The organism is Cryobacterium sp. TMT2-42-4, assembly GCF_004402645.1.
GTDB classification, from domain to species: domain Bacteria; phylum Actinomycetota; class Actinomycetes; order Actinomycetales; family Microbacteriaceae; genus Cryobacterium; species Cryobacterium sandaracinum.
This window is the reverse complement of the sequence record NZ_SOFT01000033.1, coordinates 57,326-114,227: the sequence shown is the minus strand read 5'-3', so window position 1 is coordinate 114,227 and position 56,902 is coordinate 57,326. Positions and strand designations below refer to the sequence as shown.

At 68.3% G+C, this 56,902-nt stretch carries 50 protein-coding genes and 2 tRNA genes (1 of these 52 only partly in view); 17 read left to right on the top strand and 35 right to left on the bottom strand.

What is annotated here, in order from left to right:
* Positions 1–6: 6 nt before the first annotated feature.
* From E3O18_RS11365 to rplU, 9 genes are all read right to left on the bottom strand, one after another.
* On the bottom strand, positions 7–996 hold the full coding sequence (locus E3O18_RS11365) for a hypothetical protein (protein WP_134418118.1): 990 nt from the start codon (positions 994–996) through the stop codon (positions 7–9).
* Positions 997–1,043: 47 nt separating this feature from the next.
* A complete protein-coding gene (nadD, locus tag E3O18_RS11360; RefSeq protein ID WP_255409049.1) occupies positions 1,044–1,646 on the bottom strand; it encodes a nicotinate-nucleotide adenylyltransferase in 603 nt (200 codons plus the stop codon).
* A 15-nt stretch (positions 1,647–1,661) separates the two neighbouring features.
* Entirely contained in the window at positions 1,662–1,862 is a 201-nt protein-coding gene (locus tag E3O18_RS11355; protein WP_104169633.1) for a hypothetical protein, read from the bottom strand.
* A gap of 63 nt (positions 1,863–1,925) precedes the next feature.
* On the bottom strand, positions 1,926–3,188 hold the full coding sequence (locus tag E3O18_RS11350) for a glutamate-5-semialdehyde dehydrogenase (RefSeq protein WP_134418117.1): 1,263 nt from the start codon (positions 3,186–3,188) through the stop codon (positions 1,926–1,928).
* Between the two features lie 9 nt (positions 3,189–3,197).
* A complete protein-coding gene (gene proB / locus E3O18_RS11345; RefSeq protein ID WP_134418116.1) occupies positions 3,198–3,980 on the bottom strand; it encodes a glutamate 5-kinase in 783 nt (260 codons plus the stop codon).
* The gene (proB, locus tag E3O18_RS11340) at positions 3,977–4,786 is read right to left on the bottom strand and encodes a glutamate 5-kinase (RefSeq protein WP_134393900.1); all 810 of its coding nucleotides are present in this window, start codon (positions 4,784–4,786) and stop codon (positions 3,977–3,979) included. Before proB (E3O18_RS11340) ends, proB (E3O18_RS11345) begins: the two co-directional genes overlap by 4 nt.
* On the bottom strand, positions 4,783–6,363 hold the full coding sequence (obgE, locus tag E3O18_RS11335; RefSeq protein ID WP_134393901.1) for a GTPase ObgE: 1,581 nt from the start codon (positions 6,361–6,363) through the stop codon (positions 4,783–4,785). Before obgE ends, proB (E3O18_RS11340) begins: the two co-directional genes overlap by 4 nt.
* Positions 6,364–6,498: 135 nt before the next feature.
* Entirely contained in the window at positions 6,499–6,756 is a 258-nt protein-coding gene (gene rpmA / locus E3O18_RS11330; protein ID WP_104169636.1) for a 50S ribosomal protein L27, read from the bottom strand.
* Between the two features lie 19 nt (positions 6,757–6,775).
* Complete coding sequence (gene rplU, locus E3O18_RS11325) at positions 6,776–7,084, bottom strand: 50S ribosomal protein L21 (protein WP_104103412.1); 309 nt, start codon at positions 7,082–7,084, stop codon at positions 6,776–6,778.
* A 191-nt stretch (positions 7,085–7,275) separates the two neighbouring features.
* Between rplU and E3O18_RS11320 the strand changes: the two genes are divergently transcribed.
* Complete coding sequence (locus tag E3O18_RS11320) at positions 7,276–7,566, top strand: DUF4031 domain-containing protein (protein ID WP_134393902.1); 291 nt, start codon at positions 7,276–7,278, stop codon at positions 7,564–7,566.
* A 121-nt stretch (positions 7,567–7,687) separates the two neighbouring features.
* Here the strand turns inward: E3O18_RS11320 and E3O18_RS11315 are convergent, their stop codons facing one another.
* Positions 7,688–10,423 (bottom strand): Rne/Rng family ribonuclease, encoded by a 2,736-nt coding sequence (locus E3O18_RS11315; RefSeq protein ID WP_134418115.1) that lies wholly within the window; start codon positions 10,421–10,423, stop codon positions 7,688–7,690.
* A 279-nt stretch (positions 10,424–10,702) separates the two neighbouring features.
* On the opposite strand from E3O18_RS11315, the gene E3O18_RS11310 reads away from it, so the two are divergent.
* The gene (locus E3O18_RS11310; protein WP_241976610.1) at positions 10,703–11,302 is read left to right on the top strand and encodes a vitamin K epoxide reductase family protein; all 600 of its coding nucleotides are present in this window, start codon (positions 10,703–10,705) and stop codon (positions 11,300–11,302) included.
* A 134-nt stretch (positions 11,303–11,436) separates the two neighbouring features.
* On the opposite strand, the gene E3O18_RS11305 is transcribed toward E3O18_RS11310, so the two are convergent.
* The 6 genes from E3O18_RS11305 to E3O18_RS11280 all read right to left on the bottom strand — a co-directional run bounded on the left by E3O18_RS11305 (position 11,437) and on the right by E3O18_RS11280 (position 19,124).
* Positions 11,437–12,345, bottom strand: coding sequence for a hypothetical protein (locus E3O18_RS11305; protein ID WP_134393904.1), 909 nt, complete (start codon positions 12,343–12,345; stop codon positions 11,437–11,439).
* 180 nt (positions 12,346–12,525) lie between these two features.
* The gene (ndk, locus tag E3O18_RS11300; RefSeq protein ID WP_134393905.1) at positions 12,526–12,948 is read right to left on the bottom strand and encodes a nucleoside-diphosphate kinase; all 423 of its coding nucleotides are present in this window, start codon (positions 12,946–12,948) and stop codon (positions 12,526–12,528) included.
* Positions 12,945–13,331, bottom strand: a complete 387-nt coding sequence (locus E3O18_RS11295) for a DUF4233 domain-containing protein (protein WP_166784622.1) — start codon at positions 13,329–13,331, stop codon at positions 12,945–12,947. Before E3O18_RS11295 ends, ndk begins: the two co-directional genes overlap by 4 nt.
* The gene (locus E3O18_RS11290; protein WP_134393907.1) at positions 13,328–14,770 is read right to left on the bottom strand and encodes a folylpolyglutamate synthase/dihydrofolate synthase family protein; all 1,443 of its coding nucleotides are present in this window, start codon (positions 14,768–14,770) and stop codon (positions 13,328–13,330) included. Before E3O18_RS11290 ends, E3O18_RS11295 begins: the two co-directional genes overlap by 4 nt.
* Positions 14,763–18,236, bottom strand: a complete 3,474-nt coding sequence (gene ileS / locus E3O18_RS11285; protein WP_134393908.1) for an isoleucine--tRNA ligase — start codon at positions 18,234–18,236, stop codon at positions 14,763–14,765. Before ileS ends, E3O18_RS11290 begins: the two co-directional genes overlap by 8 nt.
* Before the next feature lie 171 nt (positions 18,237–18,407).
* Complete coding sequence (locus tag E3O18_RS11280; RefSeq protein ID WP_134393909.1) at positions 18,408–19,124, bottom strand: TetR/AcrR family transcriptional regulator; 717 nt, start codon at positions 19,122–19,124, stop codon at positions 18,408–18,410.
* A gap of 101 nt (positions 19,125–19,225) precedes the next feature.
* On the opposite strand from E3O18_RS11280, the gene E3O18_RS11275 reads away from it, so the two are divergent.
* From E3O18_RS11275 to E3O18_RS11260, 4 genes are read left to right on the top strand one after another with little or no spacing between them, the layout of a single operon-like run.
* On the top strand, positions 19,226–20,881 hold the full coding sequence (locus E3O18_RS11275) for an ABC transporter substrate-binding protein (RefSeq protein WP_134393910.1): 1,656 nt from the start codon (positions 19,226–19,228) through the stop codon (positions 20,879–20,881).
* On the top strand, positions 20,869–21,831 hold the full coding sequence (locus tag E3O18_RS11270) for an ABC transporter permease (protein WP_255570050.1): 963 nt from the start codon (positions 20,869–20,871) through the stop codon (positions 21,829–21,831). The genes E3O18_RS11275 and E3O18_RS11270 overlap by 13 nt, the downstream gene beginning before the upstream one ends.
* Positions 21,828–22,697, top strand: a complete 870-nt coding sequence (locus E3O18_RS11265) for an ABC transporter permease (protein ID WP_134393911.1) — start codon at positions 21,828–21,830, stop codon at positions 22,695–22,697. The genes E3O18_RS11270 and E3O18_RS11265 overlap by 4 nt, the downstream gene beginning before the upstream one ends.
* Positions 22,694–24,574, top strand: coding sequence for an ABC transporter ATP-binding protein (locus tag E3O18_RS11260; protein ID WP_134393912.1), 1,881 nt, complete (start codon positions 22,694–22,696; stop codon positions 24,572–24,574). The genes E3O18_RS11265 and E3O18_RS11260 overlap by 4 nt, the downstream gene beginning before the upstream one ends.
* Before the next feature lie 151 nt (positions 24,575–24,725).
* Here E3O18_RS11260 and E3O18_RS11255 read toward each other — a convergent pair whose 3' ends face one another.
* The gene (locus tag E3O18_RS11255; RefSeq protein ID WP_134393913.1) at positions 24,726–25,364 is read right to left on the bottom strand and encodes a cation transporter; all 639 of its coding nucleotides are present in this window, start codon (positions 25,362–25,364) and stop codon (positions 24,726–24,728) included.
* A gap of 171 nt (positions 25,365–25,535) precedes the next feature.
* Between E3O18_RS11255 and valS the strand changes: the two genes are divergently transcribed.
* Genes valS through E3O18_RS11240 form a run of 3 tightly spaced genes read left to right on the top strand, consistent with a single transcriptional unit; the run spans position 25,536 to position 28,841 of the window.
* Complete coding sequence (gene valS / locus E3O18_RS11250) at positions 25,536–28,118, top strand: valine--tRNA ligase (RefSeq protein ID WP_134393914.1); 2,583 nt, start codon at positions 25,536–25,538, stop codon at positions 28,116–28,118.
* 9 nt (positions 28,119–28,127) lie between these two features.
* A complete protein-coding gene (locus tag E3O18_RS11245; protein ID WP_134393915.1) occupies positions 28,128–28,574 on the top strand; it encodes a GNAT family N-acetyltransferase in 447 nt (148 codons plus the stop codon).
* A 6-nt stretch (positions 28,575–28,580) separates the two neighbouring features.
* The gene (locus E3O18_RS11240) at positions 28,581–28,841 is read left to right on the top strand and encodes a hypothetical protein (RefSeq protein ID WP_241973554.1); all 261 of its coding nucleotides are present in this window, start codon (positions 28,581–28,583) and stop codon (positions 28,839–28,841) included.
* Between the two features lie 51 nt (positions 28,842–28,892).
* Here the strand turns inward: E3O18_RS11240 and E3O18_RS11235 are convergent, their stop codons facing one another.
* The 3 genes from E3O18_RS11235 to E3O18_RS11225 are packed head-to-tail and all read right to left on the bottom strand — an operon-like array spanning position 28,893 to position 32,451.
* The gene (locus E3O18_RS11235) at positions 28,893–30,206 is read right to left on the bottom strand and encodes a thiolase family protein (RefSeq protein WP_347232346.1); all 1,314 of its coding nucleotides are present in this window, start codon (positions 30,204–30,206) and stop codon (positions 28,893–28,895) included.
* Positions 30,178–31,614, bottom strand: coding sequence for an AMP-binding protein (locus tag E3O18_RS11230; RefSeq protein WP_134418114.1), 1,437 nt, complete (start codon positions 31,612–31,614; stop codon positions 30,178–30,180). Before E3O18_RS11230 ends, E3O18_RS11235 begins: the two co-directional genes overlap by 29 nt.
* A 3-nt stretch (positions 31,615–31,617) precedes the next feature.
* Entirely contained in the window at positions 31,618–32,451 is an 834-nt protein-coding gene (locus E3O18_RS11225) for a class I SAM-dependent methyltransferase (RefSeq protein ID WP_134399151.1), read from the bottom strand.
* 78 nt (positions 32,452–32,529) lie between these two features.
* Here E3O18_RS11225 and E3O18_RS11220 point away from each other — a divergent pair, with 78 nt between their 5' ends.
* On the top strand, positions 32,530–34,563 hold the full coding sequence (locus E3O18_RS11220; RefSeq protein ID WP_134418112.1) for a M3 family metallopeptidase: 2,034 nt from the start codon (positions 32,530–32,532) through the stop codon (positions 34,561–34,563).
* Between the two features lie 134 nt (positions 34,564–34,697).
* On the opposite strand, the gene E3O18_RS11215 is transcribed toward E3O18_RS11220, so the two are convergent.
* Positions 34,698–35,051: a benzoate/H(+) symporter BenE family transporter gene (locus E3O18_RS11215; protein ID WP_166784918.1), complete on the bottom strand. Its 354-nt coding sequence runs from the start codon at positions 35,049–35,051 to the stop codon at positions 34,698–34,700.
* On the opposite strand from E3O18_RS11215, the gene E3O18_RS16150 reads away from it, so the two are divergent.
* Entirely contained in the window at positions 35,032–35,322 is a 291-nt protein-coding gene (locus E3O18_RS16150) for a hypothetical protein (protein ID WP_166784915.1), read from the top strand. The genes E3O18_RS11215 and E3O18_RS16150 overlap by 20 nt on opposite strands.
* Before the next feature lie 113 nt (positions 35,323–35,435).
* Here E3O18_RS16150 and clpX read toward each other — a convergent pair whose 3' ends face one another.
* The 5 genes from clpX to E3O18_RS11185 all read right to left on the bottom strand — a co-directional run bounded on the left by clpX (position 35,436) and on the right by E3O18_RS11185 (position 40,078).
* Positions 35,436–36,716, bottom strand: coding sequence for an ATP-dependent Clp protease ATP-binding subunit ClpX (gene clpX / locus E3O18_RS11205; protein WP_104103359.1), 1,281 nt, complete (start codon positions 36,714–36,716; stop codon positions 35,436–35,438).
* A 187-nt stretch (positions 36,717–36,903) separates the two neighbouring features.
* A complete protein-coding gene (locus E3O18_RS11200) occupies positions 36,904–37,575 on the bottom strand; it encodes an ATP-dependent Clp protease proteolytic subunit (RefSeq protein WP_134393922.1) in 672 nt (223 codons plus the stop codon).
* A 15-nt stretch (positions 37,576–37,590) separates the two neighbouring features.
* A complete protein-coding gene (locus E3O18_RS11195) occupies positions 37,591–38,190 on the bottom strand; it encodes an ATP-dependent Clp protease proteolytic subunit (RefSeq protein ID WP_104103353.1) in 600 nt (199 codons plus the stop codon).
* Positions 38,191–38,511: 321 nt separating this feature from the next.
* Positions 38,512–39,960 carry a trigger factor gene (tig, locus tag E3O18_RS11190; protein WP_134418109.1) on the bottom strand — a complete coding sequence of 483 codons (1,449 nt, stop codon included), beginning with the start codon at positions 39,958–39,960 and terminating at the stop codon, positions 38,512–38,514.
* 41 nt (positions 39,961–40,001) lie between these two features.
* Positions 40,002–40,078 (bottom strand) — tRNA-Pro (locus E3O18_RS11185).
* A 169-nt stretch (positions 40,079–40,247) separates the two neighbouring features.
* On the opposite strand from E3O18_RS11185, the gene E3O18_RS11180 reads away from it, so the two are divergent.
* Positions 40,248–40,321 (top strand) — tRNA-Gly (locus E3O18_RS11180).
* 32 nt (positions 40,322–40,353) lie between these two features.
* On the opposite strand, the gene E3O18_RS11175 is transcribed toward E3O18_RS11180, so the two are convergent.
* The 8 genes from E3O18_RS11175 to E3O18_RS11140 form a co-directional block, all read right to left on the bottom strand.
* Positions 40,354–41,325: an L-lactate dehydrogenase gene (locus tag E3O18_RS11175; RefSeq protein WP_134418108.1), complete on the bottom strand. Its 972-nt coding sequence runs from the start codon at positions 41,323–41,325 to the stop codon at positions 40,354–40,356.
* A 73-nt stretch (positions 41,326–41,398) separates the two neighbouring features.
* Positions 41,399–42,085 (bottom strand): response regulator transcription factor, encoded by a 687-nt coding sequence (locus E3O18_RS11170; protein WP_134393925.1) that lies wholly within the window; start codon positions 42,083–42,085, stop codon positions 41,399–41,401.
* Positions 42,086–42,089: 4 nt separating this feature from the next.
* Positions 42,090–43,499 (bottom strand): sensor domain-containing protein, encoded by a 1,410-nt coding sequence (locus E3O18_RS11165; RefSeq protein ID WP_134393926.1) that lies wholly within the window; start codon positions 43,497–43,499, stop codon positions 42,090–42,092.
* A gap of 99 nt (positions 43,500–43,598) precedes the next feature.
* Positions 43,599–45,104 carry an amidohydrolase family protein gene (locus tag E3O18_RS11160; RefSeq protein WP_241976609.1) on the bottom strand — a complete coding sequence of 502 codons (1,506 nt, stop codon included), beginning with the start codon at positions 45,102–45,104 and terminating at the stop codon, positions 43,599–43,601.
* Positions 45,101–45,739, bottom strand: a complete 639-nt coding sequence (locus E3O18_RS11155; protein WP_134393928.1) for an FMN-binding negative transcriptional regulator — start codon at positions 45,737–45,739, stop codon at positions 45,101–45,103. Before E3O18_RS11155 ends, E3O18_RS11160 begins: the two co-directional genes overlap by 4 nt.
* Positions 45,740–45,794: 55 nt before the next feature.
* Positions 45,795–46,778 carry a DNA-formamidopyrimidine glycosylase family protein gene (locus E3O18_RS11150; RefSeq protein WP_134393929.1) on the bottom strand — a complete coding sequence of 328 codons (984 nt, stop codon included), beginning with the start codon at positions 46,776–46,778 and terminating at the stop codon, positions 45,795–45,797.
* A 2-nt stretch (positions 46,779–46,780) separates the two neighbouring features.
* Positions 46,781–47,269, bottom strand: coding sequence for a ribose-5-phosphate isomerase (locus E3O18_RS11145; RefSeq protein WP_134393930.1), 489 nt, complete (start codon positions 47,267–47,269; stop codon positions 46,781–46,783).
* Between the two features lie 14 nt (positions 47,270–47,283).
* Complete coding sequence (locus E3O18_RS11140) at positions 47,284–47,919, bottom strand: disulfide bond formation protein DsbA (RefSeq protein WP_134393931.1); 636 nt, start codon at positions 47,917–47,919, stop codon at positions 47,284–47,286.
* Positions 47,920–48,105: 186 nt separating this feature from the next.
* Here E3O18_RS11140 and E3O18_RS11135 point away from each other — a divergent pair, with 186 nt between their 5' ends.
* A complete protein-coding gene (locus E3O18_RS11135; RefSeq protein WP_241976608.1) occupies positions 48,106–49,692 on the top strand; it encodes an MFS transporter in 1,587 nt (528 codons plus the stop codon).
* A 126-nt stretch (positions 49,693–49,818) separates the two neighbouring features.
* On the top strand, positions 49,819–51,321 hold the full coding sequence (locus tag E3O18_RS11130; protein WP_134418107.1) for an SDR family NAD(P)-dependent oxidoreductase: 1,503 nt from the start codon (positions 49,819–49,821) through the stop codon (positions 51,319–51,321).
* Here the strand turns inward: E3O18_RS11130 and E3O18_RS11125 are convergent.
* Entirely contained in the window at positions 51,300–52,133 is an 834-nt protein-coding gene (locus E3O18_RS11125) for a GNAT family N-acetyltransferase (protein WP_134393934.1), read from the bottom strand. The two genes, E3O18_RS11130 and E3O18_RS11125, sit on opposite strands and share 22 nt — an antisense overlap.
* A 549-nt stretch (positions 52,134–52,682) precedes the next feature.
* Between E3O18_RS11125 and pepN the strand changes: the two genes are divergently transcribed.
* The 3 genes from pepN to E3O18_RS11110 form a co-directional block, all read left to right on the top strand.
* Positions 52,683–55,226: an aminopeptidase N gene (pepN, locus tag E3O18_RS11120; protein ID WP_134393935.1), complete on the top strand. Its 2,544-nt coding sequence runs from the start codon at positions 52,683–52,685 to the stop codon at positions 55,224–55,226.
* A 248-nt stretch (positions 55,227–55,474) separates the two neighbouring features.
* Complete coding sequence (locus E3O18_RS11115) at positions 55,475–56,719, top strand: mechanosensitive ion channel domain-containing protein (RefSeq protein WP_198410600.1); 1,245 nt, start codon at positions 55,475–55,477, stop codon at positions 56,717–56,719.
* Positions 56,720–56,786: 67 nt separating this feature from the next.
* On the top strand, positions 56,787–56,902 hold the beginning of the coding sequence (locus tag E3O18_RS11110) for a globin (RefSeq protein ID WP_174722058.1). It continues 265 nt past the right edge of the window; 116 of the gene's 381 nt are visible here — the first part of the coding sequence; it begins with the start codon at positions 56,787–56,789; its stop codon lies beyond the right edge, outside the window.

Here is a 56,902-nt window from a genome sequence, read left to right as displayed (position 1 = left end):
ATGGCATTAGAAAATCTTGAGAACGTAGCCGGCCACGATCAGGGCCAGCACGCCGAAGGCGAGGACGCCTGCGGTGGCGGTTAGGACGGCCGGGACGGTCAACCCGCGCTTTTTCGGTGGAGCCATGACTCCCCGGGTCGAAGCGTGCGTGCTGACGGCGCGGCTCGCACTGACCGGGGCGACGTCACTATGGTGTCCACCCTCGTCGAGCTGGTCGAGCATCTGATCCATGTCCGACGAGTCGAAGACGTTCGGCAGGGCTCCGGTGGAACCGAGGCTGCGGGGCAAGTCGACGGACCCGGTGACCATAATCTCACCGGTGCTCATCAGCGGGCCCGACGAAGATCCGTGGTGCGGGATGGACGGCAGGATCAGGGCGTTGGTCGTGGTCGGAATGCCGCCGGCGCTGATGCCGCGAGCCACGATCTGGTCGAACGGTTCGAGCTGTGTCACGCCGGGAACGTGGTCGTCGACCTCGTCGCGGGCCAGCGACCAGTGTCCGACCGGCGGGTGGAGCACTCCGGGTCGGGACTTGACCTTCGTGCGCGGAGAGGCCTCGATCAGGAACTCGACGGGCGGCGCCACCTTGGCGGGGGCCACCGGAACGTGCAGCGCGTCGATGGCGAAGGGGTGCGCAGCCGTCTCGGGCACAGATGCGGGTGCGATCGGGGCAGCCGGGAGCGCCGACTCGGTGTGGGAGTTGTGCTTCAGCAGGAATTCGCCGGAATCGCCGGTCTGTGCGGTCTGAAGCGCGCGCAGCTCACGACGGGTCAGGGTGCTGTGGTCCTGCGCGTGGACAACGCTGCTCATGCTGTCGACGGCGCGAGGCGCGAACGCGGACGGTGCGGCGGGATACTGCTGGGCGGCGTGCTGCCGTGCGGAATGGGCATCCGTCACCGGAACCGGCGCCTGATCCGCCGGAGCTGGTTCGAGCGGCGCTGGAGGCGCAGGAACGTCGGATTCGCCGGCGACGACCTGCTCGTTCCGACTAGCCAACTCGCGAGCTTGTCGCCGCGTCAGTGGCTGTGGGTCATTACCCAACGTCATGCCACACTCCGATACAGATGATGCTTTGAGATGTACTGGACGACCCCATCGGGGACCAGATACCAGACCGGGAATCCCCGATTCACACGTTCCCGGCAGTCCGTGGACGAAATGGCCAGAGCCGGAACCTCCAATAAGCTTACGTCCTGGTTGGGCAATCCCGAAATACTGAGCTCGTGTCCCGGACGACTCACAGCCACGAAATGGGCCAGGTCCCAGAGCTCCTGAACATCTTTCCAGCCCAGGATCTGCCCCATCGCGTCGGCACCCGTAATGAAGAAGAGCTCCGCGTCCGGGCGTTCGGCGTGCAGATCCCGCAGGGTGTCGATCGTGTAGGTGGGCCCGGTCCGGTCGATGTCGACCCGGCTGACCGTGAACCGGGGATTGGAGGCGGTGGCGATGACCGTCATGAGATACCGGTGCTCGCTCTCGGTCACATCTGCCTTCTGCCACGGCTGACCGGTGGGAACGAAAATGACCGTATCAAGGTCGAAGCTCTGAGCCACCTCGCTGGCGGCCACAAGGTGCCCGTGGTGGATGGGGTCGAACGTGCCGCCCATCACGCCGATGCGCGGTGGGCGGGCCCCGGGATTATCGATGGGTGGCGCTTCCGGTTAGTGGTCGCTGCGCGCGCCGCCGTGGGCGTCGGCGTAGGCCTTCGCCTTGGCCTGGTGGCGGTTGGCGACATCCCGGTAGGACCAGACGACGAAGCCGAGCGCGGCGAAGACCACGAGGGCGATCACTCCGTAGAGGAAGATCGGCATCGGCAAATCGACGAGACCGGCCTCAGCCAGCACAACGGTCAGGAACGACATGGGATTCTCCATTCAGGGACACACAAGGCACAGTGATGCGCCACCGCCAACAGTCTAGCGGGGCTATGCGCGCACCTGGCCTGAGCCACGCACGATCCACTTGGTGCTGGTGAGCTCGGGCAGACCCATCGGCCCGCGAGCGTGCAGTTTCTGGGTGGAAATGCCCACCTCGGCTCCGAAACCGAACTCGCCGCCATCGGTGAACCGGGTCGAGGCATTGACCATGACCGCCGCGGAATCCACTTCTCCGAGGAACCGGTCGGCGTTCACAATGTCGTTTGTGATGATCGACTCCGTGTGACCGGTCGAGTAGCGACGGATGTGCGCAATGGCGTCGTCGAGGGAGTCGACGACTGCCACGGCCAGTTCGAGGCCCATGTACTCGGTGGACCAGTCCTCCTGCGTGGCCGGCACGGCCGCGGGGAAGATCTCGCGCACGCGGTCGTCGCCGTGCAGGGTAACGCCGGACTCCGTCAGCTTCGCCAGAACGGCCGGCAGGAGCCGCGCGGCCGCGGCCTCGTGCACGAGCAGGGTCTCGAGGGCGTTGCAGACACTGGGCCGGTGCACCTTCGAGTTGTGCACGATGTCGACCGCCCACTCCGGATTCGCCGACTCGTCGATGAAGATGTGCACGACGCCGGCCCCGGTCTCGATCACGGGCACGGTCGACTGGGTGACGACGGCCCGGATCAGGCCGGCGCTCCCCCGCGGGATCAGCACGTCCACAAGGCCGCGGGCCTGCATCAGCTCGGTGGCACCGGCACGGCCGAACGGGTCGATGGTCTGCACGCACGCCTCGGGCAGGCCGACCTGCCTGATCGCGTCCTGCAGCAGGGCGACGAGCACCCGGTTGGTGTTCTCGGCGGCCGATCCGCCCCGCAGGACGACGGCGTTGCCGCTCTTCAAAGCGATGGCGGCTATGTCCACAGTGACGTTCGGGCGGGCCTCGTAGATGACGCCGACGACACCGAAGGGCACACGCACCTGGCTGATTCGCACGCCGTTGGGCAGGCTGGAGCCGCGCACAACTTCCCCGACGGGATCGGTGAGCAGGCTGATCTCGAGCACGGCGTCGGCGAGGGCGTTAATGCGCGCCTCGTCGAGGCTGAGGCGGTCGAGCATGCCCTCGGAGAGGCCATTGTGCGTGCCGGCGGCCAGATCCAGGGTGTTGGCGGCCAGAATTTCCGCCGCGCTCCCCCGCAGGGCGGCGGCGATCCCGTGCAACGCCTGGTTCTTCAGCCCGGTCGGCGTCGTGGCCAGAGTTCGGGCGGCGGTGCGGGCGGCTTCGAGGATCGGGATGATCTGAGGTGAGTCGGTCTGCAGCATCCCGGTAGTTTAGGCCAGAGCGGGTTCGAACCAGGTTCCGACCGGGTCGCCGCGGAGTGCCTCGGCCACCAGACCAGTCGATGTGAGCAGCACGGCAGTGCCGGCCTCCGCCGCGATCCGCGCGGCCGACACCTTGGTGTCGGCACCCCCGGTGCCCACCCCGGAGCGGCTGCCGCTGAGCTCGACACCGAGCATGGGATCGCCGCAGGGGACGTGATCGATGCGTTCCGCGCCCGGCAGGTGCGGCGCACGCGTGTAGAGGGCATCGACGTCGCTGAGCAGGACCAGCAGGTCGGCGTGGATGAGCGTGGCGACCAGGGCGGCCAACCGGTCGTTGTCACCGAAACGGATCTCGTGGGTTGCGACCGTGTCGTTCTCGTTGACGATCGGCAGGATGCGCAGACCGAGCAGGCGATCCATCGCCCGGTGGGCGTTGCCTCGATGCGAGGGGTTTTCCAGGTCGCCGGCAGTGAGCAGCACCTGGCCGGCGACGATGTCGTACCGGTCGAGGCTGTCCTGGTAGCGGAAGATGAGCAGGTTCTGGCCCACGGATGCCGCGGCCTGCTGGGTGGCCAGGTCGGTGGGGCGCTCGTCGAGTTGCAGGTAGGGCATGCCGGTGGCGATGGCCCCGGAGGAGACGAGGACGATCTCCACTCCGCGCCCGTGCGCTTCGGCAAGGGCATCGACGAGCGGGATGATCTGTGCGATGTTCGCGCCGCTGATCGAGGAGGAGCCGACCTTCACAACGATGCGCGCGGCCGACGCGACCTCGTTTCGGCCGAGTGCGCTCACAGAAGCGCTCGGCCGGGGGCGGTGGGCATCGGCTCGAACCAGGTGCCACAGGAGCCGCCGCGGAGGGCCTCTGCGGCCAGGCTCGTCTCGGTGACGAGAACGGCCGTTCCGGCGGAGGCGGCCAGGCGGGCCGCCTTCACCTTGGTGTTCGCCCCGCCGGTGCCCACGGTGCCGGTACCCTTGTTCGCCCCGAACTCCATGCCGTCCAGTTCCTGGTCGAACCCGATGAAGTCGATCGGCTCCGCCCCGGGCAGGTGCGGGGGCTTGGTGTAGAGCGCGTCGACGTCACTGAGCAAGAGCAGTAGGTCGGCACGGATGAGCACCGAGAGCATGGCGGCGAGCCGGTCGTTGTCTCCGAATCGCAGCCCGTAGGTCGCGACCGTGTCGTTCTCGTTCACGACGGGCATGATGCGCAGGTCCAGCAGTCGGTTCACCGCGCGGCGGGTGTTACTGCGGTGCGGCTCGTTGAGCAGGTCACCCTCTGTCAGCAGCACCTGCCCCGCGGCAATGCCATAGCGGTCCAGAGTCTCCTGATAACGGGCCGTGAGCACGTTCTGGCCCACGGATGCCGCGGCCTGCTGGGTGGCCAGGTCGGCCGGCCGCTCGTCGAGGTTGAGGTAGTCCATGCCGCTGGCGACGGCGCCGCTCGACACCAGGACGACCTCCACGCCGCGATTGTGGGCCTGGGCCAGGACCTCGATCAGAGGTGCGATCTGCTCGGAGTTGTCGCCGCTGATCGACGAGGAGCCGACCTTCACGACGATGCGCCGGGCGGAGGCTACCTGGGCGCGGGCGCGGTAACTCATTCGGCCCCGCTCTCCTTACGGGGCGACACCGGGACTGAACCGTCGCCCGTGAGAGTGTCGCCGTTGTACTCTTCCTCGCCGGTCGACCACATGCCGGCTTCGCGCTCTCGGATCAGTTCGGCGCGTGCGGCTGCCTTGGCGTCCATCCGGCCGAAGTACTCCTCACGGCGCTCGTTGCTGGTGCGTCGCTTGGAGTCGTCAAGGCGGGTATCGGTGCCACGCGGGGCCGTGATCAGTTCGGCCGTGGAGGTGAGGGTGGGCTCCCAGTCGAAGACCACGCCGTTGCCGGGCCCGATGATGACCGTCGAGCCGGCGATCGCGCCGGCCTTGAACAGCTCGTTTTCGATGCCGAGCTTGGCCAGGCGGTCGGCCAGGAAGCCGACGGCCTCGTCGTTCTTGAAGTCCGTCTGCTGCACCCAGCGCTCGGGCTTGGTGCCGATGATGCGGTAGATGTTGCCGAACGACCCACCCTCGACCTTGACGACGAAGCCGCTGTCGTCGACGGCCTTCGGGCGGATCACGATGCGAGGCTTGACGGCCTGCGCCGCGGCGGCCTCGACCCGGCCGGCCTCGACGGTCTCGGCCAGCGCGTAGTTGAGCTGCTTGAGACCCTCATGGCTGACGGTCGAGATCTCGAACACGCGGTAACCGCGCGCCTCGAGGTCGGGCTTGACGAACTCCGCGAGCTCCCGGCCCTCGGGAACGTCGATCTTGTTCAGGGCGATCAGCTGAGGGCGCTCGAGGAGCGGCTTCTGGCCGTCGGGCACCGGGTAGGCGGCCAGTTCGCCGAGGATGACGTCGAGGTCGCTTTGCGGGTCACGGTCAGGGTCGAGCGTGGCGCAGTCGAGGATGTGCAGCAACGCCGTACACCGTTCCACGTGACGAAGGAATTCGAGGCCGAGGCCCTTTCCCTCGCTGGCGCCCTCGATCAGTCCGGGCACGTCGGCGACGGTGTAGCGTACCTCGCCGGCATCCACGACGCCGAGGTTGGGGTGCAGGGTCGTGAACGGGTAATCCGCGATCTTGGGCCGGGCCGCCGAGATGGCCGCGATCAGGCTGGATTTGCCGGCCGAGGGGTAGCCGACGAGCGCGACATCCGCCACGGTCTTGAGCTCAAGCTGGATGTCGCCTTCCCAGCCGTAGGTGCCAAGCAGGGCGAAGCCGGGGGCTTTGCGTTTGAGCGAGGCCAGTGCCGCGTTGCCGAGCCCGCCCTGACCGCCCGGCGCCACGACGATGCGGAAGCCCGGCTCGGTCATGTCGGCGAGTTCGTTGCCCTCGGCGTCTTTGACCACGGTGCCGAGCGGTACGGCCAGCTCCATCAGCTCGCTGCCGAAGCCGGCGCGGTGGTCACCCATGCCGGGGCCGCCGTTCGCGGAGCTGCGGTGCGGGGACCGGTGGTAGCCGAGGAGGGTCGTCACGTTCGGGTCGGCGACGAGAACGATGTCACCACCGCTTCCGCCGTTGCCGCCGTCGGGTCCGGCAAGCGGCTTGAACTTCTCACGCTTGACGGAGACACAGCCGTTCCCTCCGTTGCCTGCTCGCAGGTGGAGAGTGACGTGGTCAACAAACGTGGCCATGGGGGTGCCCCTTTCAGGTGGCAAAAAGCTCAGTGGTGCCTAAATCGTCGGTGCTGTGGATCTTGTCGTGCGGGTGCCGTAAAACACGCAAAGGGCGAGCCGAAGCCCGCCCTCACGCTTACCGATGTGGAATGCTTAAGCGGCAGCCACCACGATGTTGACGACCTTGCGGCCGCCCTTGGCGCCGAACTCAACCGAGCCGGGCTCAAGAGCGAAGAGCGTGTCGTCGCCACCACGGCCGACGTTGACGCCGGGGTGGAAGTGGGTGCCGCGCTGACGGACGATGATCTCGCCCGCGCTGACGACCTGACCGCCGAAGCGCTTCACGCCGAGGCGCTGGGCGTTGGAGTCGCGACCGTTGCGAGTGGAACTCGCGCCTTTTTTATGTGCCATCTGTTCTGCTCCTCAGGGCCTAGGCGATGCCGGTAACCTGAACGCGAGTGAGCTCCTGACGGTGCCCCTGACGCTTCTTGTACCCGGTCTTGTTCTTGAACTTCTGGATGACGATCTTCGGACCGCGGAGATCGTTCAAGACCTCAGCCGTGACCGTGATCTTGGCCAGTGACTGCGAGTCAGAGGTGATCGTGTCGCCGTCGACGAGAAGCACTGCGGCCAGCTCGACGTTGCCGTCCTTGTTGGCTTTGATTCGGTCCATCGTGACGATGGTCCCGACCTCTACCTTTTCCTGCCGCCCACCGGCGCGCACAACTGCGTAAACCACGTTACGTACCTATCTCTGGGGAGCCGTGAGGCCCCGTGATGGAAAGTTACTGCTTTAAACACGCCAAGTCGGCCCGTCGCTCTCAGAAAACCTCGGTGATCGCGGGGGCAAAGGCCCGTCGCACACCAAAAGTCAACGTTAGCCGATCCTGCTGCAACGGTCAAACCGAGGCCGGATCATAGAATCGGGTGATGACCGTCTTGATCGACAAGCCGATGTGGCCCGCGCATGGCACCGTCTGGTCCCATCTTGTCAGCGATTCGTCACTGGCCGAACTGCACGCGTTCGCGGCCCGCAACGGAATCCCCCGTCGCGGCTTCGACCTGGACCACTACGACGTTCCCGCCCACCGCTATGACGCCCTCGTCGCCTCGGGGGCGCATCCGGTGGACAATCGGGAACTGGTTCTCCGGCTCCGCGCAAGCGGCCTGCGTGTGCGCGGCCGGGACCGATCGGGCCGCGGCCTTCTCCCGGAGTCCTGATCGGGCCTCGAAGCGCTGCCTTGCCGGTTGAGCGAGACCGGGCGACCGGCGACGCCCTGCCCCGTGGGCTGTGCGCCGCCGGTTGCCCGATCGACTCGATTCGTTCCTGCGCGGATTCTCGCTACTGCGGGGAATCCGCGGCCGTGGTCACGATCGGCTGGGCCGACCCGGTGGATCCGCCGGCCGTCGTCACCCGGCGGCTGCGTGAACGCCCCTGGCCCGGCTGCTTGGGCTCGGGCAGGGCATCCAGCACCGAGTCCAGCAGCTGGTCGGTGACCTGCTTGCTGACCGGGCGGCGGCTACGGGAGGACTTCTTGACCGGGATGTCCAGGATGGCGACGGGCTCGTCGTCGTCGGGCGCCGTGGCCTCGAGCGCGGCAGGCGCCTCGACCGGGGTCTGCTGCGCCCCCTGCACCGGGGTTTCCGGGGTCACGATAGGCGCTGCGTCCCGCTGGCGGGGCGTGGAGGACGCCCTACGGCTGCGGCGTGCCGGCGGTGCAGACGTCTCGGCCGCGGCTGCCTCTTTCACGGCCTCCTCGATCGGGTTGGCCTCGGCGGCCGGAGCGGCTGACGCGGCGGCCGCCTTCTCCGCGGGAAACGATTCCGGCTTCGCCTCAGGCAGGGCGATGATCGGGATCGAGCCGGTCAGGGCGCGCGGGATGGTGCGGGCGGCGATCAGGGCGAGGGCGTGCTTGGCATCCTCGGTGATGCCGTGGGTGCCGTGTCCGGACTTGCCGGCATCGGCCTGAGGCGCGTGCGCGGCTGCGGAGTTGGTACCGTTGCCGTTGCCGTTGCCGTTGCCGTTGCCGTTTCCGCCGCGGTTCCCGCTGTCGCCGCCGGAATTGGTGCCCGACTTGCTGCGCGGGCGACGCTCCATGGTCGGCTGAGCCGTCTGGCGGTGCTTGAGCACCGGGTCGTGGTGGATGACGATGCCTCGGCCGGCACAGGCGTCACAGTTCTCGCTGAATGATTCCAGGAGTCCGAGACCGAGCTTCTTGCGGGTCATCTGCACAAGCCCGAGCGAGGTGACCTCGGCGACCTGGTGCTTGGTGCGGTCGCGGCTCAGGCATTCGAGCATGCGGCGCAGTACGAGGTCGCGGTTGGTTTCGAGGACCATGTCGATGAAGTCGACGACGATGATGCCGCCGATGTCGCGCAGACGCAGCTGGCGAACGATCTCTTCGGCAGCCTCGAGGTTGTTCTTCGTGACGGTCTCCTCGAGGTTTCCACCAGAGCCGACGAACTTGCCGGTGTTGACATCGACGACGGTCATGGCCTCGGTGCGGTCGATCACAAGGGAGCCACCGGACGGTAGCCATACCTTGCGGTCGAGGGCCTTCTCGATCTGCTCCGAAATGCGGTATTCGTCGAAGGCGTCGTTCTCACCCTCGTAGCGCTCCACGCGCTCCACCAGGTCCGGTGCGACCTGGCGCAGGTAGGCCTCGATGACCTCGCGCGATTCCTCGCCGGAAATGACCATCTTCTGGAAGTCCTCGTTGAAGACATCCCGCACGATCTTGATCAGAAGGTCCGGTTCGCTATGCAGCAGGGCCGGTGCCTGCACCGTGTCGACCTGCTTGGCGATGGACGCCCACTGGGAGGTGAGCCGGTTGACGTCGAGCGTGAGCTGCTCGTCGGTGGCACCCTCGGCCGCGGTGCGCACGATGACTCCCACGTTCTCGGGCAGAACCTCCTTGAGGATCTTCTTCAAGCGGGCCCGCTCGGTGTCGGGCAACTTTCGGCTGATCCCGTTCATCGAGCCGTTCGGCACGTAGACGAGGTAGCGGCCGGGCAGTGACACCTGGCTGGTGAGTCGCGCACCCTTGTGCCCGATCGGGTCCTTCGTGACCTGCACGAGAACCTTGTCGCCCGGCTTGAGCGCGAGCTCGATGCGGCGAGCCTGGCTGCTGTTGCCGGAATTCTCGGCGGCGGCCTCCCAGTCGACCTCCCCCGAGTACAGCACGGCATTACGGCCGCGTCCGATGTCGACGAAGGCGGCTTCCATGCTCGGCAGCACGTTCTGCACCTTGCCCAGGTAGACATTTCCGATCAGCGAGGCATCCTGGTTCTTGGCGACGTAGTGCTCGACCAGCACACCGTCTTCCAGCACCCCGATCTGAATCTTGTTGTGCTTGGCCCGCACGACCATGACCCGGTCGACGGATTCGCGGCGGGCGAGGAACTCGGCCTCGGTGATCACCGGGCGACGGCGTCCGGCATCCCGGCCGTCACGGCGGCGCTGCTTCTTGGCCTCGAGGCGGGTCGATCCCTTGATCCGCTGGGGTTCGGTGATGAGTTCGGGTTCGCGGGGCGTGCGGACGCGAACAACGGTGTTCGCGGGGTCGTCGGATCCGGACCGGTTCTCGTCGCCGGTGCGCCGGCGGGCGCGACGACGGACGGTCGACGACTCGTCGCCCTCGTCGTCATGGTCCTGACGGATGTCCTGGCGTTGGTCCTGACGCACGGTGTCGCGGCGCGCTCCGGTGCGGGCCGGTATCGGCACGATGACCGGGGCCTGGAACACCAGCGAGGTGGACGGGCGGCGGACCACATCGGCGGTCGGGGTGGGCGGCGTTGGTTCCACGGCAGCGTCCTGTTCTGAGTCGGGGGTTTCGCCGATGGGAGCGGCGGCTGCCGGCTCGGTCACGGCGTCGTCGGTGTGGACGCGGGGTGTCTGCGCTGCTGAGATCGGCTCGCGCGTCGCCGGGGCGACGTTCTGCTCGGCGTCATTGTGCTGCGGACTGTTGTGCTCAGGCGCGGCCTCCGGAGCGGCCACCGGGGTGGCAGACCTCCGCGAGGTGCGGCGGCTGCCGAACAAACCCTTGCGTTTTTTGATGTTTTCGTTGTCTTCCACCATCACTGGTGCGCTCCTTGACCGGTGTGGGCGACCGCGCCACCCATCCGGCTACTCTCTCGTGCGAGGATCGCGCTTGCGCGAAACCCTCGGAAATCCTCTTCGTTCGCAACCGGCTCTTGGCTCTGGCTGCTAATACCTTTGGTCGTGGGACCAATGAATCTGGGCCTTTACGGCCCATTAAGACTTGTCTGGCGTCAACTTGAGCGCGGCCCAAGCGACTGCTCCGATTATCGCATGCATTCTCAGGAACACATGCGAGGCACATGACATAATCCAAATGTGCCCCACAACCCGCCCGTCAAGCGCCCCATCGGGCTCGCCATCTTCTTCATCATCGGTGGTTTGATCGCCCTCACCGCGGCTTTCCTGCTGACCGTCGACAAGTTCGCGATCCTCGAGGACCCGCAGGCCCAGCTCTCCTGCAACTTCAGTGTGCTGGTGGGCTGCAGCACCAACCTGGGTTCGTGGCAGGGTGCCATCCTCGGGTTCCCCAACCCGTTGATCGGCCTGATGGCCTGGCCGGTCGTCATCACGATCGGCGCCGCGATCCTGGCCGGGGCGCGGTTCGCCCGCTGGTTCTGGATCGCGCTGAACGTGGGCGTCACCGGCGCCCTCGCCTTCGTGATCTGGCTGATGGCACAGAGCTTTTTCGTGCTCGACGTGCTCTGCCCGTGGTGCATGGTGACCTGGACGGTCACGATCCCAATGTTCCTCGCCGTGACGCTGCACAACCTCACGGCGGGCAACCTCCCAGCGGCGCCCCGGGTGCGGCGCCTGGCATCCGTCGCCTACTCCTGGATCATCGTGATCACGATCGTCTGCTACCTGATCGCCGCCGTCATCGCCCAGGTCGAGATGGACTTCCTGAACCGCCTGTAGCGGAGCGCCTGCCTCGGCGGTCGCGTGTGTCGGGACCCGGTGACGTGGCGTTCGGAGGTTCGCCCCCACGGCTCCCAGCCCCGTCAGGTGAGGCCCCCGAGGTTGCCTGCACCTGGCTCAGCCGGCACCGCGGCTCAGCGCGTGGTGACGGTTCCGCCGAGAGAGGCGACCGCCCGCAACAGTCGGGGACCCTCGGCGACCCAGGCCACGAGCATCACGACCAGGGATGCGGCGAAGATCCAGAATCCGGTCCAGCCGTCGTCGCTCTGCGCCGCGTACATGTGGTTCAGGTTGCGCAGGGCACCGGTGGCGAACACCAGCGTGACGTGGATCACGATGAATGCAAGGAAGAAGACCATCACGCCCACGTGCACGGCCCTGGTCGGGCGCAGCGGGATCAATTCTCCAAGCCGGCGCGACGTGCAGAGCGGTGACAGGCGGATGCCCGAGGCCAAGGCGAGCGGCGCGGCCACGAACACGATGCTGAAGTAGCTCAGAGTTTGTAGCGCGTTGTAGTTCACCCAGCCGTTGGTGATCGGCCAGTCCAGCGAGGCGTACTGGAGGGCGGCCGAGAGCGCATTCGGAATGATGTCCCAGCTGACCGGAACGATGCGCACCCACTGACCGGTGACGAACAGCAGCACGTAGAAGACGATCCCGTTGAGTACCCAGAGGGCATCCACCGCGAGGTGCAGCCAGAGGTTGATACCCAACCGGCGGGGGGCACGTCGGGTTCGAAACAGGCCGGTGTTGCGCCGGGTCCAGAACATGCTCGGGCGCCCGGACGTGCGGATCTGCCAACCCGAACGCACGATGAAGAGCAGGAAGAAAACGTTCAGGCCGTGCTGCCACGCCAGCCACGCGGGGAAGCCGACGGGGGCCCACGACGGCAGCGGCGAGGCCCCCGGGAAGTCGACCAGGAACTCCTGCGCCATCGGCAGGGAACGGATGCCCCGGGCGGCGAGCACGACGGCGGCCAGCAGGATGATCGCCAGCGGGATGGCCCAGACCAGATTGAACCAGGGGTTCCGGGCATGCGGCATGGTGAGGCTTTCTAGTCAGACGAATCAAAGAGGATGTCGGCACGTGCTCAGCGGGGCACCGTCATCATCGGCCATTCTGCGACGGCGGTGCGCTTGGTGCACCAAGCACCGACATCGGCTGCCCACGAGAACAGCCGCTTCCCGGCATCCGGTCAGTGGCTGTTCCCCGTTCGGTACGGGTCAGTCGAACCAGAGGGCCAGTTCGCGGTCGGCCGACTCGGGCGAGTCGGAGCCGTGCACGAGGTTCTGCTGCACCTTGGTGCCCCAGTCTCGGCCGAAGTCGCCGCGGATGGTGCCGGGAGCCGCGGTGGTCGGGTCGGTTGTGCCGGCCAGGGAGCGGAAGCCCTCGATCACGCGTTCGCCGGCGATGCGCAGCACGAGGATCGGACCGCTTTCCATGAACTCCACGAGAGGTTCGAAGAACGGCTTGCCCTGGTGCTCGGCGTAGTGCTCGGCCAGCAGGGACCGGTCGGCCTGCACGAGCTTCGCGTCGACGAGGGAGTATCCCTTCTGCTCGATGCGACGCAGGATCTCGCCGGAGAGGTTGCGGGCAACGCCATCCGGTTTGACCAATACGAGAGTTTCCTGGACCTGGGTGCTCATGAGTTCTCTTTCTCGTTGTTCTCGTTGTTCTCGTTGTTGGGAAAGTTTTGGTTCTGGTTGTCGATCCGGGAGCCGGCGATCATGCAGTACGCCCACATGGCGGCGAACATGCCGCCGACGAAGAACATGGCCGGGTTGAGGAAGCCGGCGGCCACCATGATCAGCTGGAGGATCCAGCCGACCACGTAGGCCCACTCATAACGGAGCAGCGCGAGCACGGCCACCATGGCCAGCCCCAGCACTGCTCCCCCGCCGAGGGCCAGCCACGGCGGCAACGCCTGCAGACCGAAGATCACCAGGGCGGCAAGGGCAACCACGATGATCTCGAAGCCGAGCAGGATCGTCGCGAGCGTGCGCTTCACCGAGCGGGGAGCGGGCGTCATTTCGCCAGCCATTCCCGGGCGTCGGCCAGAATGATGGCTTCGCCGACGAGGGTGATCGACCCGGTCACGATCACAGCCCGCTTGGGCGACTCGAGGGCCCAGTCCCTGGCGGAGTCGAGGGCCTGCGCGAGGTCGTCGAACCGGACGGTCGTCTCCTCGCCGGCGAGGTCGGCGATCAGGTCGGCGAGGTCGTCGACGCCGACCGCGCGCTCGGACTGCGACTGTGTGACGTGGAACCGCACCACCGTGGACTGCAGCGCGGTGATGATGCCGGTCGCATCCTTGTCGGTGAGGATGCCCACCACGGCCACAATTTCGTCGAAGTCGAAGTAGTCGGCCAGCGCAGTGCTGAGGGCGGCCGCTCCGTGCGGGTTGTGCGCGGCATCCACCAGGACGGACGGTTCGATTCCGATCAGTTGCAGGCGTCCGGGCGAGGTGACCTGCGCGAGGCCCTCCTCGACCAGGTCCTGCGAGAGCGCCGTGGTGCCGGCCCCGAGGAAGGACTCGACGGCGGCGATCGCGACGGCCGCGTTCTGCGCCTGGTGCGTGCCGTACAGCGGCAGGAACAGGTCCGAGTAGGTGCCGGCGAGGCCGCGCACCGAGATGAGCTGCCCGCCCACGGCGACCCGGCTGTTGATCAGGGCGAAATCCTCGCCCTCACTGGCCAGGGTCGACTCGGTCAGCTCGGCGGCCCGCTCGAGTTCGGCCTGCGCCGCCTCGCCCTGCCGGGCGGAGACCACGGCGGCGGACGGCTTGATGATGCCGGCCTTGGTGCGGGCGATCTCGGCGATCGTGTTGCCGAGGCGGAGCGTGTGGTCGAGGGCGATGGGCGTGAACACGGCCACCTGCCCGTCGGCGACGTTGGTGGAATCCCACTCGCCGCCCATGCCGACCTCGATCACGGCGACGTCGACGGGGGCGTCGGCGAAGCAGGCGAAGGCCAGCACGGTGAGCGCCTCGAAGAAGGTGAGCGCGTCGTCGCCTGCCGCCGCGAGTTCCGCGTCGACCATGGCCAGGAAGGGTTCGATGTCGGCCCAGTTCGCCGCCAGGGCCTCATCGGTGATGGACTCCCCGTCGATCACGATGCGCTCGTTGAGCCGCACGAGGTGCGGGCTCGTCATCAGTCCGGTGCGCAGCCCGTAGGCGCGCACGATGCTCTCGGTGATGCGGCTCGTGCTGGTCTTGCCGTTGGTGCCGGTGATATGGATCACCGGGTAGACGGTCTGAGGGTCACCCAGCAGTTCGAGCGCCCGCCGGGTCGGGGCCAGACGCGGCTTCGGCGCACCCTCGCCCACGCGGGCGAGGAGGGCGGCGAAGACGGCGTCCCCGGCCTCCCGGCCGGGGTCGGAGGACTGGCGCGGCTTCTTCGCCCCGGGCTTCTTCGATCCGGGCTTCTTCGCCCCGGGCTTCTTCGCCCCGGGCTTCTTCGGGTCAGACATGGACGAGTCCGTTCTCTCGGGCGACGGCGACCAGGACGGTCCCCCGGTTGGCATAGTGACCAGCCTCGTAGAGCACGTAGTGCTCGACGGGGACGCCGACCAGGCTCTGCAGCCATTCGGACGGCAGGCCGTGCGCCAGGCTGTCATCGGACACCTCGGTGGCCACATGGGTGGCGAACCGGAGGGTCAGGGTCTCCGCGGCGACGTCGACGCCGGCCGCAAGGGCGAAGGTCGCGGCGTCCTCGGCGGAGTAGAAGACGAGATCGAGACGGATGCGGTCACTCACCTCGAATCCGGCCGACTTGCGGGTGTCCTGCACGGCGCGGATCAGATCGCGGGCTAAGCCCTCCGCCTCGAGTTCCGGGGTGGTCTGCGTCTCGAGCAGCACGAAACCACCGCCCGCCAGGAGCGCCAGGGCCGGGGCATCAGACGCCGCGTCGTCGGCGACGGGGGAACCGTCGGCCGGGCCGGTCTGCAGCACGAGTTCGTACTCCCCTGCGACCAGCTCGATGCCGCCGGCGGTGACGACGTCGGCGGTCTCGCTCCAGTCGCCGGCGCGGGCGGCCTTGATGACCTGCTGCACCTGCTTGCCGAGGCGCGGGCCGGCGGCCCGGGCGTTCACGGTGAGCCGGGAGGTGATGCCGTAGGCGCTCGCGCTGTCGTCGGCCAGCTCGACCAGGCGCACGCTCTTGACGTTCAGCTCGTCGCGAAGGATGCCCTCGAACGGGGCCAGGGCCGCCGTGTCGACTGTGACCACGGTCAGGGTGGCCAGCGGCAGGCGCACGCGCAGACCGGCCTGCTTGCGCAGCGACAGCACGGTGGAGCTGATGGTGCGCACCTGGTCCATCGCCGTGACCAAAACGGTGTCGGCAGGGAACAGATCGGCGTCGGGCCAGTCGGTCAGGTGCACGCTGCGACCGCCGGTGAGGCCCTGCCAGATGCGCTCGGTGACGAGCGGGAGCATCGGGGCGGCCACCCGGGTCACCGTTTCGAGCACGGTGTAGAGCGTGTCGAAGGCCTCGTTCGCGGTGGTCGAGGCCGTCGAGACCGAGACCCCGGCCCCGGCGCCGGCCCAGAACCGGTCTCGCGAGCGGCGCACGTACCAGTTGGTGAGCACGTCGGCGAAGTCCCGGAGCCGGGCGGTCGCCTGGGTGCTGTCGAGGGCCTCCAGGTCGGCCGTGACCTCCACGATCAGGTCGCGGGTCTTGGCCAGCAGGTAGCGGTCGAGCACGTCGGTGGAGTCGGTGCGCCAGGTGGCGTCGTAGCCCTTCTCACCGGACGCGTTGGCGTAGAGCGAGAAGAAGTACCAGGTGCTCCAGAGCGGGAGCATGACCTGGCGGGCACCCTCGCGGATGCCCTCCTCGGTGACGATCAGGTTGCCGCCGCGCAGCACGGAGGAGCTCATCAGGAACCAGCGCATGGCATCCGAACCGTCCCGATCGAACACCTCGTTCACATCGGGGTAGTTGCGCAGCGACTTGGACATCTTCTGCCCGTCGTTGCCGAGCACGATGCCGTGGCTGACCACGTTCTTGAAGGCGGGGCGGTCGAACAGGGCGGTGGAGAGCGTGTGCAGCATGTAGAACCAGCCGCGGGTCTGCCCGATGTACTCCACGATGAAGTCGGCCGGGTTGTGGCTGTCGAACCAGTCGGCGTTCTCGAACGGGTAGTGCACCTGCGCGAACGGCATCGACCCGGAGTCGAACCAGACGTCGAGCACATCCGTGATCCGCCGCATGGTGGACTGGCCCGTGGGGTCGTCGGGGTTCGGGCGGGTGAGCTCGTCGATGTAGGGGCGGTGCAGGTCGGTGGGGCGCACGCCGAAGTCGGCCTCGAGCTCGTCGAGGGAGCCGTAGACGTCGATGCGCGGGTAATCGGGGTTGTCGCTCTTCCAGACCGGGATCGGCGAGCCCCAGTACCGGTTGCGGCTGATCGACCAGTCGCGGGCGTTGCCGATCCACTTGCCGAACTGGCCGTCCTTGACGTTCTCCGGCACCCAGTTGATCTCCTGGTTGAGGTCCACCAGACGGCCACGGAAGTCGGTGACACGCACGAACCAGCTCGACACGGCCTTGTAGATCAGCGGGTTGCGGCAGCGCCAGCAGTGCGGGTAGGAGTGCTCGTAGCTGGCCTGTCGCAGCAGGCGGCCCTCGTTCTTGAGCAGCTGGGTGAGCGGCTTGTTCGCGTCGCTCCAGAGCTGGCCGGCGACCTCGGGCACGTCGGCGAGGAACTTGCCGCCCGCGTCGAGCGAGATGATCACCGGGATGCCGGCGGCCTCGCAGAGCTTCTGGTCCTCCTCGCCGTAGGCGGGCGCCTGGTGCACGATGCCGGTGCCGTCGGCGGTGGTGACGTAGTCGGCCACGACGATCGTCCAGGCGTTCTGGGTGCCCCAGACCGCGGTGTCGGCGTAGTAGTCGAAGAGGCGGTCGTAGCTGACGCCCTCGAGGGCGGTGCCGAGAACGGTGCGGGAGATCGCCGCGGTGGCGTCCGCCGCCGAGTCGTAGCCGAGGTCCTTGGCGTAGTTGCCGACCAGGTCGATCGCGATCAGGTATTCGGCGCCGAGAACCTCGGTGGAGGCGACGGATGCCGCGGCATCCGCCCCGGAAACGGCCTCCCGCAGCACGGTGGCGTCCGGGGTGCCGTTCGGCCCGGCCGGCACGACGGCGTAGATGATCTCGGGGCCCACGGCGAGCGCCAGGTTCGTCGGGAGCGTCCAGGGGGTGGTCGTCCAGGCCAGGGCGCGCACGGCGGTCAGCCCCAGGGCTTCGGCCTTGGCGCCGACCAGCGGGAACGTGACCGTGACGGTCTGGTCCTGGCGCATCTTGTAGACGTCGTCGTCCATGCGCAGTTCGTGGTTGGACAGCGGCGTCTGGTCGCGCCAGCAGTACGGCAGCACCCGGTAGCCCTCATAGGCCAGACCCTTGTCATGCAGCCGCTTGAAGGCCCAGATCACGGATTCCATGAAGGTGATGTCGAGCGTCTTGTAGTCGTTCTCGAAGTCGACCCAGCGCGCCTGGCGGGTGACGTACTCCTCCCAGACCTTGGTGTACTTGAGCACGGAGCTGCGGGCGACGGCGTTGAAGGCGCCGATGCCCATCTTCTCGATCTCGCTCTTGTCGGTGATGCCCAGCTCGCGTTCGGCTTCCAGTTCGGCCGGTAGGCCGTGGGTGTCCCAGCCGAAGCGGCGGTGCACCTGCTTGCCACGCATGGTCTGGAACCGCGGGAACAGGTCCTTCGCGTATCCGGTCAGCAGGTGGCCGTAGTGGGGCAGGCCGTTGGCGAACGGCGGGCCGTCGTAGAAGACCCACTCGGGGGCATCCGCCCGGTTGTCGATCGACGCCTGGAAGGTGCCGTCGTTCTTCCAGAACGCGAGCACGTCGGTTTCGATCTGGGGGAAGTTCGGCGAGGGCACGATGCCGCCGGGCTGGGCGGGGGAACCGGACTGCTGGCCTTTGGGGTACGTCATGTCTCTCCTGGACGAGTCGGGCAGGCTCTGTCGTTCACAGATCTGCCCCTGTTCCACGAGGACGCCGACTCCGAACGGGATTCGCCGCGGTACCACCTCGCTTGTCTCTCGAAGCCGAAGCCCTGGGAAACCGCTTGTTCTGAGGCTGTGACGGGCCCGACCCGTTCGGTTCTACTGGGAACCGCCGCGAAGCGGTTGCCGTTCTTCCGAAGACTCACCGGTGATGGCCGGATCACAGTCATACTGCTCTATTCTACCCTGCGTCCGGCCCCGGGTGTGCAGGGCGCGGTACCCCATGCAGACGGGCGCGATGGCCGCGCCGACGTAGGGTTCCAGCGCTCCGCGGGTGACCCCGGCACGCGCCCAGACCCCGGCGGCGGCGGCCGCGGCCCCGAGCACGGCCATCGCGAAGGCCCGGCTGGAGAGCTGGTCGGTCGTGCCACCTCGCGCTCCGACGAAGCGGGTGACCAGGGTCACCTGGGCCATGAACCGGGACAGGGCGGATGCCTCCAGCTCGCCGGTCGTGCCCATCAGCTCGTACTGGGTGAGCGCCCAGGGCACCTGCCCCGGCCCGAACGCGGCAGAGACCTGCAGCAGCGCCCGCTCCACGGCATCCACGGCCTCCGCCGCCCCGGCTGCGGCGGCGGACTGGTCGAGGGCGGCCGGCAACGTCGCCAGGCCCGCGTCGACGTCGACCCAGAGCAGGTCACTCTTGGCCGTGAAGTAGTTGAAGAAGGTGGCCCGGCTGACGCCCGCGCGGCGGGTGATCTGAAGGATCGTGGTGCCCGCATACGTCTGCTCGAGGAAAAGCTCGGCGGACGCCTCCTCGAGCATCGCCCGCGAGGATCCGCGGGGCCGGCCGGCCCGCTTCGGTTCGGGATCAGGCATGCCGCTCCTGTGTTCTACGATGGGACAGGTCCATCTCGTTTGTGGACCGAGTCCAACAATTGCACACTCGGCCCATCGGGCGCCGCGGAAAGAGACCCACCATGCACACTTCGGGGCATACCCAGCGCGCATCGCGCACCCTGACCGGGCTGGTCGGCCTCGTCGCCACCGGCATCCTGCTCGCCGGCTGCGCCACTGCCGAGTCCCCTGAAGCCACCGAGCCCGTCTCCGGTGGCACGCTGACCTACGCGTCCGGCGACGCCGAGCCCACCTGCCTGGACCCGCACGTGGGCGGCAACTACCCGCAGGCCCTGGTCAGCACGCAGTACCTCGAGTCGCTCGTCTCCCGGGACGAGGACGGCACGATCATCCCCTGGCTGGCCGATTCTTGGACCGAGAGCGCCGACGGGCTGGCCTGGGACTTCACGCTCGCCGCCGACGTAAGCTTTACCGACGGCACCCCGCTCGACGCCGCCGCCGTGCAGGCGAACATCGCGCACATCCAGGACCCCGAGACGGGCTCGTCGACCGGCTACCTGGCCCTAGGTAAGGTCACCGGCACCGAGGCGGTCTCCACCAACGTCGTGCGCATCGTGCTGAGCGAACCCGACAGCGCCCTGCTCGAATCACTCTCACAGCCGTGGTTGGCGATCGAATCTCCCACCGCGTTGGCCCGCAGCCAGGACGAGAACTGCGCCGCTCCGGTCGGGACCGGCCCGTTCCAGGTCGAGAAGTGGGTGCAGCAGGAATCGATCACCCTGGTGCGGAACAAGAACTACAGCTCCCCGCCCGAGGATGCCGAGCACACCGGGCCGGCCTACCTCGACTCCATCGTCTGGCGCTTCATCCCCGACTCCGCTTCCCGCTACGCGGCCCTGCAGTCCGGCGACGCCGACGTGATCGACAACATTCAGCCCGACACCATCGTGCAGGCCGAGAAGAGCGACACCATTGTGCACCTCGACGCCCCGCGCCCGGGCGCCTCGAACCGGATCGAGCTGAACTCCGGCCGCGCACCGTTCGACGACCCGCTCGTGCGGGAGGCGTTCATCCGCTCGGCGAACGTCGACGACGCCGTCACGAGCCTGTTCCAGGGCACGGCCGAACGCTCGTACTCCGCCCTCTCCAGCGCCGAACCGCTCGCCGTGTCGGGCCCCGACCTGTTCGACTACGACCCCGCGGCCGCCTCGGACCTGCTCGATTCCGCCGGCTGGACCGAGCGAGACTCGGACGGCTACCTGGTTAAGGACGGCGAGCGCCTCACGGTCGACTTCCCGGTGAGCACGAACCAGTCCATCCCGGCGGAGCAGTCCCTGTTCGAGCAGATCCAGGCCACCGCGAAAGAGACCGGCTTCGAGGTCGTGCTCAGCCCGATGGACCTCTCCAGCTGGTACACCGCGCTAGGCGAGAACGACTACGACGCCGTCAGCGCCCCGTACACGAAGGTCGGACCCGACGTTCTGCGCATCCTGTTCCACTCCGACGGCATCATCCCTGCACCCAGCGGCTACTTCGCCAATCACGCCCAGGTGAATGACCCGGCCATCGACGCCCTGCTCACCCAGGCCGGCCAGGTGACGGATGCCGAGGAACGCGCCGCCCTCTACGCCGACGCGCAGAACATGGTGCTCGAGGGCTTCTACATCCTGCCGCTCTTCGACCAGCAGAACCACTACCTGCTCGGCACCGACGTGGTGGGCGCGCGGGCGCTGCCGACCGTGTCGACGCCCACGTTCTACGATGCGTGGCTGAAGTAGGCCGCGCCGCGCCGGTCGTCCGGACGGCCCGGGTCGTCCTGGGCCGCCTGGGCGGCGCGGTCTTCGTGCTCTGGATGGTGGCCACGCTGACCTTCTTCGCTATCCGCCTGATCCCCGGCGACCCGGCCGAGGCCATCCTGGGTGGCCCCGGCTCGCAGACCTCTCCGGAGGCGCTCGCCGCGGTCCGGGCGGAATACGGGCTCGACCAGCCCGTGTTCGTGCAGTACCTGGCGCAACTGGCACGCCTGGCCACCGGGGACCTGGGCCGCTCGTACTCCCTGAACCAGGACGTCGCGCCGCTCCTGCTCGGCCAGCTCGGAGGCACCCTGTTGCTGGCCGTGCTCGCCCTCGCCGTGGCCTGGCTGCTCGCCCTCGGGCTGGCCACCTGGTCCACCCGCGGCGGGCGGTTCGCCTGGTACCTGGGGTCCGGGCTGGAGATCGTTGCCGCCGCGCTCCCCCACTTCTGGCTGGCGACGGTGCTGATCGTGCTGTTCAGCGTCTGGCTGGGCTGGCTGCCGCCGATCAGCACCTCCGGGGTGTCCGGGCTGGTGCTGCCGGTGCTGACCCTCGCCGTGCCTCTCGCCGGTTTCCTCGGCCAGATCATGCGGGAGTCGCTGCTCACGGCGCTGGAGTCCCCGTTCGTGCTCTCCGCCCGCGCCCGCGGCGAGGGCGAACGCGGGGTGCGCTGGGTGCACGTCATCCGGCACGCGTCGCTGCCGGCGATCAGCCTCTCCGGCTGGGCCTTCGGCTCCCTGATCAGCGGGGCCGTGGTGGTCGAGACCATTTTCGCCCGGCCGGGCCTGGGGCGCACGCTGCTGACCGCGGTGACCGTGCGCGACGTCCCGGTCGTGGTCGGCGCGGTGCTGATCGTGGCCGTCGGGTACATCCTGATGACCCTGCTCACCGACCTGGCCCAGCGCATGGCCGACCCTCGGCTGCGGGCGCGATGAGCGACCTCGAGATCCAGGCCGGGCTGGGCCGGGCGCCGCGAGCGCCCAGGACTGCGCGTGCGTCCCGCCGGTTCGGCGTGGCCGAGGTTCTGGCCGGCCTGTTCGCCCTGTTCCTGGTCACGGCGGCGCTGTTCCCCACGCTCGTGGCCCCCGGCGACCCGCTCGGGATCGACCCGCTGTCGGCGTCCCAGACCCCCTCACCCGCACACTGGTTCGGCACCGACGAATCCGGCCGGGACATATATACGCGGGTCAGCCACGGCACCGGCAGCTCCCTGCTGATCGGCACCCTCGCCACCCTGATCGGACTCGGCCTGGGACTCGTGCTCGGCACCCTGGCCGGCATGCTCGGCCCCGTCGTCGACTTCACCGTGAACCGGTTCCTCGAGGTGCTGTTCGCGTTTCCCGGGCTGCTGCTGGCCCTGCTCTTCATCCTGATCTTCGGGCCGGGCGTTGCCACGGCGACCGTCGCCGTGGGTCTGGCGACCGCGCCCGGCTATGCCCGCATCATCCGTGGCCAGCTGCTGTCCGTACGGTCCTCGGCCTTCGTCGAGGCGGCGACCGTGCTCGGGCGCAGCCCGGGGCAACTCCTGGTGCGGCACATCCTGCCCAACACCCTCGCTCCGCTGTTCGTGCTCGGCACGCTCGGCATCGGCCAGGCCATCGTCTGGGCGTCGGCGCTGAGCTACCTGGGCCTGGGCGCGGCGCCGCCCGCCGCGGAGTGGGGCGCGATGCTTTCCGCCGGGCGCACCTACATCGGGTCAGCCTGGTGGATGAGCTTCTTTCCCGGGCTATTCATCGTGCTGACGGCGGTATCGGCCACGGCGCTCGGCCGCGGCATCGAGCGACGGATGAGGCACGCATGAGCGGCGAGCTGGGCGTGGGCCTGGGCGGCCTGGGCTCTCCCGAGGCCGCGGGCGTGACCGACGCTACGGCGGTGCGAGTGCGGAACCTCGTGGTGGGCTTCGGGCCGCAGGGTGACGCCGACCCGGTGTTGAACGGAGTCTCGTTCGAGGTGGCCCCCGGCGAATGCCTGGCCATCGTGGGCGAGTCCGGCTCGGGCAAGAGCGTCACCGCGCGCAGCCTTCTCGGCCTGGCCGGTGACACGGCCTGGGTGCGCGCCGACGAGCTGAGCCTCGCGGGCTCCGATGTGCGCGGGCTCTCCGAGCAGCAATGGCGCCGACGGCGCGGCCGCGACGTCGGTCTGGTGCTGCAGGATGCCCTCGTGTCGCTGGACCCGCTGCGCCCGGTGGGCCGGGAGATCGCCGACTCGCTGCGGCTGCACACCCGCCTCGGCGCCGCCGCTCGGCACGCTCGGGTGCTCGAGGTGCTGCACCAGGTGGGTCTGCCCGACGCCGCCAACCAAATGCGGAAACGCTCCGGTGAGCTCTCCGGCGGCCAACGCCAACGGGCCCTGATCGCGGCCGCGATCGCGCTGGACCCGCCGTTGCTGATCGCCGACGAGCCTACGACGGCGCTCGACGTCACCGTGCAGGCGCAGATCCTGGAGCTGCTGGCGAGCCTGAAACGCGCCGGAACGGGCATCCTGCTGATCAGCCACGACCTGGCCGTCGTCGGCCGTATCGCCGACCGGATCGCCGTGCTGAGCGAGGGACGCATCGTGGAACAGGGACCGGCGCACGAGGTGCTGACCCGGCCGGAGCATCCGGTCACCCGGCAGATGCTCGCCGCGATCCCGGTCGACAAGCCGCGCGGGCTGCGGTTGAGCCCGCGGGCCGTGGCTCCGGTGTCACCTGCGTCCACTTCGTCGGCCTTCGCCTCGTCGGCCTTCGCTTCGCCTGCCCCGCCGGCCTTCGCCGACCATGCCGACCGCGCTGCTGACGGCGCTGCTGACCGCGCTGCTGACCGCGACATCGTGATGGAGGCCGCCGGACTGGTCAAGCGCTTCACCCGGCCCGACGGGAGCGAGCAGCTTGCGGTCGACGGGGTATCGTTCCGGCTCGAGCGCGGCACGACGCTCGGCATCGTGGGCGAATCCGGCTCCGGCAAGACCACGACGGCCCGCCTCGTGCTGGCGCTGACCCGGCCCGACGCCGGCGAGGTGCGGGTGCTCGGGCAGCCGTTCAGCGCCGCCGCGGAGAAGCAGCGCCGGCTCCTGCGACCCCGGCTCGGTGCGGTCTACCAGGATGCGCTCAGCTCCTTCGATCCCCGGCTGAGCGTCGAGCAGGTGCTGCGGGACGCGGTCGGCGGCGCGGCCGGGCGCGGCCGGCGCGGCGGCGCACCCGGCTCTGGAGACACCTCCGGCTTTGGCGGCTCTGCATCGACTGCCGCGTCGACTACCGCCTCAGCAACGACTACCGCCTCAGCAACGACTGCCGACCGGCTGCGCGTGCTGGAGCTGCTCGACGCGGTGGGTCTGCCGCCGGGGCTGCTGGGCCGCCGACCGCTCTCACTCTCCGGCGGGCAGCGGCAGCGGGTGAGCATCGCCCGAGCGCTGGCCTCCGACCCGCAGATCCTGATCTGCGACGAGCCCGTGTCCTCGCTCGACGTGACCGTGCAGGCCCAGGTGCTCGACCTGCTCGACGATCTGCAGCGCGAGCTGGGCCTCAGCCTGCTGTTCATCTCCCACGACCTCGGGGTGATCCAGCACGTGAGCGACCAGGTCGCCGTGATGCTGGATGGCCGCATCGTCGAGACCGGTGCCGCGGCCCGGGTCTTTTCCGCCCCGCAGCATCCGTACACGCAGGCCCTGCTCGGCGCGGTCCCCCGGCTCGGATTCTGACCCTGGGGCGACTCCGTCCCGAACGAATTCGACGGAGATTCTGCCCGAAACGTCCCGTTCGGGCCTGAAAACCGGCTCCCAGAGCAAAATCTCCGTCGAATTGGTGGGGCAATCGCCTGAATCGACCGCCACCTGACGGGGGCTCACCCTCCTAGTCGGCGTGCGGCACCATCGGCGGCTCGGCTTCGCCGCGCCACGCCTCGATGCCCTCCCTGATCGCGAACCCGGCGATCACGAGGGCGGCGAGCGAGTCCGCCCAGGCCCAGCCGAGGAGCGCGTTGGCCGCCAACCCGAGCAGCATCGACCCGGACAGCCACGCGCAGAGCAGCAACTGCCGGGCGTCGGCGATCACGCTGGCACTGCCGAGCTCCGCGCCGGTCCGGCGCTCCACGCCGGCCACCCCAGGCATGATCACAAGACTCAGGCACGCGATGACGATGCCCAGCGGGCTGGGCGCGGCCTCGACGACGCCGGCGAAGCTCAGACCGGCGGCCAGGATCACGTACCCGGCGAGGGTGAAGAACGCGATCGCGATGGCGCGGAGGGCCGGTTTCTGCCAGCGCTCAGGATCGCGCCGGGAGAACTGCCACGCGATGACCGCGGCGGAGAGCACCTCGATGACGGAGTCCAGGCCGAAGGCGATCAGGGCGGTCGAGGATGCCGCGGCGCCCGCCACGATCGAGGCGACGGCCTCGAGCACGTTGTAGCCGATCGTGAAACCCACGATCCAGCGCACCGTGCGGTGCAGCACCGTGCGACGGGCCTCGGACAGTGTTCCCGGGTCATCCATGGCACCCCTTCCCGCTTCAATCCTGCCACTCACGGCGAGTCCCAGCCGGGCGCTGCAGGCCCGGTGACGGCCCGAGTCGGCGGACGACGGGGCATCCGGTAAGTTGGATAAGGCCCAATACTCAGGCACTTCACCAACGACACGGTGCCGCACAGATCGAATCGGAGAAACATGACCGCCGCCAACGTTCCGGAAAAACCGGCCCTTGAAGGCCTCGAAACCAAGTGGGGCGGCTCGTGGGAAGAGGCCGGCACCTACCGTTTCGACCGTGACTCGGCCACGCGGGAGAGTATCTTCTCCATCGATACCCCGCCGCCGACCGCCTCCGGCTCCCTGCACATCGGCCACGTCTTCTCCTACACCCACACGGATGTCATCGCCCGCTTCCAGCGAATGCGCGGCAAGAGCGTCTTCTACCCGATGGGTTGGGACGACAACGGCCTGCCCACCGAGCGGCGCGTGCAAAACTACTACGGCGTGCGCTGCGATCCGTCGCTGCCCTACACCACCGGATTCACCGCCCCGTTCGAGGGCGGAGACGGCAAAAGCACCAAGGCCGCCGACCAGTTGCCGATCAGCCGCCGCAACTTCATCGAGCTGTGCGAGCGCCTCACCATCGAGGACGAAAAGCAGTTCGAGGCCGTTTGGCGCATGCTGGGCCTGAGCGTCGACTGGACCCAGACCTACCGCACCATCGGCAATGACTCGCTGGTCACCTCCCAGTCCGCCTTCATCGGCAACGTCGAGCGCGGCGAGGCCTACCAGGCCATGGCCCCCACCCTCTGGGACGTCACCTTCCGCACCGCGGTCGCCCAGGCCGAGCTCGAAGACAAGGAGATGCCGGCGTTCTACCACCGGGTTGCCTTCGCCAAGCCCGATGGCGGCGCCATCGAGATCGAGACCACCCGCCCGGAACTGCTGCCGGCCTGTGTGGCGCTGGTGGCGCATCCGGACGACGAGCGCTACCAGGCGCTGTTCGGCACGACCGTGCGCACTCCCCTCTTCGACGTGGAGGTGCCGATCCTGGCCCACCACCTCGCGCAGAAGGACAAGGGCAGTGGCATCGCCATGATCTGCACGTTCGGCGACGTCACCGATGTGATCTGGTGGCGTGAACTCGACCTGCCGAACCGCGCCATCATGGGCTTTGACGGCCGCATCATCGCCGAGGCGCCCGAGGCGATCACGAGCGAGGCCGGACAGGCCGCGTACGCGCAGCTGGCCGGCAAGACCGTCTTCTCCGCCAAGGCAGCCGTGGTCGACCTGCTCCGCCTCGGCGGCGACCTGATCGGCGAGCCCCGCGCGATCGTGCACCCGGTCAAGTTCTTCGAGAAGGGCGACAAACCGCTCGAGATCGTGTCGACCCGTCAGTGGTATATCCGCAACGGCGCTCGGGACGAGAAGCTGCGCGCCCGCCTGATCACGCACGGAACCGACCTGCAGTGGCACCCGGAGTTTATGCGCGTGCGGTACGACAACTGGGTCAACGGCCTCACCGGCGACTGGCTCGTCTCTCGCCAGCGCTTTTTCGGCGTTCCGCTGCCGATCTGGTACCCGCTGGATGTCGACGCGAACCCGCTCTTCGACCAGCCCATCGTCGCCACCCGCGAGATGCTCCCGGTCGACCCGTCCTCCGACACCGCCCCGGGCTTCGCCGCCGAGCAGCGCGGCCAGGCGAACGGCTTCGTCGGAGAGGTCGACGTGATGGACACCTGGGCGACCTCCTCCCTGACCCCGCAGCTGGCGGGCGGCTGGGAGCGCGATCCCGCACTGTTCGATCTCGTCTACCCGTACTCGCTGCGCCCGCAGGGCCAGGACATCATCCGCACCTGGCTGTTCTCCACCCTGCTGCGCTCCGAGCTGGAACACGGCGTCTCGCCGTGGCAGCACGCAGCTCTGTCCGGCTTCATCGTCGACCCCGACCGGAAGAAGATGTCCAAGTCCAAGGGCAATGTGGTCACCCCGGCGGACATGCTCGAGCAGCACGGTTCGGATGCCGTGCGCTACTGGGCCGCGTCATCACGCCTCGGCACCGACGCCGCCTTCGACCCCAAGAACCCGACCCAGATCAAAATCGGCCGTCGCCTGGCGATCAAGATCCTGAACGCGTCAAAGTTCATCCTCTCCTTCGACGGCGCCGCCGACGCCCCCGTGACCGAGCCGCTCGACCAGAGCATGCTCGCTCGGCTCAGCGTCGTCGTCGGCCACGCCACCGCCGCGATCGAGGGCTACGACCACGCCCGTGCGCTGGAACTCACCGAGAGCTTCTTCTGGACGTTCTGCGACGACTACCTCGAACTGGTCAAAGAGCGCGCGTACGGCGACGCGGGAGCCGGCCAGGCGTCGGCCGTCGCCGCCCTGCGCACCGCCCTGGCCACCCAGCTGCGCCTCTTCGCCCCGTTCGTGCCGTTCGCGACCGAGGAAGCCTGGTCCTGGTCCAACGAGGGGTCCATCCACCGAACCTTCTGGCCCGTTCAGACCGAGCTCGGCGGAGGGCAGGGCGGCAACGTGGCCCTGCTGGACCTGTCCAGCCGGGCGCTCACCGGCATCCGCCGCGCGAAAACGGATGCCAAGGCATCCCAGAAATCCGCCGTTGTTTCTGCTGTAATTAGCGGTACGGCTGCAGAGATTGCCCTGCTCAGGCAGGCTGCAGTTGATCTGAGGGCCGTTGGCCGCATCTCGGAGTTGGTTTTTATTGAGGGCAGCGAATTGGCTGTCACTGACATCGTGCTCGCCACGGTGCTGGAGAACTAGGAGAACCGGATGTCAATCAAGGTACGCGCGCTCGGCGATAAGGACTTCTTCTCATGGCTGGGACTCTTCGAGGGCTACAGCGAGTTCTACAAGAGCGATCTGACTGATCAGAAAGCGCTCCAGGTCTGGAGCTGGATCATCGACAAGAACGAGTCTCTCGCCGGTGCCGTGGCTGTCGACGAGGACGGCGAGTTCGTCGGCTTCGCCCATTACCGCGAGGTCCCGAGCACCCTGACCGCCACCCGCGGACTGTTCCTGGACGACCTGTTCGTGTCGCCGGACTCCCGCAGCACAGGCGTCGGCCGCGCCCTGATCGAGTTCGCCAAGGAGTACGCCGCGGCGCACCGTCTCACGACCGTGCAGTGGCTGACGGCCGCCGACAACGAGACCGCACAGCGCCTGTACGACGATCTGGCCACCCGTACGGACTGGGTCACCTACGAGATCGAGCTGTAAGTGAAGATGGGAACCCGCTGGCCTCTGGGTCACCCGGCGCCGGCCGGGCTACCTCACGTGGTGGAGATCGCCATCCGTGCGGTCGAAGAGGACCTCACCGCGCTGGCGGAGGACTCCAGCGCCTGGCGCTGGACACTGACCTGGCTCGAGGGCAGCCCTGTGCTCGAGCTCGACGACGGCACGATCATCCGCTATGACCCAGGCGAGGACAGTGCCACGATCACGCAGCCGTCGATCGTGCTCGACGACGAGGACGACTGGATCTAACCTCAGCTGACCGGCATCCCGCGGGGCCACTCCGCACCCCGTGGTCGTGCGTCAGCGTGAGAGTCGGTCGGCGCCCGCTGCCTCCGATGACAGGGACTGCTCCCAGCGGAACAGGGCGGCAAGCCCCAGCCCGCCGGCGATGCTGACCGCAGCGAGGGCGGCGTCCCCCGGTGTTGCCGCGGCGCGACACTGCTGCAGCAGCCTCAGCACCAGCAGGGCTCCACTGGCGCCGAACGGATGCCCGAGGGCGAGCGCCCCACCCTCGCGGTTGGCGTGCTCCTCAGGAACGCCGAGCAGATCGAGGGATGCAAGCACCTGCGCCGCGAACGCCTCGTTGAACTCGATCCGAGCCAGGTCGGCCCCGGTCAGGCCCTGCCGAAGCAGCACGAGGCGCGCGGCCTCGGCGCCGCCAATGCCGAGGAAGTTCGGGTCCGTGCCGGTGACCGCGGCGTCGACGAAGGACAACCACCCGGTCAGTCCGAGTTCGCGCGCCCTCCGGCGGCTGGTGACCAGGACCACGACGGCGCCATCGGCATCCGCGCAGGAGTTGCCGGCGGTGACCGTTCCTCCCGGCCGGAAGACCGGCGAGAACCGGGCCAGCAGGGCCTTAGTCAGACCCGGGCGAGGCCCCTCGTCGACGAAGACCGGGCCGGCCTCTGTCGGCAGCGGCACGATGTCGGGCGCCGGCACGGCGGCAGCCGTGACGGCCAGCCGGTGACTGCGGAGGGCGAAGGCGTCCTGCCGCTGCCGGGAGATGCCGTAGCGGTCGGCCACGTTCTCGGCGGCGACGCCCATGTCGGGGTCGCCGACTGAATCGGGGGCGAAACGCACGCGATCGAAGAAGTCCGGCCGCCCGGGGCCCGAGGTGAGCCGGTGCGCGCGCAGCGGGGCCGTGCTGCAACTCTCGACTCCCCCGGCGAGGTAGAGGTCGCCGGCGCCGGCGGCAACCAACCGGCAGGCCAGCACGATGGCCTCAAGGCCGGAGCCGCACTGCCGGTCGATCGTGAGGCCGGGGACGGAATCCGGCAGACCGGCCGTCAGCGCAGCCAGGCGGGCCACGTTGCCGCCGCCGCCCACCGCGTTGCCGATGATGACATCGTCGATGGCAGCCGGGGACACCTCGCCGCCGGACACCACGGCGTTCAGCACGGGGGACAGCAGGTCTTCGGCACGGGTGTGCGCGAACACCCCGTTGCGGCGGCCGAAGGCGGTGCGGCGGGCAAGCACGATCACGGGTTCCCGGGCAGCGTCGTTTGGCGGGCCAGCGGGCGAATCGGCGCTGTCGGCGCTGGGAGCAGTGGAGCCGTCGGCGCCGACCGCGTCCGGCCGGACTGGGTCAGCGCAGAGGGCGCACACGACGGTCACCCTTCTCGATCCAGCGGCGCAGCATCACCCGGCTGAGTTTACCGGCCGAGGTGAGCGGCAGCTCCGTCAGGGCGTAGTAGGCGCGGGGCCGGTGGGGCGCGGCGAGCAGAGCCGCGGCGCGCGACCGGATGCGCGCGGCATCCGTCTCGGAGCCGGCGATCACGGCGGCCACCACGCGGGTTCCGCGCACGGGGTCCGGCAGACCGGTGACGAGGGCCGACTCCACGCCGGGAAGGCCGCGCAAGGCCGCTTCGACCTGCTGCGGGTAGACGTTGTGCCCGGACGTGACGATGAGGTCGGCGCGGCGGCCGAGGTGGTGCAGCACCGCAGCCGGGTCGAGGAAGCCGATGTCGCCGACCGTGCACCAGTCGACCTCGCGGCGGAACGCCTCGCCGTCGTCGCCCCAGGCGTACCCGCCTCCCACCAGAAGGCTGCGCACGAAGATGGTGCCCGGGGTGCCGGTCGGCAGGGCGCGTCCCGCGTCGTCCTGGATGCGCACCTCCACTCCGGGCAGAGCCCGCCCGACGGCGGTCGCCGAGATCGGCGCCACCTCGCCGGGACGCAGCACGGACCCCGTCACGAAGCTCAGTTCGGCTGCCCCGTAGTACTCGAACACGCTGGCGTCCGGCGCCCAGAGGCGCAGCATCGACAGGGTTCCCGGGTCGAGTTTGGCCCCCGCACTCACGATGGCGGTGAGCCTCCTGCCGGTGGGTGGCGTGACGTCCGTGCCGACGGCCAGCGCGTGCGCGGCGATCACACGCAGCACGGTCGGCGCCGCCACGATCCGGGTGATCTGCTCGACAGCGACACAGGCGACAGCGTCGGCGGCGGAGAAGCGGGGCAGAGCGAAAAAGGCGGAGCCGGTATGCAGCGATTCGGCGAGAGCGTAGAGGCTGAGGCTGGCGGAGAGCGGGCCGGGCGCCAGTGTTCGGTCGTGCCGAGTCAGGCCGAAGAACTCGGTGCCCAGCGCGAACGAGCGCTGCCAGGAGGCTCGGCTGCGCGTGAACGCCTTGGGCACGGAGGTCGTGCCGGAGGTGAACCCGTAGAGGAAGTCCCTGTCGGGGGGACCGTCGCGCAACTCCGTGCCGAGCAGGGGCGCGCCGGCGGCGACCCGTCCGTCCAACCCGGCGATCCTCGCCAGGCGTTCCTCGACCACCCTGCGCTGCGCCTCCGGCCAGTCAGGGTTCTGAATCGCAGAGCAGCGGCCTTCGGCGACGCCGGCGGCGAAGGCAACGGCGAACGCGGTGCCGTGGGGCAGGCAGACGGTGGAGATCCGGGGCGTCGCGGGCAGGAGCGCCGCCGCCGCATCGCGGAGCTCGGCGAAGCTGATTCGGTCGGCGCCGACCGAGACGGCGGTGGCGTCGGGCTGAACCTGGGCCCAGTGTTGGAGTCGGTCGAGGAACGGCACGGGCTACTTCCTGGCCACGATCTCGCCGTGTGGGATACCGAACCAGCCATCGGGGTCGCCGGCCCATTGCAGCCACGCGGCCTGCATCATCCGAAGGTCGGCCAGGTCGGCCGCGCCCACCTCGATGGCGTGTGCGGCGAAGTCGGATTCGATCACCCGCTCGGCCCAGGACCGCCCCCACCACTCGCGTTCGACATCCGAGGCGAAGCACCAAAGGGATGCCGAACTCGCCACGTCGGTGAACCCGGCCTGGCGCGCCCAGGCTTTGAGCGCCCGCCCGGCGTCGGGGTCGCCGCCGTTCCAGTACTGCACGTCGCGGAAGGCGCTCTCCCACAGCTGCAGGCCCTGAAGCTTCGGGTAGTACATCACTCCCCCGGAATCGACGTCGCGGGCGGCGAGGATCCCGCCCGGTCTCAGCACGCGCTGGAACTCCCGCAGCGCGGCGACGGGGTTGGCGAGGTGCTGGAGCACCTGGTGCGCGTGCACGATGTCGAAGCTCGCATCGGCGAAGCCGAGCGCGTAGGCGTCACCCACCTGGAACGACACGTTCCGCACCCCCTCATCGAAGGCCAGCCCGGCTGCGCGCCGCACGATCTGCTCCGACGCATCGATGCCGGTGACCTGACCGGGATACAGCCGGCGTGCCAGGTCGACCGTGACCGTGCCCGGACCGCAGCCCACGTCGAGCAGGGTCAGCCCGGCATCCAGGTGCGGGATCAGGTAGGCCGCCGAGTTGGCCACCGTGCGCCAGGTATGCGAGCGCAGCACGCTCTCGTGATGCCCGTGCGTGTACTGCTCCCGGGGCGCGGTCTCGGGGCGTGCCGGCTCGTCGATCATGAACCGATCCTAGGCGTGCGGGGGAGTACTCCGACAGACGAAATGTGGATGTGACCGGGGATGTGACAGGGTGAGGAAATGAACCCCTTCGCCAGCATCAGCACGCTTCCGTTCGAGCTGCCTCCGTTCGCGCTGATTGCGGAGGAGCACTACCGGCCGGCGTTCCTGGACGGTATGTCCGAGCAGTTGGCCGAGATTGCGGCGATCTGCGCGAGCGCGGATGCCCCCACCTTCGACAACACGATGGTCCCGCTCGAGCGCAGCGGGCCGTTGCTGACCCGGGTGGCCGAGGTGTTCTTCAACCGGAGTTCGTCGGACTCCAGCGACTTCACCAACGCACTCGAGGAGGAACTGGCCCCGCTCCTCGCAGCGCACGCGGACGCCATCCGTCTGGACCCTGGCCTGTTCACCCGGATCGCCGCTCTGCAGGAGCAGCGGGATCGATTGGACCTGGAGCCGGAGGAACGCTACCTGATCGAGCGGTACTTCACCGAATTCACGCTCGCGGGCGCGGGCCTCGACAACGACGACAAGGCCCGGCTGCGTGATTACAACAAGCGGCTCTCCACGGTCACCACCCGGTTCGAGAAGAACCTGCTCGCCGACACCAACGACCTGGCACTCGTGCTCGACGACGTGAGCGAGCTGGATGGCCTCACCCCCGGTCAGATCTCCGCCGCAGCCGAGGCCGCCCACGAGCGCGGCCTGACCGGCCGTTACGTGATCACTCTGGTGCTGCCTACCTCGCACCCCTACCTGGCACAGCTGACGAACCGCGGTGTGCGGGAGCGGCTGCTGGCCGCCTCCCGGTCACGGGGCATCCGCGGCGGGCAGTTTGACAACCGCGCCCTCGTGCTGGAGATCTCCCGGCTGCGTGCCGAGCGGGCCCGGCTGCTCGGATTCGACAGCCACGCGGCCGGCGTGACCGCGGACCAGACGGCGAAGACCCCGGAGGCGGTCGCCGACATGCTCGGGCGCCTCGCGCCGGCGGCAGCCCGCAATGCGCGCGCCGAGCAGGCCGACCTGCAGGCGCAGATCGATGCGGACGGCGGGGCCTTCGAGCTCGCCGCCTGGGACTGGGCCTTCTACACGGAGAGGGTGCGACGGGCCCGCTACGACGTGGACACCGCGGCCATGCGCCCCTACTTCGAGTTCGAACGGGTGCTGCAGGACGGCGTGTTCTACGCGGCCAATCGGCTCTACGGCGTCACCTTCACCGAGCAACCCGACCTCGTCGCCTGGCACCCCGGCGCGCGTGTGTTCGAGGTCACCGAGGCCGACGGCTCCCCCGTGGGCCTGTACATCATCGACGTCTACACCCGCGACTCCAAGCGGGGCGGCGCCTGGATGAACGCCCTGGGCTCCCAGTCGACGCTGATAGGCACCCCCACGATCGTCTGCAACAACCTGAACGTGCCCCGGCCGGCGACGGGCGAGCCCACGCTGCTCAGTTTCGACGAGGTCGTCACCCTGTTCCACGAGTTCGGGCACGCCCTGCACGGCCTGTTCGCGCGGGTCACCTACCCGAAATTCGCCGGCACCAATGTGTACCGCGACTTCGTGGAGTTCCCCAGCCAGGTCAACGAGATGTGGATGCTGTGGCCCGACGTGCTCGCGAACTATGCCCGTCACCACGAGACCGGGGAGCCCATGCCCCAGGACCTCGTCGACCGCATCCACGCCTCGTCCACCTTCAACGAGGGCTTCTTCACCAGCGAGTACCTTGCGGCGGCCCTGCTCGACCAGGCCTGGCACCGCATCGGAGCCGACGACAGGGTGACGGATGTCGCCGCGTTCGAGGCATCCGCCCTCGCCGCCGTGGGGCTCGACAATCCGGCCGTGCCGACCCGCTATTCCAGCACCTACTTCGCGCACACCTTCGCCGGCGGCTACGACGCCGGCTACTACTCCTACATCTGGAGCGAGGTGCTGGACGCCGACACCGGCGAGTGGTTCGCAGAGAACGGCGGGCTCACCCGGGCCAACGGAGACCGTTTCCGGTCGCGGCTGCTGGGCGTGGGCGGCAGCACCAACCCGCTCGCCGCCTACCGCCATTTCCGCGGCCGTGACGCCGACATTCAGCCGCTGCTCGACCGTCGCGGCCTGAACTAGCACCGTCCGGCACTGCCCGGCGTTGCCCGGCGCCCTAACGCCCCGCCCCTGAACCAATTCGACGGAGATTTTACGGAAACAGGCCGCTTTCGGCCCGTGTGGGCCTGATTTCGCCAAAATCTCCGTCGAATTCGTTAGGGGGCAGCGACGGCAGTTGGGTGAGAGCGGCCGGAGGGCATCCAGCCCGGCCAGAGCATGACCACGCCGCCGATGACCAGCACCCCGAACGCGGAGCCGATGCCCAACACTGAAACGCCCGACACGGTGACCAGGACGAGGCAGGCCGCCCCGGAGGCAGCCGTGGCGATCCACCGCTTCGGGCCGTCAGGATGCGCGTCGGGGCCGGCCATCGGCGCGGTCGTGATTGCCGTCAGGTTGATGCCGAGCGCGCCGACGACCGATCCGAACGCGTTCGCCAGACCGGAGCCGACCAGATCGCGCAGGGCAGAGGCTGGTAGCCGAACGTCGATGATCGCGGCCCCGACCATGGTCGCCGGCACCATCCACGCGCGCGCCAGCTTGAACACGGCGAGCCAGACCAGAACAACCGGCACCGCGAGCAGCGGCTGCTACACGGCTGCCGTCACCGGGGCCGGGCAGATCGGGAACAGGATGCCGGCGAGCATCGCACTGGCGATCGGCTTCGGGATACAGCACGCCGTCGATGCCGACCAGCAGGCAGTGCGCCAACAGGACGGATGCCGCCCGCGAATCGGACGCGCCCACGGCCTGCAGCCCGGCGATGACGAGCACGAATGAACCCGCGAATCCGGTGACCGCCGCAACGACGCCGACGAAGGCGGGCTGGTACACGGCGGCCCCCGGGCTCGGTTCGGTCGGGTGCCGAAGCGGGGTGAGGCCGGGCGCTGAACCTAGGCGGACTTGTCGACGCGACGGGCCTTGTGCAGCACGATCGTGGGCTCGGCGTTATCGAGCACGGCGGCCCGGGTGACCACGACACGCGCCACCTCGGAGCTCGACGGCACCTCGAACATGATCGGTCCGAGCACCTCTTCCATGATCGCTCGTAGGCCGCGCGCACCGGTCTTGCGCAGGACCGCGAGGTCGGCGATGGCCTCCAGCGCCGGCTGTTCGAATTCGAGCTCGACGCCGTCGAGCTGGAACATACGCTGGTACTGCCGCACGAGGGCATTCTTCGGGACGGTCAAAATCTGCATCAGGGCCACTTGGTCGAGCTGGGTGACGGTGGTGACCACGGGCAGACGGCCGATGAACTCGGGGATCAGGCCGAATTTGTGCAGGTCTTCGGGGAGCACCTCACTGAACAGGTTGACGTCGTCGCCCTTGCTGTGCAGCGGCGCGCCGAACCCGATGCCCTTCTTGCCGGCCCGGGTCGAAATGATGTCATCCAGGCCCGCGAACGCGCCGGCCACGATGAACAGCACATTCGTGGTGTCAATCTGAATGAATTCCTGGTGCGGATGCTTGCGCCCACCCTGCGGCGGAACCGAGGCCACGGTGCCCTCGAGAATCTTCAGCAGGGCCTGCTGCACACCCTCGCCGGACACGTCGCGGGTGATCGAGGGGTTCTCGGCCTTGCGTGCGATCTTGTCGATCTCGTCGATGTAGATGATGCCGGTCTCGGCGCGCTTGACGTCGTAGTCGGCGGCCTGGATCAGCTTGAGGAGAATGTTCTCCACGTCTTCACCGACATAGCCGGCCTCGGTGAGGGCCGTCGCATCCGCCACGGCGAAGGGAACGTTGAGGCGTTTTGCCAGCGTCTGGGCGAGGTAGGTCTTGCCGCAGCCGGTAGGGCCGATCAACAGAATGTTGGACTTGGCGATTTCCACGTCGTCGTGGATGGCGTCGGCGGCGGTGAGGGTGGCGCGGGAGCGTACGCGCTTGTAATGGTTGTAGACGGCAACGGCGAGGGCGCGCTTGGCGGCTTCCTGCCCGATGACGTATTCCTCGAGGAAGCCGAAGATCTCCTTCGGCTTGGGCAGTTCGAATTCGCCGGCACCGTCTTCAGCGGTGGCTTCGGCCAAACGCTCCTCGATGATCTCGTTGCACAACTCGACGCACTCGTCACAGATGTAGACACCGGGGCCCGCAATGAGCTGCTGCACCTGCTTCTGGCTCTTTCCGCAGAAAGAGCACTTCAACAGGTCAGCGCTTTCGCCTATTCGGGCCATCCGTCAGCCTCCTCCATTGATAACTGCATCGAGCCTAGCCTGTGCCTGTGCGGCACGGGTGCAGGCTGACCGCATCTGTCGAATAACGTTCAAGCACCGTTGTGCCCGATCTCCCCGATATGCGAAACGCGACGGATGCCCGGCTCCGTCGAGCCCGGACATCCGTCGCGTTCACGGTTTCGCTCTACTACTTGACGAGCGTGGGCACGTTTTTGCGGCTGGTCAGGATCTGGTCGATCAGGCCGTACTCGAGGGCCTCGGCCGAGCCGAGGATCTTGTCACGGTCGATGTCCTTGTGAACCTGCTCCGCGCTGCGGTTGGAGTGGTGAGCGATGGTGAATTCGAGCCACTCCCGCATCCGCTGAATCTCGGCTGCCTGGATCTCGATGTCGGAGGCCTGACCGCCGCCCTGTCCGCCGGCCGAGGGCTGGTGGATGAGGATGCGGGCGTTGGGAAGGGCGAGGCGCTTCCCGGGGGTGCCGCCGGCAAGCAGCACGGCGGCAGCGGATGCCGCCTGGCCGAGGCAGACCGTCTGGATGTGCGGACGAATGTACTGCATCGTGTCGTAGATCGCCGTCATCGCGGTGAAGGAGCCACCCGGTGAGTTGATATACATCACGATGTCCCGGTCCGGGTCCTGGCTCTCGAGCACCAGGAGCTGGGCCATGACGTCATCGGCGGACGCGTCGTCCACCTGCACGCCGAGGAAGATGATGCGGTCCTCGAAGAGCTTCGCGTAGGGGTCCTGGCGCTTGTAGCCGTAGGCCGTGCGCTCTTCGAAGGTGGGAAGGATGTATCGGGCCTCGGGTGCCTGCGGAGCGCGGCCCCCGGCCTGCTGACCAAAATTCGTGAATTCCATGTCGTCTCGCCCGTCCTACTTCTTGTTCACTGAGTCGTCGGTGCCGCCGCCGCCGACCACTTCCGACGCGGAGCCGCGCAGGTGGTCGACAAAACCATAGGCCACGGCCTCGTGAGCGGTGAACCAGTTGTCGCGGTCGTTGTCGATGAGGATCTGCTCGACCGATTTGCCGGTCTGCTCTGCCGTGAGTTCGGCCATCCGCTTCTTCATATCCAGGATGACCTTCGCCTGCGTCTGGATGTCGGCGGCCGTGCCACCGAATCCGCCGGACGGCTGGTGCAACAGGACCCGGGCGTTGGGGGTGATGTACCGCTTGCCCTTCGTTCCAGAGGACAACAGGAACTGCCCCATCGAGGCCGCGAGTCCGATGCCGACGGTGACGATGTCGTTCGGAACGAACCTCATCGTGTCGTAAATGGCCATGCCCGCCGTGATTGAGCCGCCGGGAGAGTTGATGTACAGGAAGATATCCCGCTCCGAGTCCTCTGCGGCCAGCAGCAGGATTTTGGCACAAATCTCGTTGGCGTTCTCATCCCGGACCTCTGAACCCAGCCAGATGATGCGGTCTTTCAGCAGTCGGTCAAAAACGCCCGGTGTAGGTGTCATATCGGCCATGTCGCGCTCCGTTTCACTTGTCGCTTCAGATTGAATCTATAGGAGCCGACGCTCCGGAACGGCTGTGTTCGCCCTCGGCAGATAACGCGCCGGCCACGCATCCGTCGCTCCGAACCAATTCGACGGATATTTTGCTCTCCTGACCCCGAAAACCGTGAATAACGGCCCTGAACCCGAAAAATTCCGTCGAATTGGTCCAGGTCGGGAGGGGTCAAGCCAGGGACGGGGTCGTGGGCGGGGTGGGGGCGGCAAGGCACAAACGCGGAACGGGCCGGATGCCTGTGACATCCGACCCGTACGCCCGCGTGAGCGATTGTCGTGCTACTTCTTGGCGGCGGCCTTCTTCTTCGCCGCGGCGGCCTTGGCCTTGGCTGCCTTCGCTGCCGTGGCCTTGGCGGCCTTGATGGCCTCGACCTCGGCGTCGACCTCGGCGGCGTCGGAGTCGTCCTCCTCGATCTCCTCGTCCTCGTCCTCGGCGTCGCCGGACGCCTCGTCGGCGACCGCGACGAACTCGGACAGGTCGACGGCGTTGCCGTTGGAGTCAACGACCTCGGCCTTGCCCAGTGCGATGGCGAGGGCCTTGTTGCGGGCAACCTCGGCCACCATCGACGGGATCTGACCGTTGCCGCTCAGCGCCTGGACGAATTCGCTCGGGTCCATGCCGTACTGGGCTGCGCCCTGGATCAGGTACTGAGTGAGCTCGTCCTGGCTGACCTGAACCTTCTCGGCCTCGGCGATGGTGTCGAGCAGGATCTGCTGACGGAAGGTCTTCTCGCTGGCCTCGGTGACCTCGGCGCGGTGCTCGGCGTCTTCGAGGCGGTTCTCGCCCTCGAGGTGGCGACGAACCTCGTCCTCGATGATCGCAGTCGGAATCGGAACCTCGACCGACTCGAGCAGCTGCTCGACGAGCTTCTCGCGGGCCTGGGTGCCCTGGCCGAAGACCTTGGAGCGCTCGACCTGGCCCTTGAGGCTCTCGGTCAGTTCGGCGATGGTGTCGAACTCGCTGGCGATCTGCGCGAAGTCGTCGTCGGCGGTCGGAAGCTCGCGCTCCTTGACGGCGCCGACGGTGACGGTGATCTCGGCAGTCTCGCCCTCGTGGTCCCCACCCATGAGGTTGGAGTTGAAGGTGGTGGTCTCACCGGCGCTGAGGGAGTCGAGCGCCTCGTCGATGCCGTCGATGAGGTCGCCGGAGCCGACCTCGTAGGAGATGCCGGTGGCGTTGTCGACCTCGACGCTGTTGATGGCGGCGATCAGGTCGATCTGCACGAAGTCGCCCGTGGTGGCGGGGCGATCGACGGTGACGAGCGTGCCGAAGCGGCTGCGCAGGTTGTCGAGTTCCTCGGCGACCTCTTCATCGGACACCTCGACGGCGTCGACGGTGAGCTTCAGCCCGGAGTAGTTCGGCAGGTCGATCTCGGGGCGCACGTCGACCTCGATGGCCAGTTCCAGGTCTCCGGAGAAGTCCTTGTCGCTGGGCCAGGCGACGATGTCTGCCTCGGGGCGACCCAGGGGGCGCAGCTTGTGCTCGGTCACGGCCGAGCGGTAGAAACCGTCGAGGCTCTCGTTGACCGCATGCTCGAGCACGGCGGACTTGCCGACCCGCTGGTCGATGATGGCCGGCGGGACCTTGCCCTTGCGGAAGCCGGGAATGTTGATGTCCTCGGCAATGTGGCCGTAGGCGTGGGTGATGCTGGGCTTCAGCTCCTCGGGAGCCACCGAGATGGTGACCTTCGCGCGAGTGGGACTCAGTTGTTCTACCGTGGACTTCACGTGGCAATCTCCTGTGTTCGACCGATGTATTTAGGGGGTGTTGGTCGGGGCGACAGGATTCGAACCTGCGACCTCTCGGCCCCAAACCGAGCGCTCTACCAAGCTGAGCTACGCCCCGGACAATTTCTCAACCCGGTGATGGCATCCGTTTGGCGCGCAAAGTTCGCGCAATTCGCGGAATGACCTCAATAAGTCTACTGCACGGTCCGGATGCCGCGGGTCGAGACGTGCAGCTGGCGACCGTCAGCGTGTACTACGCTGAGTGTGTGCGCAGGGGACTGTGCCCGGGGGATGTAGCTCAATGGTAGAGCCTCAGTTTTCCAAACTGATGGCGCGGGTTCGATTCCCGTCATCCCCTCCACACCACGCCCTGGACGGATCGCCTCACACGGCTCAGTCGAGCCCGAGCCCGTTCAGCGTCGCGCGCAACGTCGCCGCCGAGTGCTCGAACAGCTCCTGCTCCTTCTCGCTGAAGGGAACCTCGATCACGCGGGAGACGCCCTCGGCGTTGATCACGCTCGGCACCGACAGCGCCACGTCGCTGACGCCCCGGTAGTCGGTGAGCACCGAACTGACCGGAAGCACGGCGCCCTCGTCGCGCAGCACGGCCTCGACGATCCGGGCGCCCGAAAGCCCGATCGCGTAGTTCGTGGCGCCCTTGCCGGCGATGACCGTGTACGCCGCGGTCTTCACGCTCTCGGTGATCGCGTCGAATTCCGCCTCCGAGAACGGCACCAGACCCTTGGGCGAGATGTCGTCTTGCACCCACTCGGCCAGGGAGATCGGGCCGATCCGGGCCTGGGACCAGAGCGGGAACTCCGAGTCGCCGTGCTCTCCGACGATCACGGCGTGCACATTGGCGATCGCGACACCGACCCGGTGCGCGAGCATCCAGCGCAGCCGAGAGGAATCGAGCACCGTGCCCGACCCGAAGACGCGCGTGGCCGGCAGCCCGCTGAACTGGCGGGCAGCATAGGCAAGCACGTCGCAGGGGTTGGTGACGAGCATGTAGACGGCGTCCGGGGCTCGCTCGACCAGCTGGGGCATCAGCTCACGCAGGATCCCGACATTGACGCCGGCCATCTCGAGTCGGGACTGGCCCGGGTGCTGTCTGGCCCCGGCCGTGATCACGACCATGTTCGCCCCCGCGATGGCGTCGAGGTCGCTGCCGCCGGCCACGCAGGAGGCACCCGTGAACTGGGTGCCGTGGGCCAGGTCGAGAACCTCGGCCTCCACCTTGGGCCCGTTGATGTCGTAGAGGACGACTTCCCGCGCGGACTGCCGGATCAGTGCGGCGTAGGCCAGGGACGACCCGACGGCCCCGGCTCCGATGATGGCCAGCTTGGAATTCGCGATCTCGCTCATGAGCTAAGTCTGCACCCCTGACCGGGCCGGATCCGAACATTCGGATGCCCATGGCTGGGCCAGTGCCGCGGGGTCAGTGCCGCAGGTAGGTGAGCACGGCGAGCACCCGGCGGTGGTCGGAGCCCGAGTCGTCAAGGCCGAGCTTCTGGAAGATCGAGGTGACGTTCTTCTCGACCGCGCCGACGCCGATCACGAGCTTCGCGGCGATGCCGGCGTTGGTGCGCCCCTCCGCCATCAGCCCGAGCACGTCGCGCTCACGCGGGGTGAGGGCCGCGACCGGGTCGGTGCGGCGGGCCAGCAACTCGCGCACGACCTGTGGGTCGAGCACGGTGCCGCCCGCGCTGATCCGGGTCACGGCGTCCCGCAGCTCGTCAAGCGACGCCACCCGGTCCTTGAGCAGGTAGCCCAGTCCCCCGTTGCCGGCAGCGAGAAGTTCATGCGCGTAGGTGCCCTCCACATACTGGCTGAGCAGCAGAATGCCCACCGACGGCAGCCTGCGGCGCAGTTCCAGGGCGGCGCGCACGCCCTCGTCCCGGAAGGTGGGCGGCATCCGCACATCCAGCACGGCGATGTCGGGCCGCAGCGCGTCTACCTCGGCCAGGAGGGAATCCGCGTCGCCGTAGGACGCGACGGTCACAAACCCGGCCTCGTCGAACAGGCGGATCAGACCCTCTCTGAGCAGCACCGAGTCCTCGGCCAGCACAAGCCGCAGGGGTGGGGCGGAGGGAGCGGCGGGAAAGGCTGAGGCGAGGTCGGTCATCCGTTCAGGATACGGCGACGGCTCGCGCCGGCCGGGCCGCGGGCAGTGGGATGTGTGCCCCGATCGCGGTTGGGCCACCCTCGGGGCTCCGCACCGACAACACCCCGCGAAGGCCGTGCAGGCGTTCGTCGAGTCCCTGCAGGCCGTGGGCATCGGTCAGCCGGGCCCCGCCGATGCCGTCGTCGATCACCCAGAGGTCGAGCCAGATGGCGCCGGCGGCCCCCGTGCCGGCAGGACTGCCGGTGCTCACATCGTCGGGGACGGCGCGCAGGGCCAGGTGCAGACGGATGTCCGTGGCCCGCGAGTGCTTGGCGGCGTTGGTGAGCAACTCCGCGCCGACGAAATACGCGCTTCGCTCGATTTCGCTGGGCAGCCGCAGCGCCGGGTCGACCTGCAGCTCGAGCCGCACCGGGATGGTGCTTCGGGCGGCCAGGGACTCGAGGCCGGCGAGGAGGCCGCGATCCTGCAGGAGGGGCGGCACCAGTCCGCGGGACAGCGCCCGCAGCTCCTCGAGGGTGTCATGAGCCTGCTCCCGAGCCTCCACGATCAGGGTGCGCGCGGCATCCGGGTCGACATCGAGTTTGCGCTCGGCTCTGGCGAGGTCCATCTGCAGGCGCACCAGGCGCTGCTGCGGACCGTCGTGGATGTCCCGTTCCAGGCGCCGCAGGGACTGGTCTTCCGCGGCGACGGCCGCCCCGCGCGACGCGCTGAGGTCGGCGACCTCACGCTGCAGGGCCTCGGACCGCCAGGCGCCCAGCATGCCGCGGGCCGCGAACTGGTGCAGCCGGGTGAACGCGTGCGTGATGTACGGCAGGGTCAGCAGAAAGAGGATGCCCAGGACGAGCTGGAGGAGGCTCTCGGCCAGGAGCGGGTCGATCGGGAGCGTGGTGCCCGGCAGTATCCAGTTCAGGATGATCGCGTGCAGGTCGTCGTTCCGGTCCTCGGGGAGGAAGCGGCCCCAGATCCAGTAGCTGACGCCGCCGAGGCCCACCGACAGCCAGACGACGGTGACGATCCAGCTGACAAGCCCGACCACGAAGTTCACGACCATGCCGTGCAGCAGGTAGAGCCAGTAGTGCCCGTTGACGAGCGGGCCGAGCAGGGCGCGGAGGGTGGTGGCCGGCTCCCCCGGCGTCTCCCACCGCGGCGGGGTGATGGCAGGCTGGCCGGCCCAGCGCAGGCGGGCGAGTTCGACCAGACCGATGCCGCGGGCGAGGTAGAGGGACGCCACGACGACGACGATCCCGACGACGACGGCGAGCAGGCCGACGCCGGTGAAGAATACGGTGCTCAGAACGGTGAGCGCGATCACGACCACCGGCAGGGTCAGCAGCAGAAAGAGCAGCTCCTGCGGCACGCGGCGCCAGAGCGCGCCATATCCGGCGCGTGGGGAGGTTTCGGTCGGTGCGGTCATGGTGTCCTCCAGTAAGTCTGTCGGTACTCAGCCTGATCGCCGGGTCGAGTAGACGACATCCCGCTGCCAACCGGATCTCGCCGGGGGTAAACCCCCAAATCAGAGGGTGGTGTGGGTGAAGCGGCCGGCGAGCAGGGTGGCGGCAACGGGCATCCGTCGCAGGTCGGGCACGGAGGCGACGAACGGGTCGATCTCGCACACCGCGAGGTCGGCGACGTCCCCCGCCAGAACGCGGTGCCGGCCGCGCGCGGACGCGGCGAGCGCGGCCTGCCGGGAGATGGCTTGCTCGGCGTGCCAGGGTTCGCGGCTGCCGCGGGTGCGCCCGACGGCGGCGGCGATGCTCACCCACGGGTCCAGCGGAGCGACCGGGGCGTCGGACCCGAGCGCGAGGGTGACCCCGGCGTCCAGCAGGCTCTTCAGCACGAAGGCCCGGTCAGTGCGTCCCACCCAGTAGCGGTCGGCGACGTCCCGGTCGTCGAGGGCGTGCTCGGGCTGCACACTCGCCACCACGCCGAGCCGGGCGAAACGGGCGACGTCCTCCCTCGTGAGCAGCTGCGCGTGCTCGATGCTGCCGGCGCAGCCGAGCTGCTCGAAGGCGTCGAGGGCCAGCGCGTTGGCCCGGTCGCCGATGGCGTGCACGGCGGGGCGGATGCCCGCGGCCACGGCCCGACCCAGGTGCGCGAGCAGTTCCTCCGACGGCACGGTGAGCATCCCGCGTGACCCGGGCTGGCCCTCCAGGCCGGGGTACTCGTCGACGCAGTACGCGGTGCGGGTGTTCAGCGAGCCGTCGGTGATCACCTTGCCGGGTCCCACCGTGAGCAGCCCGCCGGTGCCGTCGACGCCGGCCCCGCTCCGCAGACCGAGTGCGATGGCGCGCTCCAGGTGCTGGGTGTAGATACCGAACTCCACCCGCAGCGAGTCGGTGCCGCCCTGGATGCGCCGCAGCCAGGTGGCGAGGTTCCAGTCCATCTCCATGTCGACGATGCCCACGACCCCCCGAGCCGCCGCGGCCCGGGCCGCGCTGTCGGCCCAACCGTCCATCACGACATCGGGCACCTCGGCAAGCGTGCGCACCACGGCGAAGCAGTCCTCCTCACGGAGCAGCCCGGTCGGGTGCTCCGTGTGACCGTGGCGGGCGAGCGCGGCCGAGTTCAGCCAGCAGGAGTGTAGGTCACCGCTGATCAACACGGTCGGAACGGTGCCGGCGGCGGCGTCCAGCAGGGGCCGGCTCGGGGCATCCGGCCACAGACCGTCGCGAAACCCGAACCCGACCAGGGTCTCCCCTCTCGAAACTCCGGGCGCTCGTCCGGCGACCAGATCGGCCGCGGCGGCGGCACTGCCGGTGCCGGACAGATCAAGCCTCTGATTCGTCTGCGCCCACTGGCTGAAGTGCACGTGGTTGTCCCAGAGGCCCGGGATCAGCCAGCGTTCTTCCAGATCGACCGAACGGATGCCCGCAACCGCCTGACTCAGATACCCGAGCCGGCGCACCCGGCCGTCGACGATCAGCGTGTCGACGATCTCGTCGCTCCCCGGCAGCCGGCCGTTCCTCAGAACGAGCGGAGGGGCCGCCGCGGTTGCCTGAGCGGGCGTGGACACGCTCACCGCTCGGCCCCGTGCACCCGGCGCATTTCGGCTGCCAGGCCCGGGCTCGCATAGGGACCGTCCCCGTCGAGTTCACCCAGAATGCGCGCCACGGTCTCGGCCGGCTTGTTCTGGCTGAGCTTGCTCTTGGCGGTGAGGCGGTTCACCCTGAGCCGGAAACCGACCGTGCCGGCCACAATGCGGGCGGCGTAGGCGGCGTTGGCCTCTGTGCCGGACAGGCGGCGCGGTTCAGGCATCCGCTCCTCGAAGTGGTCGACCAGGCGGTCCAGCACCCGTAGGTTCTCCTCGTCGCTGAGCAGTTCCGGTGTGCCGTGCAAATGCGCGGCGACGAAGTTCCAGGTGGGAACGGCGGGCGCCGCGTCGTACCAGCCGGGCGAGATGTAGCCGTGGGGTCCCTGAATGATCACCAGCAGCTCGTGCCGGCCGAGTTCGTGCAGGGCCTCGTCGGGGCGTCCGACGTGGCTGACCAGCACGATTCCGTCGGCCTCATCGGCCTCCTCGTCGAGCAGCACCGGGTAGTGCGAGGCCACCAGACCGGACTCGGTGTGGCTGATCAGCGTGGCCCATGGGTTCTCCCGGATGAGACGGCGGATCTCGGCTGGGTCGCCCTGCGCAAAAATGGGGTTGTGTCTCATCGGTCCCGTTCTGGTCGTTTGTTCAGATCAGGTGAAGCAGATCAGGGCGAGCAGGTCAGGCCTGGCATTTCGGGCACCAGTAGAGCTTGCGTGCGGCCATCTCCTCGAGGGTGATGTGGGTGCCGCAGACCCGGCAGGGCAGCCCCTCGCGCTTGTACACCCAGTGCCGGTCGGCCCGTCGCCTCAGGGCGCGCCCGTACGCCGCGTCGCCGAGGCCGTCCATGGTCATCATCTGCCCGGTCGACACGCCGATCTTTAGCAGGTGCGCCCAGTCTCGCCAGAGCGCCCGGGACTGCTCGTCACTGAGCGACTTGCCCGGCGCATACGGGTTCAGGCGCGCACGGAAGAGCAACTCGGCCCGGTAGACGTTGCCGATGCCGCTGACCACCAACTGATCCATCAAAAGGCGCCCGATCGGGGTGGGTTTCTTCCGCACCACCGTGACGAAGCGGTCCTCGGCGGCTGGGCTGTCATCAAGCATCGGGTCCGGCCCGAGACGGTCCATCGCCTCGTGCACCTGCTGAGGGTCGAGCACCACGCATGCCGTGGGCCCGCGCAGGTCCGCCACGACGTCGTCGGCCAGCAGACGCACCCGAACCTGGCCGATGGGTGCGGGCGGGAAGCCGTCGGGTTCGACGCTGACTTTCTCGTCTTCCGCCATCCGCAGCCGGGTCAGCCGGGGCGCGCCGATGCTCTGCAACGAGTCCTCCCCCGCCAGGCCCTGTATGACGTCACCCGCGCCGCGCCTGACGGTCCGGCGCCTGCGACCCGTGATGGCGGCGTCCGTACCGTGCGCTTGGATGTCCCCGGCGAAGTCCCAGGCGCCGTACAACCCCAGGTGCACGCGCAGCCAGAGCCCGTTGTCGAACTCCAGGAACATCTGCTTGCCGACGGCACGGGCATCCGTCATGATGTGTCCGTCGAGCATCGCCGCGCCGTCCACGAACCGGCCCTGCGGCGACGACAGCTGGATGCTTTTACCCACGAAGTTGCGGGCGAACTGGCGCGCAATGCGGTGGACGGAATGACCCTCAGGCACGGCTAGTCGGCGAGACGCGTGCCGTTGATGGTGCAGTGCGCCTCGTACTCCGCCAGCTGCAGGATGCGTCGGCAGTGGCGTTCGTCGCCGGGGAACGGCTCCGAGATGAAGGCGTCGATGAAGTCGATGGCGTCCTCGATGGTGTGCTGCCTGGCACCGATGGAGATGACGTTCGCGTCGTTGTGCTCGCGGGCGAGCCTGGCGGTGCTGAGGCTCCAGACCAGCGCGGCGCGCACGCCCTTCACCTTGTTCGCGGCCATCTGCTCGCCGTTGCCCGAGCCGCCGAAGACGACGCCGAGCGCGTCGACGCCGACGGACAGGTCGTTGACGACGGCCTCGGCCGCCCGGATGCAGAAACCGGGGTAGTCGTCGAGGGCGTCATAGACCTCCGGTCCGTGGTCCACGACTTCGTGACCGGCCAGGGTGAGGTGCGTGACCAGCTGGTGGCTGAAGTCGAGGCCGGCGTGGTCAGTGGCGATATGGATGCGCATGCAACCGATTATATTTACTCGACTTGCTCGGCCGATACCGTCGCAGCCGTGGCGAAGATCGGCTCCCGGGTGCGGGAGCGCTTCAGCTCGAAGAAACCGTCGTACCCGGCAACGGCCACCACACCGTCCCACAGCTTGAGCGCCGCATCGCCGCTCGGCGCGGGCGAGATGACCGGGCCGAAGAAGGCCACGTCGTTCACGGCGATGACGGGGGTGCCGACATCCTGGCCCACCCGCTCCATGCCGTCGAAGTGGCTGGCGCGCATCTGCACGTCGTGGTGGTCGCTGTCGGCCCACTCCGCGAACGATGCCGGCAGGCCCACCTCGGCGAGCGCGGCGGGAATGACCTCGTCGGGGTTTGTGCTGCCACCGAGGTGGATGCGGACGCCCAGGGCATCGTAGAGCGCCTTGACCGTTTTCTGGCCGTGCAGCTCCTGCGCGGCAGCAACCAGGCGGGTGTACTTGAGAGCCCGGGGGAAGAACGCGCGGTATTCCTCGGACACGTCCTGGTCCTCGTTCAGAACGGCGAGGCTCATCACCTTCCACTCGACGTCGAAACCGCGCAGGGCGGAGACCTCGTCCACCCAGCGGGAGGTCATCCAGGCCCAGGGGCAGGAGGGGTCGAACCAGAACTTCACAGAGTCAGCCATGAGGCTCAGCCTAAGTGTCTCCCGGCTGGGAAAGCGCCGACGGAGACCGAACGTAAACCCCTGTCCAGAGAGGGTATCCTCGGCAAAATGTCTGGTTGTTGCCCATTTCCGACTAAAATTGTTCGTTATGCCCGAAAGCGGGCCCCTTTTTTTCGCAGCAACATGATCTCTACGAGAGAAGTTCCAATGCCCAGAACCAGCTCACTTTCCGGTGCCGACGGCACGGCGGTGAAGACCAAGAATCCGCTCCTGCAGCGTCGTTTAAAGGTGTCACACGTGAACGTGGTCGACCAGTCAAGGCTGAAGAAAGCCCTCGGCGGCACCATCGTGGGAAACACGATGGAATGGTACGACGTCGGCGTGTTCGGCTACCTCATCACGACCATGGGTCCGGTGTTCCTGCCCGAGTCCGACCCGACCGTGCAGACCCTGTTCCTGCTCGGCACCTTCGCCGCGACGTTCATCGCCCGCCCGCTGGGTGGTGTGTTCTTCGGCTGGCTCGGTGACAAGATCGGCCGCCAGAAGGTGCTGTCGATGACCCTGATCCTGATGGCGGCATCCACTTTCGCCGTGGGCTTGCTGCCCGGCTACGCTCAGGTGGGCATGTTCGCCGCCGCGCTGCTGGTCTTCACCAAGCTCGTGCAGGGCTTCTCCACCGGCGGTGAGTACGCCGGTGCGACCACCTTCGTGAGCGAGCACTCGCCCGACAAGCACCGCGGCTTCTTCGCCAGCCTGCTCGATATGGGCAGCTACCTCGGCTTCGCCATCGGCGCCGCGCTTGTGTCCATCCTGCAGATCACCCTCGGGCAGCCCGTCATGGAGGACTGGGGCTGGCGGATTCCGTTCCTGATCGCCGGACCGCTCGGCCTGATCGCCATCTGGTTCCGTCTGAAGATCGAGGAATCCCCCACCTTCCAGGCCACTCTGGACGCGAAGGAACTGGCCGCGACCGACCCGTCGTTCTCCGACGAGTCCGCCCCGTCCAACAGCCCGGTCAGCATTTTCAAGAACCACTGGCGCGGCATCATCGTCGCGATGATCCTCGTCGCCGCGGCCAACACGCTCGGCTACGCACTCACCTCATACATGCCGACGTACCTCACCGCCACCAAGGGCTACGACGAGCTGCACGGGACACTGCTCACCATCCCGATCCTCGTTATCATGGCGCTCTGCATCCCCCTGGCCGGCCGCCTGTCCGACAAGATCGGTCGTCGTCCCGTGCTCTGGATGGGTTCGCTCAGCGCCGTAGTGCTCTCCATCCCCGCCTTCATGCTGATCGGCGTCGGCGAGATCTGGACGACGCTGCTCGGCCTGGCTCTGATCGCCCTGCCCGTCACGTTCTACGTCTCCAACCTCGCCTCGGCCCTGCCGGCGCTGTTCCCGACCGAAAGCCGTTACGGTGCCATGGGCATCGCGTACAACTTCTCGGTGGCCATCTTCGGCGGCACGACGCCGTTCATCATCGCGGCGCTGATCGCCACGACCGAGAACGACATGATGCCGGCGTACTACCTGATGGGGACATCCGTCATCGGTGGAATCGCGATCTTCTTCCTGCGCGAGTCTGCCGGGCGTCCGTTGATCGGCTCGATGCCCAGCGTGGACTCGGTCTTCGAGGCCCGCGAACTGGTCGCCACGCAGGATGACAACCCTGCCCTGGACACCGACGAGATGCCGTTCGACGAGACCTATGAGCCGCCGACCTCGTCGATGGATCTCTCATCGCTCGCGACGGAGCCGAAAACCGAGCCGGAGCCGCTGAAGGTCTAGCGACACCCTGCTGCATCGACCGGTGGTCCGGCGTGCGGAGGCCCTGGTCTCGGCGCGCCGGGCCACCGGTCTGTGTGCTGTGTGCACCGGGCCGGGCCATCGCGGGGGCCATCGTAGAATTGTCCGATGATCACGACGCCTCCGACCGAGCCCGCTCCCGGGGCCGTGTCCACCCCGGGGATCGACCCTGCCGAGATGGCGACCGCCCTGCGCGTGCTCGCCTCGCTCAGCGAGATCGACCCCGAAGACCCCGATTTCGTCACCGTGCGGCAGGCCACCGCCAAGATGTTCAAGTCCGTCAAGATGGTGCGACGCGGCGAGAAGCGGCAGGCGATCGCGGATGCCGACCGGGAGGTCATCGCCGCGACCGCGACCGGCGCCGCCACCCGCATCGACGACGAGACCATCGGCGCCCAGCCGCGCCTGGGCACCGACCGGGCGTCGGCCGGCGAGCTGCTCGTGCCACGGGCCTGCTACATCTGCAAGCAGAAGTACACCCTCGTCGACGCTTTCTACCACCAGCTCTGCCCTGCCTGCGCGGCGATGAGCCACGAGAAGCGGGATGCCCGCACCGACCTGACCGGCAAGCGCGCCCTGCTCACGGGCGGCCGCGCCAAGATCGGCATGTACATCGCCCTGCGCCTGCTGCGCGACGGCGCCCACACCACCATCACCACCCGGTTCCCGCGCGACGCGGTGCGCCGCTTCAGCGCCATGCCGGACTCGGCCGACTGGCTGCACCGTCTCCGCATCGTCGGGATCGACCTGCGCGACCCGGCCCAGGTGATCGGCCTGGCCGACTCCGTCGCCGCGGCCGGGCCGCTGGACATCCTGATCAACAACGCCGCCCAGACCGTGCGCCGCTCCCCCGGCTCGTACTCGATGCTGGTCGAGGCCGAGCAGTCGCCGCTGCCGGAGGGCGTCATCCCGGAGATCGTCACGTTCGGGCACACCAGTGACGCGCACCCGACCGCGCTCGCGGCATCCGTCACCAGCCATCCGATCCTGGCCGCAGCAGCCGGCGCGAGTGGCGCACTCACGGCAGACGACCTGACCGCCCTGGCGCTCGCGCCGGGCTCCTCGTCACTCGCGCGTCTCGCCGCCGGCACCGCGATCGACGCCGGCGGGCTCGTGCCCGACCTGCACTCCCGAAACAGCTGGACCGCGAACGTGGAAGACGTCGACCCGCTGGAGATGCTGGAGGTGCAGCTGTGCAACACCACGGCCCCGTTCCTGCTGGTCAGCCGTCTGCGTGGCTCGCTCGCGGCATCCGACGCCCGCCGCACCTACATCGTGAACGTGTCGGCGATGGAGGGCGTGTTCGGCCGCGGGTACAAGGGGCCCGGCCACCCGCACACGAACATGGCCAAAGCCGCACTGAACATGCTCACCCGCACGAGCGCGAAGGAGATGCTGTCCGACGGCATCCTGATGACCAGCGTCGACACCGGCTGGATCACCGACGAGCGGCCGCACCCCACCAAGGTCCGCCTCGCCGAGGAGGGCTTCCACGCCCCACTCGACCTGGTCGACGGCGCGGCGAGGGTCTACGACCCGATTGTGCGTGGCGAGGGCGGCGAGGACCTCTGCGGCGTCTTCCTCAAGGACTACAAGCCCGGCCTCTGGTAGCCGGGGCAGGTCGTCGGAGGGGTCCAAACCCAGGGGGTCGTCGTCGTGATGGCCTGAAAGCCCAGCCGCAGCAGGATCGGTTTGCTGTCGTCGGAGGCATCCACGTGCACGAAGCGCACATCGCGTTGGTGCGCGAGCCGCGCGCGGTATGCCACCAGCGCCCGGTAGATGCCGCGGCCCCGCCAGGCGGCCAGGGTCGACCCACCCCAGAGTCCCGCGAAATCGGTGCCGGGGGTGAACTCGACCCGGCACGAGGAGACGAGCTCGCCGCCGCGCACGCCACCGGCCTCGGCGACGAACACGAGCACGTCGCCCGGGGCATCACGCACACCGGCCTCCAGCTGGTCGGCCAGCCAGGCGTAGTCCTCGTCCCAGACCTGCGACTGCAGCGCGGCGATGCGCTCGAAGTCGACCCGGGTGTCGACCTGCCTGATCGTGACGCCGACCGGCAGCACCGGCACGGTGTTCAGGCGTTCGGTCTCGGCGACGACGACCGTCTCCAGCTCCTCGGCCACGAAGCCGGCCGCGAGCAGGCGGTCCGGCAGGTCGGCTGGCAGGTCGTGGCCGCGGGTCTTCCATTCAAAGGCCTCGCCGCGGGCAGCGAAGAAGTCGCGGTGCTCCGCGATCAGGGCGTCGAGCGCCGCGCCGGTCGCACCCACGTCGCGAGCAGTCTCGACGAACCCCTGGTGCCGTCCCAAGATCCGCAGAACCGGGCCCGACAGTTCGTAACGGATGCCCGTGGGCCGGTCGGTCGGAACCCGGAGCCGGAGCTGTGCGTCGTAGGCGTCACGGAGCGCGTCATGGGTTGTCATTGTGACCAACCCTAGAGCCGCCCCGAACGAATTCGACCGAGATTTTGCCCGAAACAGCTCCACGGAGGCCTGAAACGGCCCCTTTCCGCAGAATCTCCGTCGAATGGATTCCACACCGGACACCGGACGCGGGACGCCAGACGCCGGACGACGGGCGAGCGCACGCGCACGGCCGGGCGACGCCTCCGCTCACCTGCCGGGGCGACGGTCCCTACGCGCCGCCAGTGCAGCGCCCGCCTGTGCAGCCTGGTGGCTGCGCGGGGGCTCGGCATCGGGCGAGAGCACGAAGCCGTTTCGGTGCCGCGTGCCGGTCGATCGGAGCGGAGGTCGCCGGGTCGTCCGACACTTTCGACGCCCACGCGTCATGGCGGGCGCTCATGCCGCGCGCCCCCACGTCAGCGAACTCACGGTACCGGTCGCCCGTCGCGGCCCGCGGGTCGGTGCTTGCCCTTGTGCAGACACCATATTCCTTGGCTAGGCTGATTATTCGCGCGCTGCGCCACAAGCGTCGGCGCGCGTGCAGACCGCGAAACCGAGATGGAGAAACCGTTGCCCGGAGAGAACCTCACCAGGATCGAAGCCCAGGAGCGCGCCGCGCTCATCACCGTTCAGAGCTATGAGGTCACCCTTGACCTCACGACCGGACCGGAAACGTTCGGCAGCGAGACCACGGTGCACTTCACCGCGACGCCCGGTGCGTCCACCTTCATCGACGCGATCACCCGCACCGTGCACTCGGTGACGCTGAACGGCGCCGCGCTCGACCCCTCACTCGTCAGTGACGGCATCCGGATTCAGCTCGACGGACTCGCCGCCGAGAACACGCTCACCGTCGTCGCCGACGCCGAGTACACGAACACCGGCGAGGGCCTGCACCGCTTCGTCGACCCGGTCGACAACGAGGTCTACCTGTACAGCCAGTTCGAGGTGCCCGACTCCCGCCGCGTCTTCGCCGTGTTCGAGCAGCCCGACCTCAAGGCCACGTTCGCCTTCACCGTCACCGCCCCCGGCGCCTGGGAAGTCATCTCCAACTCCGTCACGCCCGAGCCGACGGATGCCGGCAGCGGCCACAAGACCTGGGCGTTCGCCCCCACCCACACCATCTCCAGCTACATCACTGCCCTCGTCGCCGGCCCCTACGCAGTCGTGCGCAGCGAGCTGACGTCCAGCGACGCCCGCATCATCCCGCTCGGGCTCTTCTGCCGTAAAAGCCTGTTCGAGTTCCTCGACGCGGATTACCTGTTCGAGAAGACCCGCCAGGGCTTCGCATACTTCGAGGGCAAGTTCAACTACCCGTACCCGTTCGACAAGTACGACCAGATGTTCGTGCCGGAATTCAACGCGGGCGCCATGGAGAACGCCGGCGCGGTCACCTTCACGGAGACGTACGTGTTCCGGTCCAAGGTCACCGACGCCATCAAGGAACGCCGCGTCGTCACCGTGCTGCACGAACTGGCGCACATGTGGTTCGGAGACCTCGTCACCATGAAGTGGTGGAACGACCTGTGGCTGAACGAGTCGTTCGCCGAGTGGGCGTCGACCATGGCGACCGCCGAGGCCACCGAGTGGACCGAAGCGTGGACCACCTTCGCCGTGATGGAGAAGAGTTGGGCCTACAAGCAGGACCAGCTGCCCTCCACCCACCCGATCACCGCCACGATCAACGACCTCGAAGACGTGCAGGTCAACTTCGATGGCATCACCTACGCCAAGGGCGGCTCCGTGCTCAAGCAGCTTGTGGCCTGGGTCGGCCGCGACGAATTCTTCACCGGCGTCGCCGCGTACTTCCAGAAGCACCAGTGGGGCAACACCGAGCTGACCGACCTGATGGCCCTGCTCGAAGCCTCCAGCGGCCGCGATCTCACCGAGTGGACGAAGCTGTGGCTCGAGACCGCGGGCGTGAACACGCTGCGTCCCGAGATCACCGTGGACACGTCCGGCACCATCACCGGCTTCACGGTGCTGCAGACCGCCGCGGCCGACTACCCCACCATCCGCCCGCACCGCCTCGCCATCGGCTTCTACGACCGGACGGACGGCGCCCTGGTGCGCACGCACCGGATCGAGATCGACGTCGACGGCGAGCAGACGGATGTCCCGTCACTGCTCGGCCGCCAACAACCCGACCTCGTTCTGCTCAATGACGATGACCTGGCCTACGCCAAGATCCGCCTCGACCCGGCATCGCAGGAGGTGGCCCTCGAGAACCTCTCCGCGATCGAGAGCCCCCTCGCCCGCGCCATCATCTGGGGCGCGGTCTGGGACGCCACCCGCGACGCCGAGACCTCGGCGCGCGACTTCATCACGCTTGTGCTCGGCAACGTCGCGACGGAATCCGAGTCCACCACGCTACGCACCGTGCTCGGCCAGGTTGTGCTCGCCGCCTCGTACTACGTCGGCGAGGAATTCCGCACGAGTACAGTCAAGGAGGTCGGGGACGCGCTCTGGTCCCTCGCCCGCCACGCCGACGCCGGCAGCGACGAGCAGTTCCAGTTCGTGAAGTTCTTCGCCGCCATCGCGACGACCGACAGCCAGCTGGCATCCGTTGCCGCGCTGCGGGGTGGCACGGCACCGCTCGACGGCCTCGAGATCGACACCGACCTCTCCTGGGAGCTGCTCATCGCCCTCGTGGCCGGCGGCAAGGCCGGCGCGGTTGAGATCGACGCAGCGCTGGCCGCGGACAACACCGCGACCGGCGCCCAGTCGGCCGCGCAGGCCCGCGCCGCCATCCCCACCCTGGAGGGCAAGCAAGCCGCCTGGTCATCTCTGATCGACGTGGACACCGCGCCGAACACCATCGTGCGGGTCACGGCAGCCGGTTTCCTGCGGGCCAACGACATCACGTTGCTGGAGCCGTTCGTCGAGCAGTACTTCACCATGTTGCAGCCGATTTGGGCCGCCCGCAGCTTCTCCATCGCGGAAAAGCTGGTGCTCGGCCTCTACCCGGCGCCACTGGCTGACCAGGCGCTCGTCACCGCGACGCGAACGTGGCTCGACGCCAACCCGGAGCCGCTCGCGCTGCGTCGCCTGGTGATCGAGAACCTGGCCGGGGTCGAACGCGCTCTCGCCGCCCAGGCGCGCGACGCGGAGTAGCCGCGCCGAGGCATCCGCCCGCCCGCGCCGTGCGTGCCCCACGCCGCATCCGCCCTCGCCCTCGGCCCTGACAAATTCGACGGAGCTTCTGCTCCCCGAGCCGCACAAAACCGGTTCAGCTCGTCATCTGGTCAGAAATCTCCGTCGAATTCGTTCGAGCGGGTGGCAGAGGTCGGCAGGGTGCGGCTGGGTGCGGAGCCGCGGACTCAGGACTTGGACAGGACGCGGCTCTGTAGACTCGGATCGTTATGGACTTTGACGCAATCTGGCTTGAACTGATTCAATTCTTCACAATCGACCTGTGGCTCAGGGTCATCAATATCGTCGTCATCATTGTGGCCGCGCTGGTCACCCGGTGGGTGTTGCGCTTCGTGATCGACCGCGTCGTGCAACAGATCGTCACGGGGGTCAAGAAGACCCAGAACGTGGAGGACACGCAGGCGCTGAGCGTTTCGCCGCTAGCCGCCGTGCGCGTCGTGCAGCGCACCCGCACCCTCGGTTCGGTGCTCTCGAATATCATCAACGTGACCCTGTTGATCGTGACGATCCTGCTGATCGTCAACATCATCAACAATGAAATCCTGGGCTCCTTCGCCCTGCTGACGGCCGCGCTCGGCGCCGGTCTCGGTTTCGGCGCGCAGAACATCGTCAAGGACATCCTGAACGGGCTGTTCATGGTCGTGGAGGACCAGATCGGCGTGGGCGACATCGTCGACGTGGGCTTCGCTTCCGGGGTCGTGGAGACCGTCGGCATCCGTGTCACCCAGGTGCGCGACATCGACGGCACTCTGTGGTTCGTGCGCAACGGTGAGATCCTGCGCGTCGGCAACATGTCCCAGGGCTGGGCGCGCGTGATCATCGACCTCGCCATCCCCTACTCGTCCGATGTCGAGGCGGTGCAGAACGAGTTGCTGCGCGTCGCGAAGGCGCTCGCCTCCAGCCGCAAGTGGCGGTCGGTGATATTGGAGAAGCCGGAGATCTGGGGACTCGAGTCGATCTCCGCCGAGGCCCTCGTCGTGCGCCTCGTCGTCAAGACCCGGGTGGCGGCGAAGTGGGACTTCGCCCGCGACCTGCGCCTGCACCTGAAGAAGGCGCTGGACGGGCTCGGCATCGGTCTGACTCCGCTCAACAGCGTGGTCATGGCCGGCACGGATGGCGCGGTCGCCGCCGGCTCCGACCCCGGCTCCGATGGAACGGCCGACGCGGCCGCGGAAGCAGCCGCGGCCATGCCGGACCTCACCACCGGCCCGTTCACCGCCCCGATCCCGGTGCGGAAGAAAAAGGCTCCCCGCGCACCCCGCCGACCCAGGAACGCCGCGACCGCGCTGCCCCAGGAGGCACACCCGCGCACAGCGTCAGCGGATGCTTCCGGAGCAGACCCGGCTGTACCCACAACCGCGACACCCAAGACCGCGACACCCAAGGCCCCGACACCCAAGACCGAGGCACCCACGCACACGGCACCAGATCCGGAGACTCACGATGACGAATGACCCCGGCGCCCCCACTCCTGCCACGCCCGGTGCGGTCCACCTGCGCGAGGGCGAGAACGGCACCGCGATCGGCCCCACGTTCTACGCGCAGGTCGGCGGTAGGCCGTTCTTCGAGAATCTGGTGAACGAGTTCTATCGCGGCGTCGCCACCGACCCGGTACTGAAGCCGATGTACCCCGAGGA

Excerpts from the sequence above, each read along its gene's own strand:
- E3O18_RS11355 (WP_104169633.1), bottom strand. The coding sequence starts at position 1,862 with ATGTCGTTCCTGACCGTTGTGCTGGCTGAGGCCGGTCTCGTCGATTTG.
- E3O18_RS11350 (WP_134418117.1), bottom strand. The coding sequence starts at position 3,188 with ATGCTGCAGACCGACTCACCTCAGATCATCCCGATCCTCGAAGCCGCC.
- proB (WP_134393900.1), bottom strand. The coding sequence starts at position 4,786 with ATGAGTTACCGCGCCCGCGCCCAGGTAGCCTCCGCCCGGCGCATCGTC.
- obgE (WP_134393901.1), bottom strand. The coding sequence starts at position 6,363 with ATGGCCACGTTTGTTGACCACGTCACTCTCCACCTGCGAGCAGGCAAC.
- rpmA (WP_104169636.1), bottom strand. The coding sequence starts at position 6,756 with ATGGCACATAAAAAAGGCGCGAGTTCCACTCGCAACGGTCGCGACTCC.
- E3O18_RS11320 (WP_134393902.1), top strand. The coding sequence starts at position 7,276 with ATGACCGTCTTGATCGACAAGCCGATGTGGCCCGCGCATGGCACCGTC.
- E3O18_RS11315 (WP_134418115.1), bottom strand. The coding sequence starts at position 10,423 with ATGGTGGAAGACAACGAAAACATCAAAAAACGCAAGGGTTTGTTCGGC.
- E3O18_RS11305 (WP_134393904.1), bottom strand. The coding sequence starts at position 12,345 with ATGCCGCATGCCCGGAACCCCTGGTTCAATCTGGTCTGGGCCATCCCG.
- ndk (WP_134393905.1), bottom strand. The coding sequence starts at position 12,948 with ATGAGCACCCAGGTCCAGGAAACTCTCGTATTGGTCAAACCGGATGGC.
- E3O18_RS11295 (WP_166784622.1), bottom strand. The coding sequence starts at position 13,331 with ATGACGCCCGCTCCCCGCTCGGTGAAGCGCACGCTCGCGACGATCCTG.
- E3O18_RS11290 (WP_134393907.1), bottom strand. The coding sequence starts at position 14,770 with ATGTCTGACCCGAAGAAGCCCGGGGCGAAGAAGCCCGGGGCGAAGAAG.
- ileS (WP_134393908.1), bottom strand. The coding sequence starts at position 18,236 with ATGACGTACCCCAAAGGCCAGCAGTCCGGTTCCCCCGCCCAGCCCGGC.
- E3O18_RS11280 (WP_134393909.1), bottom strand. The coding sequence starts at position 19,124 with ATGCCTGATCCCGAACCGAAGCGGGCCGGCCGGCCCCGCGGATCCTCG.
- E3O18_RS11275 (WP_134393910.1), top strand. The coding sequence starts at position 19,226 with ATGCACACTTCGGGGCATACCCAGCGCGCATCGCGCACCCTGACCGGG.
- E3O18_RS11265 (WP_134393911.1), top strand. The coding sequence starts at position 21,828 with ATGAGCGACCTCGAGATCCAGGCCGGGCTGGGCCGGGCGCCGCGAGCG.
- E3O18_RS11260 (WP_134393912.1), top strand. The coding sequence starts at position 22,694 with ATGAGCGGCGAGCTGGGCGTGGGCCTGGGCGGCCTGGGCTCTCCCGAG.
- E3O18_RS11255 (WP_134393913.1), bottom strand. The coding sequence starts at position 25,364 with ATGGATGACCCGGGAACACTGTCCGAGGCCCGTCGCACGGTGCTGCAC.
- valS (WP_134393914.1), top strand. The coding sequence starts at position 25,536 with ATGACCGCCGCCAACGTTCCGGAAAAACCGGCCCTTGAAGGCCTCGAA.
- E3O18_RS11245 (WP_134393915.1), top strand. The coding sequence starts at position 28,128 with ATGTCAATCAAGGTACGCGCGCTCGGCGATAAGGACTTCTTCTCATGG.
- E3O18_RS11240 (WP_241973554.1), top strand. The coding sequence starts at position 28,581 with ATGGGAACCCGCTGGCCTCTGGGTCACCCGGCGCCGGCCGGGCTACCT.
- E3O18_RS11225 (WP_134399151.1), bottom strand. The coding sequence starts at position 32,451 with ATGATCGACGAGCCGGCACGCCCCGAGACCGCGCCCCGGGAGCAGTAC.
- E3O18_RS11220 (WP_134418112.1), top strand. The coding sequence starts at position 32,530 with ATGAACCCCTTCGCCAGCATCAGCACGCTTCCGTTCGAGCTGCCTCCG.
- E3O18_RS16150 (WP_166784915.1), top strand. The coding sequence starts at position 35,032 with ATGATCGCGGCCCCGACCATGGTCGCCGGCACCATCCACGCGCGCGCC.
- E3O18_RS11215 (WP_166784918.1), bottom strand. The coding sequence starts at position 35,051 with ATGGTCGGGGCCGCGATCATCGACGTTCGGCTACCAGCCTCTGCCCTG.
- clpX (WP_104103359.1), bottom strand. The coding sequence starts at position 36,716 with ATGGCCCGAATAGGCGAAAGCGCTGACCTGTTGAAGTGCTCTTTCTGC.
- E3O18_RS11200 (WP_134393922.1), bottom strand. The coding sequence starts at position 37,575 with ATGGAATTCACGAATTTTGGTCAGCAGGCCGGGGGCCGCGCTCCGCAG.
- E3O18_RS11195 (WP_104103353.1), bottom strand. The coding sequence starts at position 38,190 with ATGGCCGATATGACACCTACACCGGGCGTTTTTGACCGACTGCTGAAA.
- E3O18_RS11175 (WP_134418108.1), bottom strand. The coding sequence starts at position 41,325 with ATGAGCGAGATCGCGAATTCCAAGCTGGCCATCATCGGAGCCGGGGCC.
- E3O18_RS11170 (WP_134393925.1), bottom strand. The coding sequence starts at position 42,085 with ATGACCGACCTCGCCTCAGCCTTTCCCGCCGCTCCCTCCGCCCCACCC.
- E3O18_RS11165 (WP_134393926.1), bottom strand. The coding sequence starts at position 43,499 with ATGACCGCACCGACCGAAACCTCCCCACGCGCCGGATATGGCGCGCTC.
- E3O18_RS11155 (WP_134393928.1), bottom strand. The coding sequence starts at position 45,739 with ATGAGACACAACCCCATTTTTGCGCAGGGCGACCCAGCCGAGATCCGC.
- E3O18_RS11145 (WP_134393930.1), bottom strand. The coding sequence starts at position 47,269 with ATGCGCATCCATATCGCCACTGACCACGCCGGCCTCGACTTCAGCCAC.
- E3O18_RS11140 (WP_134393931.1), bottom strand. The coding sequence starts at position 47,919 with ATGGCTGACTCTGTGAAGTTCTGGTTCGACCCCTCCTGCCCCTGGGCC.
- E3O18_RS11135 (WP_241976608.1), top strand. The coding sequence starts at position 48,106 with ATGCCCAGAACCAGCTCACTTTCCGGTGCCGACGGCACGGCGGTGAAG.
- E3O18_RS11130 (WP_134418107.1), top strand. The coding sequence starts at position 49,819 with ATGATCACGACGCCTCCGACCGAGCCCGCTCCCGGGGCCGTGTCCACC.
- E3O18_RS11125 (WP_134393934.1), bottom strand. The coding sequence starts at position 52,133 with ATGACAACCCATGACGCGCTCCGTGACGCCTACGACGCACAGCTCCGG.
- E3O18_RS11115 (WP_198410600.1), top strand. The coding sequence starts at position 55,475 with ATGGACTTTGACGCAATCTGGCTTGAACTGATTCAATTCTTCACAATC.